The 41,683-nt window shown below is 60.2% G+C and carries 30 protein-coding genes, 1 other RNA gene and 1 pseudogene (1 of these 32 running past the window's edge); 17 read left to right on the top strand and 15 right to left on the bottom strand.

Annotated elements, in window-relative coordinates; all coding sequences use genetic code 11:
• Nucleotides 1–61: 61 nt before the first annotated feature.
• From QK293_RS20805 to QK293_RS20790, 4 genes are all read right to left on the bottom strand, one after another.
• On the bottom strand, nt 62–1,732 hold the full coding sequence (locus QK293_RS20805; protein ID WP_282380497.1) for a bifunctional protein-serine/threonine kinase/phosphatase: 1,671 nt from the start codon (nt 1,730–1,732) through the stop codon (nt 62–64).
• 7 nt (nt 1,733–1,739) lie between these two features.
• Entirely contained in the window at nt 1,740–2,951 is a 1,212-nt protein-coding gene (locus QK293_RS20800) for a nitrate/nitrite transporter (RefSeq protein WP_282380496.1), read from the bottom strand.
• Nucleotides 2,952–3,179: 228 nt separating this feature from the next.
• Entirely contained in the window at nt 3,180–3,755 is a 576-nt protein-coding gene (locus QK293_RS20795) for an ANTAR domain-containing protein (RefSeq protein ID WP_008146285.1), read from the bottom strand.
• Between the two features lie 15 nt (nt 3,756–3,770).
• Nucleotides 3,771–4,982, bottom strand: a complete 1,212-nt coding sequence (locus tag QK293_RS20790) for a CmpA/NrtA family ABC transporter substrate-binding protein (protein ID WP_282380493.1) — start codon at nt 4,980–4,982, stop codon at nt 3,771–3,773.
• Nucleotides 4,983–5,211: 229 nt separating this feature from the next.
• Between QK293_RS20790 and QK293_RS20785 the strand changes: the two genes are divergently transcribed.
• A complete protein-coding gene (locus QK293_RS20785) occupies nt 5,212–6,231 on the top strand; it encodes a quinone-dependent dihydroorotate dehydrogenase (protein WP_282380491.1) in 1,020 nt (339 codons plus the stop codon).
• 285 nt (nt 6,232–6,516) lie between these two features.
• Here the strand turns inward: QK293_RS20785 and QK293_RS20780 are convergent, their stop codons facing one another.
• Complete coding sequence (locus QK293_RS20780) at nt 6,517–6,732, bottom strand: ribosome modulation factor (protein WP_003223300.1); 216 nt, start codon at nt 6,730–6,732, stop codon at nt 6,517–6,519.
• A 529-nt stretch (nt 6,733–7,261) separates the two neighbouring features.
• On the opposite strand from QK293_RS20780, the gene rlmKL reads away from it, so the two are divergent.
• Nucleotides 7,262–9,532 carry a bifunctional 23S rRNA (guanine(2069)-N(7))-methyltransferase RlmK/23S rRNA (guanine(2445)-N(2))-methyltransferase RlmL gene (gene rlmKL / locus QK293_RS20775; RefSeq protein ID WP_282380488.1) on the top strand — a complete coding sequence of 757 codons (2,271 nt, stop codon included), beginning with the start codon at nt 7,262–7,264 and terminating at the stop codon, nt 9,530–9,532.
• Between the two features lie 142 nt (nt 9,533–9,674).
• On the top strand, nt 9,675–12,074 hold the full coding sequence (locus QK293_RS20770) for a GGDEF domain-containing protein (protein WP_282380486.1): 2,400 nt from the start codon (nt 9,675–9,677) through the stop codon (nt 12,072–12,074).
• 139 nt (nt 12,075–12,213) lie between these two features.
• Here the strand turns inward: QK293_RS20770 and dacB are convergent, their stop codons facing one another.
• A complete protein-coding gene (dacB, locus tag QK293_RS20765; RefSeq protein WP_282380484.1) occupies nt 12,214–13,674 on the bottom strand; it encodes a D-alanyl-D-alanine carboxypeptidase/D-alanyl-D-alanine-endopeptidase in 1,461 nt (486 codons plus the stop codon).
• 234 nt (nt 13,675–13,908) lie between these two features.
• Here dacB and QK293_RS20760 point away from each other — a divergent pair, with 234 nt between their 5' ends.
• On the top strand, nt 13,909–14,253 hold the full coding sequence (locus QK293_RS20760) for a YggL family protein (RefSeq protein WP_007896965.1): 345 nt from the start codon (nt 13,909–13,911) through the stop codon (nt 14,251–14,253).
• Between the two features lie 143 nt (nt 14,254–14,396).
• Here the strand turns inward: QK293_RS20760 and QK293_RS20755 are convergent, their stop codons facing one another.
• A complete protein-coding gene (locus QK293_RS20755; protein WP_282380481.1) occupies nt 14,397–15,587 on the bottom strand; it encodes a benzoate/H(+) symporter BenE family transporter in 1,191 nt (396 codons plus the stop codon).
• A 227-nt stretch (nt 15,588–15,814) separates the two neighbouring features.
• Here QK293_RS20755 and QK293_RS20750 point away from each other — a divergent pair, with 227 nt between their 5' ends.
• A complete protein-coding gene (locus tag QK293_RS20750) occupies nt 15,815–16,579 on the top strand; it encodes a GntR family transcriptional regulator (protein WP_282380479.1) in 765 nt (254 codons plus the stop codon).
• A gap of 131 nt (nt 16,580–16,710) precedes the next feature.
• Here the strand turns inward: QK293_RS20750 and guaD are convergent, their stop codons facing one another.
• The 4 genes from guaD to xdhA form a co-directional block, all read right to left on the bottom strand.
• Complete coding sequence (gene guaD / locus QK293_RS20745) at nt 16,711–18,015, bottom strand: guanine deaminase (RefSeq protein ID WP_282380477.1); 1,305 nt, start codon at nt 18,013–18,015, stop codon at nt 16,711–16,713.
• Nucleotides 18,016–18,023: 8 nt separating this feature from the next.
• Nucleotides 18,024–18,869, bottom strand: coding sequence for a xanthine dehydrogenase accessory protein XdhC (gene xdhC / locus QK293_RS20740; RefSeq protein ID WP_282380475.1), 846 nt, complete (start codon nt 18,867–18,869; stop codon nt 18,024–18,026).
• A gap of 141 nt (nt 18,870–19,010) precedes the next feature.
• On the bottom strand, nt 19,011–21,410 hold the full coding sequence (gene xdhB, locus QK293_RS20735; protein ID WP_282380473.1) for a xanthine dehydrogenase molybdopterin binding subunit: 2,400 nt from the start codon (nt 21,408–21,410) through the stop codon (nt 19,011–19,013).
• Nucleotides 21,403–22,857, bottom strand: a complete 1,455-nt coding sequence (xdhA, locus tag QK293_RS20730) for a xanthine dehydrogenase small subunit (RefSeq protein ID WP_282380471.1) — start codon at nt 22,855–22,857, stop codon at nt 21,403–21,405. The genes xdhB and xdhA overlap by 8 nt, the downstream gene beginning before the upstream one ends.
• A gap of 266 nt (nt 22,858–23,123) precedes the next feature.
• Here xdhA and QK293_RS20725 point away from each other — a divergent pair, with 266 nt between their 5' ends.
• The 6 genes from QK293_RS20725 (at nt 23,124) to ffs (ending at nt 32,464) form a co-directional block, all read left to right on the top strand.
• Nucleotides 23,124–23,783: a GntR family transcriptional regulator gene (locus QK293_RS20725; protein WP_282380469.1), complete on the top strand. Its 660-nt coding sequence runs from the start codon at nt 23,124–23,126 to the stop codon at nt 23,781–23,783.
• 2 nt (nt 23,784–23,785) lie between these two features.
• Nucleotides 23,786–27,274 carry a chromosome segregation protein SMC gene (smc, locus tag QK293_RS20720; protein ID WP_282380467.1) on the top strand — a complete coding sequence of 1,163 codons (3,489 nt, stop codon included), beginning with the start codon at nt 23,786–23,788 and terminating at the stop codon, nt 27,272–27,274.
• A 259-nt stretch (nt 27,275–27,533) separates the two neighbouring features.
• The gene (gene zipA / locus QK293_RS20715) at nt 27,534–28,388 is read left to right on the top strand and encodes a cell division protein ZipA (RefSeq protein WP_282380465.1); all 855 of its coding nucleotides are present in this window, start codon (nt 27,534–27,536) and stop codon (nt 28,386–28,388) included.
• Nucleotides 28,389–28,479: 91 nt separating this feature from the next.
• On the top strand, nt 28,480–30,837 hold the full coding sequence (gene ligA / locus QK293_RS20710; RefSeq protein ID WP_282380463.1) for an NAD-dependent DNA ligase LigA: 2,358 nt from the start codon (nt 28,480–28,482) through the stop codon (nt 30,835–30,837).
• A 78-nt stretch (nt 30,838–30,915) separates the two neighbouring features.
• Nucleotides 30,916–32,082: a putative zinc-binding metallopeptidase gene (locus tag QK293_RS20705; RefSeq protein WP_282380461.1), complete on the top strand. Its 1,167-nt coding sequence runs from the start codon at nt 30,916–30,918 to the stop codon at nt 32,080–32,082.
• Between the two features lie 285 nt (nt 32,083–32,367).
• Nucleotides 32,368–32,464: signal recognition particle sRNA small type (gene ffs / locus QK293_RS20700), an RNA gene on the top strand.
• Between the two features lie 180 nt (nt 32,465–32,644).
• On the opposite strand, the gene QK293_RS20695 is transcribed toward ffs, so the two are convergent.
• Entirely contained in the window at nt 32,645–32,959 is a 315-nt protein-coding gene (locus QK293_RS20695; protein ID WP_282380459.1) for a helix-turn-helix transcriptional regulator, read from the bottom strand.
• A gap of 283 nt (nt 32,960–33,242) precedes the next feature.
• On the opposite strand from QK293_RS20695, the gene QK293_RS20690 reads away from it, so the two are divergent.
• A complete protein-coding gene (locus QK293_RS20690) occupies nt 33,243–34,943 on the top strand; it encodes a GGDEF and EAL domain-containing protein (RefSeq protein ID WP_282380457.1) in 1,701 nt (566 codons plus the stop codon).
• Here QK293_RS20690 and QK293_RS20685 read toward each other — a convergent pair.
• Nucleotides 34,940–35,110: pseudogene (locus tag QK293_RS20685) on the bottom strand (amino acid ABC transporter substrate-binding protein); the annotation flags it as partial. The gene QK293_RS20690 and the pseudogene QK293_RS20685 overlap by 4 nt on opposite strands.
• Nucleotides 35,111–35,205: 95 nt before the next feature.
• On the opposite strand from QK293_RS20685, the gene dnaX reads away from it, so the two are divergent.
• The 5 genes from dnaX to QK293_RS20660 all read left to right on the top strand — a co-directional run bounded on the left by dnaX (nt 35,206) and on the right by QK293_RS20660 (nt 40,833).
• On the top strand, nt 35,206–37,296 hold the full coding sequence (gene dnaX / locus QK293_RS20680; RefSeq protein WP_282380455.1) for a DNA polymerase III subunit gamma/tau: 2,091 nt from the start codon (nt 35,206–35,208) through the stop codon (nt 37,294–37,296).
• Between the two features lie 66 nt (nt 37,297–37,362).
• A complete protein-coding gene (locus QK293_RS20675; protein WP_008028561.1) occupies nt 37,363–37,701 on the top strand; it encodes a YbaB/EbfC family nucleoid-associated protein in 339 nt (112 codons plus the stop codon).
• Between the two features lie 205 nt (nt 37,702–37,906).
• Nucleotides 37,907–38,941, top strand: coding sequence for an NADP-dependent oxidoreductase (locus QK293_RS20670; protein WP_282380448.1), 1,035 nt, complete (start codon nt 37,907–37,909; stop codon nt 38,939–38,941).
• Between the two features lie 65 nt (nt 38,942–39,006).
• Nucleotides 39,007–39,609 carry a recombination mediator RecR gene (gene recR, locus QK293_RS20665; RefSeq protein WP_282380446.1) on the top strand — a complete coding sequence of 201 codons (603 nt, stop codon included), beginning with the start codon at nt 39,007–39,009 and terminating at the stop codon, nt 39,607–39,609.
• 75 nt (nt 39,610–39,684) lie between these two features.
• Nucleotides 39,685–40,833 carry an acyl-CoA dehydrogenase family protein gene (locus QK293_RS20660; protein WP_282380444.1) on the top strand — a complete coding sequence of 383 codons (1,149 nt, stop codon included), beginning with the start codon at nt 39,685–39,687 and terminating at the stop codon, nt 40,831–40,833.
• A gap of 139 nt (nt 40,834–40,972) precedes the next feature.
• Here QK293_RS20660 and QK293_RS20655 read toward each other — a convergent pair whose 3' ends face one another.
• Both QK293_RS20655 and fnr read right to left on the bottom strand, forming a co-directional pair.
• A complete protein-coding gene (locus QK293_RS20655) occupies nt 40,973–41,521 on the bottom strand; it encodes an adenine phosphoribosyltransferase (protein WP_154852465.1) in 549 nt (182 codons plus the stop codon).
• 79 nt (nt 41,522–41,600) lie between these two features.
• Nucleotides 41,601–41,683: the end of a fumarate/nitrate reduction transcriptional regulator Fnr gene (gene fnr / locus QK293_RS20650; protein ID WP_282380436.1), read on the bottom strand. The gene runs 652 nt beyond the window's last position; the window shows 83 of its 735 coding nt (coding positions 653–735); its start codon lies off the right edge, out of view; its stop codon occupies nt 41,601–41,603.

The following is a 41,683-nucleotide window of genomic DNA, read 5'->3' as shown; positions in this document are numbered from 1 at the left end:
GCCACCGTGGCGCATTGACGCCTCGGCTTGGGCGAGTCCATCCAATTACAGGGGTTCGAAGTCAGCCGTGAAATAACATGACCAGCAGCACCAGATTCACCAACAATGACGCCAGCGCCAAGGTCCGCCAGACCTTCAATGGCTCGCGCTCAAGCAACGGCCTGGGTCGCACGCTCAAACTGTGTCGCTCACCCTGTTCCAGCAGCAACAACCATTCTTCCGCCGTTTCAAATCGTTGACCCGGATCCACCGTCACGGCGCGCTCCAGACTTTGCGCAATCCATTCCGGCAGGTCGGGTCGATAGCGACTGGCACTGACAGGAATTCCGAACCGGGGGCGCTGGAAAGCTTCGATTTCGCCGTAGGGATAATGCCCGGTGAGCAGGAAATACAAGGTTACGCCGACGGCATACAGGTCCTGTTGCGGTGTCGGTGTTTCCCCGCGAAAGGCTTCCGGCGCGATATAGCTGGGCGTTCCGGGCAGGGCAGAAGGCTGATCTTCTGACAGGCCGGGGCAGTAGGCGAGACCGAAGTCCAGCAGGCGTAATTCGCCGTCGTCCCCCAGCAGCAGGTTCTCCGGTTTGATATCGCGATGGAGAATCTGCCGTCGATGCAGCATGCCAACGGCTCGCAGCAGGCGTTCGGCCAGATCCTGCCATTGCGGCAGAGGTAGCGGTCCGACATCAGCGTGCAACGCAGCCAACGTAGATCCGGAATATTCGCGCATCACGTAGTACAAATGCTGACGCTGACTGGCGGCATGGACTTCAGGGAAATGCCGGCCGGCCACGCGCTTGAGAAACCATTCTTCCGACAGCAATGCCTGCCCGGCCAAGTGATCGTCGCGCAGCGCACCGGGCAAGGTTTTCAGCAGCCAGGGTTGTTGTTGCCCGTCGCGTACCCGATAGAGCAACGACTGCTGGCTCTGACCGAGTATCCCTTCGACTTGCCAACCCTCGAACGTCTGACCCGGTTTCAGTGCTGGCGGCAGCGGCCATTGCTGCAAATGAATCAACGCATCGCCGATACTCGTTTCACCGAGGGCATCGACCCGCACCAGCAAGGCGCTGGCGTTATCCTGGCTGCCGGCCAGATGCGCCGCGTTGACCAAGGTCTGCGCCGCGCTGTTCAGATCTGGCTGATCGCGCAGAATCGCGGCAATCGCGGTGTCGCCCAGCACGGCCCAGATGCCGTCACTGAGCAGCACGAAGCTCTCATTAAGGCGCAGTTCGCCATCTAGAAAATCCAGCACCAAATGCTGATCGAGCCCGAGCGCCCGCTTGAGCACATGTTGCATGCCCGGTTGGTCCCAGACGTGATCCTCGCTGACCCGCTGCAACTGATCGGCGTGCCAGCGATAAACCCGGCAATCGCCGACATGGGCCAGGGTAAAACGCCTACCGCGTATGACCAAAGCACTGACAGTGGTCAGCAGCGGCTGCCCACCGCCGTTGGCCTGTAGCCAGCGATTTTGCGCCAGTAGCAGGCGATCCAGCGCTTGAGCGACGCCCCAGGTTTCCGGTGTGGCGTAGTAATCCAGCGCCAGGGCCTGCAACGTCGAGCGGGCGGCGAGGCCACCGTCGGCGCACTGGCTGACGCCATCGGCGATGGCGAAGAGGTAACCCTTGCTCGCTGCCAGCGCCGGGGCCGGGGTCACCAGGCGCAGGGCGTCCTGATTCTCCTCGCGAGGGCCGATGGCGCTGGCTTCGGCAAAACTCAGTTGCAGGCTCATTGAGGCGTCAGACCCGTGCAGCCGTCACGGCGGCCGAACCCCAGGTAGTTCTCCAGCGCCGTTTCACACCGTGCAGGCCGAACCAGGCGAGTACGCCGAGGCTGGCGAACAACCACAAGGCCAGTTGATAGCTGCCGGTGCTTTGCTTGATCGCGCCCATGCCCGCTGCCAGTGCAAACCCACCGATACCGCCAGCCATGCCGATCAAACCGGTCATCACACCGATCTCCCGACGAAAACGCTGCGGCACCAATTGGAAAACAGCGCCGTTACCTGCACCCAAACCGAGCATGGTGCAGACGAAAAGTGCCAGCGCAGCGTAGGAACTCGGCAGATTGAAACCCACCGCTGCGATGCAGACTGCCGCCACCGTGTACATCCCCAAGAGGGTGCGAATGCCACCGAAACGGTCGGCCAGAGCGCCGCCCAACGGACGCATCAAGCTGCCGCCGAACACGCAGGCTGCGGTGTAATAGCCGGCGGTCACCGGGCTGAGGCCATATTGGTCGTTGAAATAGCCGGGCAGAGCGCTGGCCAGGCCAATGAAGCCGCCGAACGTCACGCTGTAGAAAAACATGAACCACCAGCTGTCGCGGTCGCCCAAGGCCTTGAAGTAGTCGGACATGGACTTGGCTTTTGGCCGCTCAGGCGCGTTTTTGGCCAGCCAGGCAAAGATGATGATGGTCAGAATCAGCGGGATCAGGGCGAAGCCGAACACGTTACTCCAGCCAAATGCCGCGGCCAGGACCGGGGCGAGCAGGGCGGCGAACACCGTGCCCGAGTTGCCAGCACCGGCGATGCCCATGGCTTTGCCTTGGTGTTGTGGCGGATACCATTGCGACGCCAGCGGCAGGGCGACGGCAAAGGACGCGCCGGCCATGCCGAGGAACAGGCCCAGCACCAGCGCCTGCTCGTAGCTGTGGATACCGAGTTTCCAGGCGCCGAACAATGCGCAGATGACGATCACCTGGCCAATCAGTCCGGCAGTTTTTGGCGACAGGCGATCAGCCAGCAAGCCCATCACAAAGCGCAGCACGGCCCCGGCCAGAATCGGCGTGGCCACCACCAGCCCGCGCTGTTGGGTGGTCAGGTGCAAGTCGGCGGCGATTTGCACCGCCAGTGGGCCGAGCACGTACCAGACCATGAAGCTCAGGTCGAAATAGAGGAAGGCCGCGAACAATGTCGGGGTATGGCCGGATTTCCAGAAGCTTGAATTCATCGCGCACCTCAGCTGTTAATAGTCTCGAGAAGGAGTCATGAGCTTGCAGGTGGGGCGCCGCATCGGCCGCACCACCGGCCCCGGTCTCTGGGGCCAAAACAAAAAAACGCCGCCACCGGATTCGCCATGGGCAAATGAGGTGAGCGACGTCTTTGTCGTAGGTGGGGCAACCGCCGTTGGTTACCTGTAGTGATTACCTAGCGAGATTTGTGCCAGGTTCAAGATCGGTTACCCGAGCAACTCGCTCATCGCGATGATCTGTTCCGCCACCTGGATCAGCTTCTGCTGCCGGCTCATCGCCTGGCGGCGCATCAGGGTGTAGGCCTCTTCCTCGTTGCAGTCCTTCATTTTCATCAACAGCCCTTTGGCCAGTTCGATACGCTTGCGCTCGGCCAGTTGCTGGTCGCGGGCGTTGAGTTGGGCGCGCAGGGCCTGGTCGCTTTCAAAACGTGCCATGGCGACGTCGAGAATCGGCTGCAAGCGCTGTGCGTGGATGCCTTCGACGATGTAGGCACTGACCCCGGACTTGATCGCCTGACGCATCACATCGGGGTCATGTTCATCGGTAAACATCACAATCGGCCGCGGTTGGTCGCGGCTCACGAGCACCACTTGCTCCATCACATCGCGGCTCGGTGACTCGGTATCGATCAAAATCACATCCGGACGCACCGTTTCGACGCGCGCAGGCAGATCGATGGTCAGGCCCGACTCATCGATCACCTCGAACCCGGCTTCGGTCAGCGCCGCCTTCAGGCGACCGACTTTCTTCGCGGTGTCGTTGATCAGCAGGATACGCAACATATTCGCAGTCTCCTGTCAGCGGCTGGCGAGAAGGGGCGAGCTGTCGCTCAGGGCGTGCAGCTTGAAACTGCGGGCATATCCGGCCGGGTCCGAGCCGTCCCAGACCTTGCCGTCGATCAACTGGCTGCTGCGCATTTCCTGACCCGGGGCGGCGACACCCACCGCCGTGGCGGCCTCTCGATACAAGTCTAGTTGCTGGACCTGACGGGCCACGCCCAGATAGTCCGGGTCATCGCGCAACAAACCCCAGCGGCGGAACTGGGTCATGAACCACATGCCGTCGGACAAGTAAGGCAGGTTGACTTCGCCGTCCGCATGGAACCGCAGGGAATGCGGATCCTGCCAACGATTACCGAGGCCATCGGCGTAGTCACCGAGCAGCCTCGGCGCGATGCAGTCGAGTGGCGCGTCGAGGTATTCGGACGCACTCATCAGCTTTGCGGTGCTGCAGCGATTTTCCGTGCTTTGTTCGATGAAGCGGCTGGCTTCGAGTATCGCCATCACCAGCGCCCGGGCGGTGTTGGGGTATTGCTCGACAAACGCGCGGGTGCAACCGAGGACTTTTTCTGGATGATCGGGCCAGATGGTCTGGGTTGTGGCCAGGGTGAACCCCAGGTTCTGCTGCACCGCGCTGGCGGACCATGGCTCGCCGACGCAGAAACCATCGATGCGACCGGCTTGCAGGTGCGCGACCATTTGCGACGGCGGCACCACCACGCTGTTGACGTCCTGCAGCGGATGGATGCCCTGACTCGCGAGCCAGTAATACAGCCACATGGCGTGAGTGCCCGTAGGAAATGTCTGGGCGAAAGTGAGTTTTGGGCGACTTTGGTGCACGTGCCGGTCGAGTGCTTCAGGACTGGTCACGCCCAAGGCCTGTAAGCCATGGGAGAGATTGATGCTCTGGCCATTCTGATTCAGGCCCATGAGCACCGCCATGTCGGTCGACGCGACACCGCCGATGCCCAAATGCACGGCGTAGATCAAACCGTACAGGCTGTGGGCGGCGTCAAGTTCGCCACTGACCAGTTTGTCCCGCAGGTTGGCCCAGGACGGCTGGCGCTTGAGGTTCAGGGTCAGGCCATAAGGTTGCGCGAAGCCCTGCGTGGCCGCGACCACCACGGAGGCGCAGTCGCTGAGGGCCATGAAGCCGAGGTTGATTTCGGTCTTTTCCGGGGCATCGCTGCCGTTGACCCAGGCCAGAGGGTTGGCTGGAACTTCAATCATCTGTAAACACCTTCCATAAAAAAGCGCCGTACCGGGCTGCTTGCCAGAGCAAGGCCAAGTGACGACGCCTTTGTCTTTCGACTCATCCCGCCGTTGGCATGAGTGCTGATGTCAGTGACGGTGCAAGGCATATGCCATCGCTCACTGATTTTGTCGCGCGCCTCGCCTGCAACCTCGATGCCCGGCTATAATCGCCGCCACTTCTCGTAGCCCAGAGTCAAAGCCGCCCATGTACACCCTGGCCCGTCAGCTGTTGTTCAAACTTTCCCCGGAAACCTCCCACGATCTGTCCCTGGACCTGATCGGCGCGGGCGGGCGTTTGGGCCTCAACGGCTTGCTGTGCAAGGCACCGGCGAAAATGCCGGTGACCGTCATGGGCCTGGACTTCCCGAACCCGGTAGGTCTGGCGGCCGGTCTGGACAAGAACGGCGCGGCCATCGACGGGTTTGCCCAACTGGGTTTTGGTTTTGTCGAAATCGGCACCATTACGCCACGTCCGCAACCGGGCAACCCTAAACCACGGATTTTCCGTCTGCCGGAAGCCGAGGCGATCATCAACCGCATGGGGTTCAACAACCTCGGTGTCGATCACCTGTTGGCCCGAGTGGCGGCGGCCCAGTACAAGGGTGTGCTGGGTATCAATATCGGCAAAAACTTCGATACCCCGGTTGAGCGGGCGGTCGACGACTACCTGATCTGTCTGGACAAGGTCTACGTCCACGCCAGCTACGTAACGGTCAACGTCAGCTCGCCGAACACCCCTGGTCTGCGCAGCCTGCAGTTCGGCGATTCGCTGAAGCAATTGTTGGCTGACCTGGCTACGCGCCGCGCAGAACTGGCGCTGCGCCATGGCAAACATGTCCCACTGGCGATCAAGATTGCGCCGGACATGACCGACGAAGAAACCGCTCAGGTCGCGCAAGCGCTGATCGAAACCGGGATGGATGCGGTGATCGCCACCAACACCACCCTGAGCCGCGTCGGCGTTGAAGGCATGGAGCACGGCGACGAGGCGGGCGGTCTGTCCGGCGCACCGGTTCGCGACAAGAGCACCCACACCGTGAAGATGCTGGCGGCAGAGTTGGCCGGTCGCTTGCCGATCATCGCCGTGGGTGGCATTACCGAAGGCAAGCACGCGGCTGAGAAAATCGCTGCGGGGGCGAGCCTGGTGCAGCTCTATTCCGGCTTCATCTATAAAGGCCCGGCGCTGATTCGTGAATCTGTAGACGCCATCGCCGCCTTGCGCTGACTTGTAGCAGCTGCCGAGCACCGCGAGGCTGCGTTCGGCTGCGAAGCAGTCGTAAAACCAGCATGCGCGGTGTACCTGTAAGACCTCAGTGCCTGACTTAACGACTGCTTCGCAGCCGAACGCAGCCTCGCGGTGCTCGGCAGCTGCTACAGGGGAATGTGTGGGGAGCAGGCATAAAAAAGGGCTCCTCGAAGGAGCCCCTGGGCCGGAGCCCGCCGCCCGGATGGGGCGTGCGTGGTAAGTCGTTACATAATCAGATTGTCGTGTCGGAGTGTGTGCCCTGCGTTAGCCGACGGCGTGAAGTTCGTTGAGTCTATGGATTCCCGCAGTGCCGGTCATACCGTCCCAATTGTCGCCGCGTCCTTCTCGCCAGCCGTTAATCCAGGCTTGGCGTACCGACGGTAGAGTAAATGGGCAAAGCTCACGGGATTTGCCACCAACGCCATATTGATATCCGCGCAAAAATGCTCTTTCCAACGGATCACGCTTAAGTCTTCTCATAGGGTGTTGTCCTCACTTGTTGACTGTATTAATCGCGTTGACCTCAATCGAGGTCTGGCAGAAAAACTCCTGCCGTTGGGGCTCGCTGCCGGCGTCGCGAGCCAAGGTGTTGACGTCATTGCGGCGTCAACCTGAGTTGAGTTCTAACCAATGCGTCACATCGAGGGAATGATCGTTTTGTCATAAGGACGTAACTATTAAGGTGGTATGGCCATAAGTAACACGATGTTGTCCCGTGTTTATTGGCAAAACCCCGGTATGATCGGCCCTGCGCTGCAGGATGTATTGAACACCTAAGTGAGAATGCCTCCTGTTGAGCAGGGGGACTATTCGACGAAGGGTCGAGTTATGACATTTTGTTGCATCAACTTTTTTATCTGCCTTTGCATCTAAGCTCTTTTAACCCGAGCAGCAAGGGTGGAACGGCACACCTTCGTGCCACGCGGGCGCTCTTTTAGAAAAGCGCCTGATTGAAAACCGGGCCGGCAATGCGTTGTCGGTTCACTTAGCCAAAGGCTCTGAAATTCCAATGTCCGATCAATTCGAAATCTTCCTCACTTGCCCAAAAGGCCTTGAAGGCCTGCTCATCGAGGAAGCCATCGGGCTTGGCCTTGAGGAAGCGCGTGAGCACACCTCTGCCGTGCGCGGCATGGCGACCATGGAAACCGCTTATCGCCTGTGCCTGTGGTCGCGTCTGGCGAACCGGGTGCTGCTGGTGCTCAAGCGTTTCCCGATGAAGGACGCTGAAGACCTCTATCACGGCGTGCTGGATATCGAGTGGCAAGACCACATGCTCAACGACGGCACCCTGGCCGTCGAGTTCAGCGGTCACGGCTCGGGCATCGACAACACCCATTTTGGTGCCTTAAAGGTCAAGGACGCCATCGTCGACAAACTGCGCACACCGCAGGGCGACCGCCCATCCATCGACAAACTCAACCCGGACCTGCGCATTCACCTGCGCCTGGACCGTGGTGAAGCGATTCTGTCCCTCGACCTCTCCGGCCACAGCCTGCATCAGCGCGGCTATCGCTTGCAGCAGGGCGCGGCGCCGCTGAAGGAAAACCTCGCGGCAGCGATCCTGATCCGTTCCGGTTGGCCTCGCATTGCGGCCGACGGCGGCGCGCTGGCTGACCCGATGTGCGGTGTCGGTACGTTCCTGGTGGAAGCGGCGATGATCGCCGCCGACATGGCGCCGAACCTGCGTCGCGAGCAGTGGGGCTTCACGGCCTGGCTCGGTCACGTCCCGGCGCTGTGGAAAAAGCTTCACGAAGAAGCCACCGCCCGTGCCGCTGCCGGTCTGGCCAAGCCGCCGCTGTGGATTCGCGGTTACGAAGCCGATCCGCGCCTGATTCAACCGGGTCGCAACAACGTCGAACGTGCCGGCTTGAGCGAGTGGATCAAGATCTACCAGGGCGAAGTCGGGACGTTCGAGCCGCGTCCGGACCAGAACCAGAAAGGTCTGGTGATCTGCAACCCGCCGTACGGCGAGCGTCTGGGTGACGAAGCGAGCTTGCTCTATCTCTACCAGAACCTCGGCGAACGTCTGCGTCAGGCCTGCTTGAACTGGGAAGCGGCGGTGTTCACTGGCGCCCCGGACCTGGGCAAGCGCATGGGCATTCGCAGCCACAAACAGTATTCGTTCTGGAACGGCGCCTTACCGTGCAAATTGCTGCTGATCAACGTCACGCCGGACCAGTTCGTCACGGGCGAACGTCGCACCCCGGAGCAGCGTCAGGTCGAGCGTGAGCAGGCCGAAGTCGATGTCGCAGACAACGACGTAGCCCCCGGCAAGTACGAGAAGTACAACAAGAACGGCAACCCGATCAAACCGGTACCGGTGGTGATTGAGCAGCCGCGCTTGAGCGAAGGCGGGCAGATGTTTGCCAATCGTCTGCAAAAGAACCTCAAGGCCCTCGGCAAGTGGGTCAAGCGTGAAGGCATCGACTGCTACCGCGTCTACGATGCCGACATGCCGGAATACTCCATGGCCATCGACCTGTATCAGGATTGGGTCCACGTCCAGGAGTACGCCGCGCCGAAATCCATCGATCCGGAAAAAGCCTCGGCGCGTATGTTCGATGCCCTGGCCGCGATTCCGCAGGCCCTGAACATCGACAAGAGCCGCGTGGTGGTCAAGCGTCGCGAACGTCAGAGCGGCACCAAGCAGTACGAACGCCAAGCGGCACAGGGCAAGTTCGTCGAGGTCAATGAAGGCGGCGTGAAGCTGCTGGTGAACCTCACGGATTACCTCGACACCGGGCTGTTCCTCGACCACCGGTCGATGCGCATGCGCATCCAGAAAGAGGCGGCCGGTAAACGCTTCCTCAACCTGTATAGCTACACCGCGACCGCCAGTGTTCACGCAGCCAAGGGCGGCGCACGCAGCACCACCAGCGTCGACTTGTCGAAAACCTATCTGGACTGGGCGCGTCGCAACCTGTCGCTGAACGGTTTCTCTGACAAGAACCGTCTGGAGCAGGGCGATGTAATGGCCTGGCTCGACACCTGCCGTGACGAGTACGACCTGATCTTCATCGATCCGCCGACCTTCTCCAACTCCAAGCGCATGGAAGGGATCTTCGACGTGCAGCGCGACCAGGTGCAATTGATCGATCTGGCCATGGCGCGTTTGGCACCGGGCGGCGTGTTGTATTTCTCCAATAACTTCCGCAAGTTCCAGCTCGAGGAAAACCTCACTGAGCGTTACGCGGTCGAGGAAATCACCGCCCAGACCATCGATCCGGATTTCGCCCGTAATGGCAAGATCCACCGGGCATGGAAAATCACGGCTCGTTGACACTCAAAGGGATTGGATCCACAGAGCCTTGATTTTTAAAGGCTCTTGGCTTCTTTCTGTGCTGGTCAAATTGATGGCTAATAGCTATAACTCAACGCATGGCCATTGGGCTTTCCCGCACCTGGCGTTTTGAGTTGCGTCTATGTCGTTGCACGCCGTGCGCCCGAAGATCCTGGGTTTTATCAGTGAAGATGCCTCGACCTGGCTGGTCGCGCTGCTGGTATTGGTCGTCGGCGCAATTCTCACGGGATTGCTGGCGTGGTCGACGCTGAATCTGTTTCACCATCAATTGCGGCAACGTTTCCAACTGCTGGCCAGTGAACGTTACAGCCGTATCGAAGAACGTTTCGAAGATCAGGAGCAGCGTCTCGATGGCCTGCGCCGGTTCTTTGCCAATTCCGATTCGGTCTCCCGCGAGGAGTTCGACGGTTACACCCAACCGCTGCTGCACCGGACTCAGGCCTACTCCTTCGCCAAGCGGATAACCCGCGCCGAACGAGCGGAATTTGAACGCCAGGTGCGTGCAGAGGGTTTACCCGACTTCACCCTGCGTGAGCTCAATGCCGACGGCCAACTGCAACTGGCGGCCGAACGTGATGAATACGTGGCGGTACTCTATAGTCAGACCCAAAGCAAAATCGGCGCGCCGCTGGGCTACGACTTGTTGGCTCAACCCTTGCGCCGTTCCACCCTTGAACGGGCCGATCAGCACGGCAGCATGGCGGTATCGCAGCCAATGCATCTGGTCAATATCGAGCCGGGCTATGCACGCGGCGTGCTGCTGGTCGCGCCGGTGCTGCTGCGCAATAGCCCGGCTACGGCGCGATTGAAACCGTTCGGTTATGTCATGGCTGTGATCAGCATGCGCCAGTTGCTCGCGGACGGGCTGCCGGAGGCGGGCCGTGACTACCTTTCGGTGCGCGTCCTCGACTTATCCACAGATGATCAGCACGAAGTGCTTTATGAGTCTTCCAACACACCGGCCCCCAGTGAATTGGCCGTGACCCGGCTGCTGCGGCTCGCCGACCATGACTATCAAGTCGACATTCAGCCCAGCGATGCCTTCCTGAAAGCCAACCACTCTTCGGTGACCAGCCTGGTGGTGCTGGGTGGCTTGCTCAGTCTGTTGCTCAGTGCCTTGCTCTATGTGCTGGTCAGTCAGCGTCAACGGGCGCTGAAGATGGTCGAGCAACGGACCCAGGAACTGCGCGCCCGCGAGCAGGAGTTGCGCGGCACCCATGGCCAGTTGCGCGGCGTGCTGAATGCCGCGACTCAGGTGGCGATCATCGCCACTGACTTGCGCGGGGTCATCAGTACCTTTAATGCCGGTGCAGAGCAAATGCTCGGTTACACCAACGCTGAGGTGGTGGGCCACATGACCCTGGAAAACCTGCACCTGCCCCGTGAACTCCTTGCACGCTCGGCGGAGTTGAGTGCGCGCTATGGCAAGCCGATTCCGACCTGCCAGGCGATGTTGGTCGAGGGCGGCGAGGAGGGCGGTCACGAAGCGCGGGAATGGACGTTGCTACGTAGCGACGGCAGCCATTTGACGGTGAACATGCTCGCGACCCCGGTACTCGACGAGCAAGGCCTGTGGGTCGGGCACCTGGCGATCTGTATCGACATCACTGAACGCAAGCGAGTCCACGAGGCCCTGGCGGCACGGGACCTGTTGTTGAAGAAACTCAGCGCTCATGTACCCGGCGGGATCTACCAGTTCAAGATGGAATTCGATGGGCGCTTCAGCGTGATCTACGCCAGCGACGGTATTCGCGAGATCTACGAACTTGAGCCGGATGTGCTGTTGCTCAACGCCGAAGCGATTTTCACGCGGATTCATCCGCAGGACACCACCCGAGTCCGCGCCTCGATCCGGGCGTCGGCGGACACCCTCAGTCCTTGGCGCGAGGAATACCGCGTGCTGCTGCCCCTGCGCGGCCTGCGCTGGGTTCGTGGCGAGGCGACGCCAGAGGAATTGCCCGGTGGCGGCGTGCTTTGGCATGGCTACATCTCAGACATCTCTGACCTCAAGCGGGTGCAAGAAGAATTGCGTGCGCTGTCGATCACTGACTCGCTGACCGGGATCCACAACCGCCGCTATTTCCAGGAACGCCTGACCACCGAAATGGCCCGGGTCGAGCGCGGTGGCGGCGAGCTGTCAGTGATCATGCTCGATATCGACCACTTCAAACGTATCAATGACCAGCATGGCCACGCTGTCGGCGATCGGGTGTTGCAGATCGTGTGCGAACGCATCGGCCATCGGCTGCGCCGCACCGACGTGTTCTGTCGTCTGGGTGGCGAGGAGTTCATGGTGCTTTGCCCGGACATCGACGGCGGCCATGCGCATGTCCTGGCCTTGCAGTTATGGCAAGGGTTGCGCAGTTCGCCCATCGAAGGCGTCGGGACAGTGACCGCGAGTTTCGGGATTGCCAGTTGGCGAGTCGGCGAGGGCGCGGATGCGCTGCTACTGCGGGCGGATTCAGGGGTGTATGCGGCGAAACAGGCAGGACGGGATCGGGTTGAGGGGGAGATGAACTAAGTGCTGGCTGCACGCGATGATCGTTCCCACGCTCTGCGTGGGAATGCCTCTAGGGACGCTCTGCGTCCAGTGACGCGGAGCGTCACGGGCTGCATTCCCACGCAGAGCGTGGGAACGATCAAGTGCTTGGAGTATCCGGTTACAACACCGAAGCCGTTTCCGGCAGTTTCGGCTGGCGATACAGGTCCAGCAGCACCTGATCCAGCACCGAAGAGGCGCCAAACGGTGCCTTGTCGTTGAGGATCGCCACCACCGCCCAGGTATTGCCGTTGATGTCGCGGCTGAAACCCGAGATGGCGCGCACGGTGTTCAGGGTGCCGGTCTTGACGTGAGCTTCACCGCGCATCGCGGTGGTCTTCAGGCGTTTGCGCATGGTGCCGTCGGTGCCGGCAATCGGCATTGAACTGATGAACTCGGCGGAATAAGGGCTACGCCATGCGGCTTGCAGCATCGCGGCCATTTCCCGGGCACTGACGCGTTCGGCGCGGGACAGGCCGGAGCCGTTCTCCATCACCAGGTGCGGCGCCGTGATGCCTTTCTTCGCCAGCCACTGACGGACCACACGCTGTGCGGCTTTAGCATCATCGCCATCAGCGTCGGTGCGGAATTTCTGACCCAGACTCAGGAACAGCTGCTGAGCCATGGTGTTGTTACTGTATTTATTGATGTCACGGATGATTTCCGCCAGGTCCGGCGAGAACGCCCGGGCCAGCAATTTGGCATTGCTCGGGGTAGCCGCCAGCAAATCCTTACCCTGAATGCTGCCGCCCAGTTCCTTCCAGATCGCCCGCACGGCGCCCGCGGTGTAGGTCGCGTGGTCGAGCAGCGACAGATAAGTCTGGGAGCTGCAGCCCTCGCCCAACTGGCCGCCGACCGTCACGGTCACGCTGCCATCGGCCTGGGTCACCGGGTTGTAACGCACGCCACCGGCGCATTGCTTGGAGCTGGCGGCTTTGACCTGGTTTTCGATGCGAATCGTGGCAATCGGCGGTTCTACCGAAATCAGAACCCTGCCATTGTCGTTACGCGCCACAAAACGCAGGGCCTTGAGGTTGACCATCAGCGAGTCGGGTTTGACCAGGAACGGTTTGTTGTCGTCATTGCCATCGTCGTTGAACTGAGGCAGTTGCGGTTGTACGAAGAAACTGCGGTCCAGCACCAGGTCGCCGGTGATTTGGGTCACGCCGTTGGCGCGCAGGTCACGCATCAGCAACCAGAGTTTTTCCATGTTCAGCTTCGGATCGCCGCCACCCTTGAGGTAGAGGTTACCGTTGAGGATGCCGCCGCTGAGGGAGCCATCGGTGTAGAACTCGGTTTTCCACTGGTGGTTCGGGCCGAGCATTTCCAGGGCCGCGTAAGTGGTGACCAGTTTCATGGTCGAGGCCGGGTTGACCGATACGTCAGCGTTGTAAATGGTCGGGGTGCCAGGGCCGTTGAGCGGGATCATCACCAGCGACAAGGCGTTGTTTGGCATTTTGCTGGCCTTGATGGCCTTTTCAACGTTGGGCGTCAGCCCGGTGTTGATGGGGGCAGCGGAAACAGAGAAGGCCAGGGGAAGCAGAAAACCGGCCAGCAACAATGGACGCAAAGATTTGATCATGTGAAATAAAACCCTACAGCCGAGGGGGGAAAAGACGAGGGCATGCAGATAAATTCCCTCAGCGGTCATGAAAGTGTCGGCATTATGCCCCAAGGTGTAGCGGCTTGTGCCGTACCCTGGTCGTCTAATCCGCTATTTTTTTACCGACGGTAGGGCCTGCAACCCAGAGAGACGGGCAATCGGCGCCTTAAACTGCTAAAGTGCCGCCCGTTATTACTTATGAGGATTGTTCCAATGGCGACTAACCGTTCCCAGCGTCTGCGCAAAAAACTGTGCGTCGATGAATTTCAAGAGCTGGGTTTCGAACTGAACCTGGATTTCAAAGAAGATTTGGCTGATGAAGCCATTGATGCTTTCCTCGACGCGTTCCTGAAAGAAGCCATGGAAGCCAACGGTCTGGGCTATGTTGGCGGCGACGACTTCGGTCTGGTTTGCCTGCAGAAGCGTGGCTCGGTTTCCGAAGAGCAGCGTGCCGCAGTTGAAGCCTGGCTCAAAGGCCGCAGCGAACTGACTGAAGCAACCGTCAGCCCGCTGATCGACGTCTGGTACCCGGAAAAGCCGATCAATCCGGTAGCTTGATGTTCTAAAAAACGGCGACCCAAGGGTCGCCGTTTTTTTATCAAGGTTTAAGGCTCGCAGCCTCGTTTCACTCGACAGCTGCTACACGGATCGCATTCCATGTAGCAGCTGTCGAGTGAAACGAGGCTGCGATCTTTTGCTTTTCAAGCCTTGCGCCAGTTCAAGATCACCAGCGTCAACACCCCCGCCACAATCCCCCAGAACGCCGAACCGATGGAAAACAGCGTCAGCCCCGACGCCGTGACCATAAAGGTAATCAGCGCCGCTTCACGTTCCTTCACTTCGCTCATGGCAATGCTCAAGCCATTGATGATCGAGCCGAACAACGCCAGTGCCGCAATCGACAGCACCAACTCTTTCGGCAGTGCGGCAAACAACGCTGCCAGCGTTGCGCCAAACACCCCCGCGATCCCGTAGAAAATCCCGCACCAGACAGCCGCCGTGTAGCGCTTGTTACGATCCTCATGGGCATGCGGCCCGGTGCAAATCGCTGCACTGATGGCCGCGAGGTTGATCCCGTGGGAACCGAACGGCGCCAGCAGTAACGAGGCGATGCCGGTGGTGGTGATCAGCGGCGAGGCCGGCACGGTGTAACCGTCAGCGCGCAGCACAGCGATGCCCGGCATGTTCTGCGACGTCATTGCCACGACAAACAGCGGGATGCCGATGCTGATGGTCGCGGCCAGGGAGAAGTGCGGCGTGGTCCAGACCGGCGTCGCCACTTCCAGATGGAAGCCGCTGAAATCCAGCAGCCCCATGAACCCCGATAGCGCCGTGCCGATCAACAGCGCGGCCAGCACGGCATAACGCGGCGACAGGCGTTTGACCACCAGGTAAGTGAAGAACATCCCCAGTACCAGAGCAGTGCGATGCTGGGCGGCGACGAAGATTTCGCTGCCGATCTTGAACAGAATTCCCGCCAGCAAAGCGGCGGCCAATGACGCTGGAATCTTTTTCACCAGCCGTTCGAAGCTGCCGGTCAGGCCACAAAGGGTCACCAGTACCGCGCAGGTAATGTAGGCGCCAATGGCTTCGCCGTACGTCACGCCGCCCAGACTGGTGATCAGCAACGCCGCGCCGGGGGTCGACCAGGCGATCGTGATAGGGGTGCGATAGCGCAAAGACAGGCCAATCGAGCACACCGCCATGCCAATGGAGATCGCCCAGATCCACGATGAAATCTGCCCGCTGGTCAGCCCCGCCGCTTGCCCGGCCTGGAACATCAGGACCAGCGAGCTGGTGTAACCGGTCATCATCGCGATGAAGCCGGCGACGATCGCCGAAGGCGACGTATCGGCCAAAGGGCGGAGCTGCGTGTGCGTGGCGTCGTTCATGACCGCGGTGTTCCTTATACTTTTGAAAGGTAAAACCCGGGTTCAAGCCTAAACTCAAAAGTAACCAAGCGTTGCAATACAGCCGAGGCCGCAAACAGCCGTACAGTCGTGTTGCCACCCTCCATTGTGTACAATCGCAGTGTTTTTTACGCGATACTTGCCAGCGACCCACTGTGCCGTATTACAGTCACGGTCAATTCGCCGCAGTTCTTCCGACTCGAGTGCCCATGAACGAACAGTTGCAACCCCTAAAGAAACAACCGCGAGCAGGCAAAGCCGGCCGTAGCGGCACCCAGGACGATATTGTCTACGCGCATATTTTCGAGGCCATCCTCGAACAGCGTCTGGCGCCCGGCACCAAGTTGAGCGAAGAAGCGCTGGGGGAAATTTTCGGGGTCAGTCGCACCATCATTCGCCGCGCGCTGTCGCGCCTGGCCCATGAAGGCGTCGTGCTGCTGCGTCCGAACCGTGGCGCTGTCGTCGCCAGCCCGAGTGTCGAAGAGGCTCGCCAAGTGTTCTTGGCCCGGCGTCTGGTGGAGCGAGCGATCACTGAACTGGCTGTGCAGCACGCCACTGCCGAACAGATTGCCGAGTTGCGCCAGATGGTTAACGACGAGCGCGACAGCTTCTCCCGGGGCGATCGCGGTGCCGGCATCCGCTTGTCGGGCGAGTTTCACTTGAAGTTGGCTGAAGCGGCGAAAAACGCGCCGCTGATCAGCTTCCAGCGCAGTCTGGTGTCCCAGACCTCGTTGATCATTGCTCAGTACGAAAGCGGCAATCGCTCCCACTGTTCCTACGATGAGCACACCCAACTGATCGACGCCATCGAAGCGCGCAACGCTGAGCTGGCGGTGGACCTGATGATGCATCACATGGATCACATCGACAGCAAACTCAACCTCGACGAAGAAAGCGCGTCGGATGATTTGCATGCGGTGTTCTCGCATTTGTTGCAGACCAAAAAGCCAGGGCGGCCGGTCGCCAAGCTATAAGTCAGACCGAGTGATGATCGTTCCCACGCTCTGCGTGGGAATGCAGCCCGTGACGCTCCGCGTCACTGGACGCAGAGCGTCCCTAGAGGCATTCCCACGCGGAGCATGGGAACGATCAGCGTGGAGAGATTTTAGCGCTGATGCACCTGATTACCCGCCGCATACGTCTGCAGAACAGTCCGGTCATCCCCCAGCGTCATCAATACAAACAACGTTTCGGCAATGTTATTGGCCTGCTTCAAGCGATAGCTCAGCAGCGGCGTGGCGTTGTAGTCCAGTACCAGGAAGTCGGCGTCGGTGCCCGGTTGCAGGGTGCCAATCTTGTCTTCCAGGCGCAACGCGCGGGCACCGCCGAGGGTCGCCAGGTACAGCGACTTGAACGGGCTCAGTCGCGCACCTTGCATCTGCATGACCTTGTAGGCTTCGTTCAGGGTTTGCAGCAGCGAGAAACTGGTGCCGCCACCGACGTCTGTGCCCAAACCAACATTCAATTTGTGCTTCTCGGCCATCGGCAGGTTGAACAGGCCGCTGCCGAGGAAGAAGTTCGAGGTCGGGCAGAAGGCGATCGCCGAGCCGGTTTCCGCGAGCCGCGCGCACTCGTCATCGCACAGGTGCACGCCGTGGGCGAATACCGAACGCTCGCCGAGCAGTTTGTAGTGGTCGTAGACGTCCAGGTAGCCCTTGCGCTCTGGAAACAGTTCCTTGACCCACTCGACTTCTTTCAGGTTTTCGCTGATGTGGGTTTGCATGTACAGGCCAGGGAATTCGCTGAGCAACTGGCCTGCAAGGGTCAGCTGTTCCGGGGTGCTGGTCGGGGCGAAGCGCGGGGTGACCGCGTAGTGCAGTCGACCCTTGCCGTGCCAGCGTTCGATCAGTGCCTTGCTTTCGACATAGCTGGATTCAGCGGTGTCGGTCAGGTAGTCCGGGGCGTTGCGGTCCATCATCACTTTGCCGGCGATCATCCGCAGGTCCAGCTGCTCGGCGGCCTCGAAAAACGAGTTCACCGATTGCGGGTGCACGCTGCCGAATACCAGCGCAGTCGTGGTGCCGTTGCGCAGCAGTTCCTTGATGAAAATGCCCGCGACCTCGTCGGCGTGAGCCTTGTCGGCGAACTGGCTTTCGCACGGGAAGGTGTAAGTGTTGAGCCAGTCGAGCAGTTGCTCGCCGTAGGCACCGACCATGCCGGTTTGCGGCAGGTGAATGTGGGTGTCGATGAAGCCTGGGGTGATCAACGCATCCTGGTAATGGGTGATTTCGATGTCGGCCGGCAGGGTCGGCAGCAATTCGCTGGCGTGGCCGACGGCGCTGATCTGGCCGTTATCGACCACCAGCAGGCCGTCCTCGAAATACTCGTACGAGGCTTCGATGCCCACTTCAGCGGGGTCGGCGATGCTGTGCAGAATGGCGGCGCGGTAGGCTTTTCGAGTCAAAGGCATGTGAGTTCTCAATGGGTGGCTTGGCTGCGGCGTGAAGCAGGCAGCAGTTTGGCAATCGATGATCCGGCGCTGGCGGTGTGCTGGCCGAAATTCGCGTTATAGGTGGCGATGATTTCGCCGGCGATGGAGATGGCGATTTCCACAGGCAACTTGCCTTTGACTTCGCCGATGCCCATCGGGCAGCGCATGCGTTGCAGCGCGGCGCTGTCGAAACCACGGTCACGCAAGCGGTGTTCGAACTTCACCCGTTTGGTCTTTGAACCGATCAGGCCGAAGTAGGCGAAGTCGTTGCGTTTGAGGATCGCGGCGGTGAGTTCGAGGTCGAGCTGATGGTTGTGGGTCATGACGATGCAATAGCTGCCGGCGGGCAGGTCATCGATTTCGTCCACCGGTTCTTCGGCGACGATTTTACGGACGCCGTGGGGGATCTGTTCAGGGAATTCGGCTTCCCGCGAGTCGATCCAGCGCACCCGGCAGGGCAGGCTGGCGAGGAGCGGCACCAGCGCCCGACCGACATGACCGGCGCCGAACACGGCAATCTGCGCCTGGACCTGGCCCATCGGTTCGAACAGCAACACGGTCACGCCGCCGCAGCACTGGCCCAGACTGGCGCCGAGGCTGAAGCGCTCCAGATGGGTGTCCTGCTTGCCGCTGGCAAGCATCTCCCGGCCGATCTGCATGGCCTTGTATTCCAGATGCCCGCCACCGATGGTGTCGAAGGCCTGGTTGGCGCCGATGACCATCTTCGAACCGGCATTGCGCGGCGTCGAGCCGAGCTCTTCGATGATGGTCACCAACACGCAGGGTTCACCCCGGGTTTGCAGGTCGGCGAGGGCGTCGATCCAGTTGTACATGTTTCACCTCAACATCTCTGTTGTCTGTTCGGGCGTCTTCGCGGGCAAGCCTCGCTCCTACAAGTTTTGCAGCGAATGTATTATCGCGATACACCGTCAATCTGTAGGAGCGAGGCTTGCCCGCGAAGGCCGCGCCTCGGTCTAGAGCGAAGCCAACTCCGGCTCAGCCGCGACAGCTTTCGCCGCCTTCAACTGCCGCATCTGCTCACACCCCCACAACACCCGCTCCGGCGTCGCCGGCGCGTCGATGTTCGGTTGATGCTTGTAGTCGCCAAGGCTCGCCACTGCGTCCTTGATCGCACACCACGCCGCGATGCCGAGCATGAACGGCGGCTCGCCCACCGCCTTGGAATGGAACACCGTGTCTTCCGGGTTTTTACGGTTTTCCACCAGCTTCACGCGCAGGTCCAGCGGCATGTCCGCCACCGCCGGAATCTTGTAGCTGGCCGGGCCGTTGGTCATCAGTTTGCCTTTGTTGTTCCACACCAGTTCCTCCATGGTCAGCCAACCCATGCCCTGGATGAAACCGCCCTCGACCTGACCGATGTCGATCGCCGGGTTCAGCGAGTCGCCGACGTCATGCAAAATGTCGGTGCGCAGCATCTTGTACTCGCCGGTCAGGGTGTCGATGATCACCTCGCAACAGGCTGCACCGAAGGCGTAGTAGTAAAACGGCCGACCACGAGCCTGGCTGCGGTCGTAGAAGATTTTCGGGGTCTTGTAGAACCCGGTGCTCGACAGCGACACCTGAGCGAAATACGCCTGCTGGATCAGCGATTCAAAGGTCAGGATGTGATCGCGAACCCGCACGTGACCGTTGTGGAATTCCACGTCTTCTTCGCTGACCTTGTACTGCCGCGCGGCAAATTCAACCAGGCGTTTCTTGATGATTTCAGCGGCGTTCTGCGCGGCTTTACCGTTCAAGTCGGCACCGCTGGAAGCGGCGGTCGGCGAGGTGTTCGGGACCTTGTCGGTGTTGGTCGCGGTGATCTGCACGCGGTCCATTTCCACCTGGAACACTTCGGCCACAACCTGCGCGACCTTGGTGTTCAATCCCTGGCCCATTTCAGTGCCGCCATGGTTCAGGTGGATGCTGCCGTCGGTGTAGATGTGGATCAGCGCGCCGGCCTGATTGAGGAAGCTGGCGGTGAAGGAAATACCGAATTTCACCGGGGTCAGCGCCAGACCTTTTTTCAGGATCGGGCTGTTGGCGTTGTAGCGACGAATCGCTTCGCGGCGCTCGGCGTACTGGCTGCTTTCTTCGAGTTCGGCGGTCATTTCCTCGAGCATGTTGTGCTCGACGGTCTGGTAGTAATGGGTGACGTTGCGCTCGGTCTTGCCGTAGTAGTTGGCCTTGCGCACGGCCAGCGGATCAAGGGCCAGATGGCGGGCAATCGCGTCCATCACTTCTTCGATGGCGACCATCCCCTGCGGGCCGCCGAAACCGCGGTAAGCGGTATTCGACGCGGTGTTGGTCTTGCAGCGATGACCGTTGATGGTCGCATCGCCCAAATAGTACGAGTTGTCGGCGTGGAACATTGCGCGGTCAACAATCGACGCCGACAAGTCTGGCGAGCAACCGCAGTTACCGGCGAGCTCCAGGGCGATTCCGTGCAGCCGACCGGTGCTGTCGAAGCCCACGTCGTATTCGACGTAGAACGGGTGACGCTTGCCGGTCATCAGCATGTCTTCGACGCGCGGCAGGCGCATTTTGGTCGGTTGTCCGGTGAGGTGCGCGATCACCGCGCACAGACACGCCGGGCTGGCGGCCTGGGTTTCCTTGCCGCCGAAACCGCCGCCCATGCGGCGCATGTCGACGACGATTTTGTTCATCGACACATCGAGCACTTCGGCCACCAGTTTCTGCACTTCGGTGGGGTTTTGCGTCGAGCAGTAGACGATCATGCCGCCGTCTTCGGTCGGCATTACTGAAGAGATCTGGGTTTCGAGGTAGAAGTGTTCCTGGCCGCCGATGTGCAGCGTGCCCTGGATGCGATGCTCGGCAGTTGCCAAAGCGCCGGCCGAATCGCCGCGCTGATGGGTGTGGCTGTCGAGTACAAAGTGGCGTTTGCGCAGGGCTTCGACCACGTCCAGAACGGGTTCGAGATCCTCGTATTCGATGATCGCGGCCATGGCGGCTTTGCGTGCGGTTTCCAGGTCTTTCGCGGCGACGGCGAGCACCGGTTGACCGACGAATTGCACATCGTCGATGGCCAGCAGCGGGTCGCCCGGCAGCAATGGACCGATGTCTTTCAGGCCCGGCACATCTTCGTGGGTGATAGCGATGCGCACGCCTTCAAAGGCGTAGCAGGGCTTGGTGTCGATGCTGATGATTTTCGCGTGGGCGCGGTCCGACAGCCGTGCGTAAACGTGCAGCTGATTCGGGAATTCCAGACGGTCGTCGATGTACTGCGCTTCACCGGACACATGCTTGTCGGCGCTGTCGTGCTTGACGCTGCGGCCGACGCCGGTGGTCAGGTCCTTGGCAAACAGTTCAGCCAGTTCGGCTTGGGTCTTCTCTACAGCGTGATGATTAGACATAAGCGGTCACCCGAGTCTCGATGTGCGGTGTTTGCAGTTCGATGAAGTATTTGCGCAGCAGATTTTGCGCGCTGAGCAGGCGGTATTCCTTGCTGGCGCGGAAGTCCGAGAGCGGCGTGAAATCTTCGGCCAATGCGGTGCAGGCGCGTTCGACGGTGTCGTTGTTCCACGTGGCGCCGAGCAATACAGCTTCGCAGGCCTTGGCACGTTTTGGTGTAGCCGCCATGCCGCCGAAGGCGACGCGGGCGTCGGCGATCACGCCATTGTCGATGCGCAGGTTGAACGCGGCGCAGACCGCGGAAATATCATCGTCCAGACGCTTCGACACCTTGTAGGCGCGGAACAGTTGTTCGGCGCTGGCACGCGGCACGATGATCTTTTCGATGAACTCGCTTTCCTGACGCGCGGTGACCCGGTAATCGATGAAGTAATCTTCCAGGGCCATGGTGCGGCGGACTTCGCCTTTGCACAGGACAATCTGCGCGCCGAGTGCAATCAGCAGGGGTGGGGAGTCACCGATCGGCGAGGCGTTGCCGATGTTGCCGCCGAGGGTGCCCTGGTTGCGTATCTGCAGGGAAGCAAAGCGTTGCAGCAATTCGCCGAAGTCCGGGTACTCGGCCTTCAAGGCCTCGTAGCAATCGGAGAGGGCCGTGGCGGCGCCGATTTCCAGGCGATCGTCGAAGCGTTCGATGCGCTTCATCTCGGCGACGTTGCCTACATAAATCATCACCGGCAGAGTGCGGTGGAATTGCGTGACTTCCAGCGCCAGGTCCGTACCGCCGGCCAGCAGGCGAGCCTGTGGATAAGCGTCATAGAGGTCAGCCAGATCGGCGACGGTCAGCGGCACCAGGCAGCGTTTGTCGCCGCTGTTGAGTTCGCCGATGTCGGTAGGTGTGATGGCTTTCAGTCGAACGATGGTGTCGGCTTCGCGAACATCGAACTGATCCGGTTGCTTGCCGCAGCAGGATTGTTCGGCGGCAGCCAGAATCGGCCGATAGCCGGTGCAGCGGCAGAGGTTGCCGGCCAGGGCTTCGTGAGCTTTATGAGCATCCGGTTGATCGCTGTTCTTTTGCAGCGCGAACAGCGACATCACAAAGCCTGGCGTGCAGAAACCGCATTGCGAGCCATGGCATTCGACCATGGCTTTCTGCACGCTGTGCAGTTGGCCCTGGTGCTTGAGGTCTTCGACGCTGATCAGTTGTTTGCCGTGCAGTGACGAAACGAACGTCAGGCACGAGTTGAGGCTGCGATAGCGAATGTGTTCGCGGCCATCGTCATCCGTTTGCAGCTCGCCGACCACCACGGTGCACGCACCGCAGTCACCGCTGGCGCAGCCTTCTTTGGTGCCGGGTTTGCCCACATGGTCGCGCAGATAATTGAGCACGGTCAGGTTTGGGTCCAGGGCGTGCTCGCTACGGAGTTCCTGGTTAAGTAAAAACTGGATCACGGAAGGCCTCGCAGACTCATTATTGTTGTTAACCGACTTGAACCGAATTTATCAGGTCTGACTTTTCGGTCAATGATTTTCTGACTTAAAGGTCAGGAAATGGCATTTTGTCGATCAACGACTCGTTCCTTCATTATTGACCCTCACGGGATAGCCTGCTTTTTGCTTGAATCGTGCCAAAAACCGCCAAGTGGGCACTCCGCCATGACCCTTTATGTGCGGTACACTGCGCCGCTTGTGCAAATCGAAGAGTTTGAAGGACAACCATGACGTTCAAGGCGCCGGACAGCCTCGCCGAGCAAATTGCTCACCACCTCGCCGAACGCATCATTCGTGGCGAAATGAAGCCCGGGGAGCGCATCCAGGAACAGAAGGTCACGCTGGCTCTCAATGTCAGCCGCGGTTCGGTCCGTGAAGCCTTGCTGATCCTCGAGCGCCGCCACCTGATCGCGATCCTGCCGCGACGTGGCGCCCACGTGACTGAGCTCACGGTCCACAAGGTCCGGAGCCTGTGCACGCTGATGAGCGAGCTTTACATCCTGCTCGGCAATGCAGTGGCCAGCGGCTGGCAAGTCCAGGCCGACATGGCGCCGTTCGTGCAAATCCAGCAGCGTCTGACCGCCAGCTACGAACGTCAGGACATTCGCACCTTCGTCGACGACAGCTTCAGTGTGATGCGCGCCGCGTATCCGTTCGCCAACAATCCGTACTTGCAGGAAACCGTCGAGAACCTGCAGCCGGCCATGAGCCGCGCGTATTTTCTCGCCCTGGAACAGCGCAAGGCCTCGATGAGCGAGTTCCTCGAGCTGTTCGAACGCTTGCTCGCCGCCGTGCTGGCCCGTGATTTTCCGCAGATCCGCATCGTGCTGACGGCGTACGCCAAGCGCAGCTGCGATCTGGTGGTTTCTGCCCTGACGGACGCTTAAGCGTGCGGCTAAAGTGCATCAAACTGGCGGGGTTCAAATCCTTCGTCGACCCGACCACGGTGAACTTCCCCAGTAACATGGCGGCCGTAGTTGGGCCCAATGGTTGCGGCAAGTCGAACATCATCGACGCCGTGCGCTGGGTGATGGGCGAGAGCTCGGCCAAGAACCTGCGCGGCGAGTCGATGACCGACGTCATCTTCAACGGCTCCACCAGCCGTAAACCGGTGAGTCAGGCGAGTATCGAGCTGGTTTTCGACAACTCCGACGGCACCTTGATTGGCGAATACGCCGCCTATGCGGAAATTTCCATTCGCCGCAAAGTAACCCGCGACAGCCAGACCACTTACTACCTCAACGGCACCAAATGCCGCCGCCGCGATATCACCGATATCTTTCTCGGTACAGGCCTGGGCCCGCGCAGCTATTCGATTATCGAGCAGGGGATGATCTCCAAGCTGATCGAGTCAAAGCCCGAAGACCTGCGCAACTTTATTGAAGAAGCGGCCGGCATCTCCAAGTACAAGGAGCGCCGGCGCGAGACCGAAAACCGCATCCGTCGCACCCATGAAAACCTCGCCCGCCTGACCGACCTGCGCGAAGAGCTCGAGCGTCAGCTCGAACGCTTGCACCGCCAGGCCGAGGCCGCCAAGAAGTATCAGGAATGCAAGGGCGAGGAGCGTCAGCTCAAGGCCCAACTGTCGGCGCTGCGCTGGCAGGCGTTGAACGAACAGGTCGGTCAGCGCGAAGCGATCATCGGCACTCAGGAAGTCACGTTCGAAGCCCTGGTTGCGGAGCAGCGCAATGCCGACGCGGCCATCGAACGCCTGCGCGACGGTCACCACGACCTGTCCGAGCGCTTCAATCTGGTGCAGGGGCGCTTCTATTCGGTTGGCGGCGACATCGCCCGGGTCGAGCAGAGCATTCAGCACGGACAGCAGCGCCTGCGCCAATTGCAGGACGACCTGAAAGAGGCCGAGCGTGCGCGTCTGGAAACCGAGTCTCATCTGGGCCTCGACCGCACCTTGCTGCAGACACTCGGCGAAGAGCTGGACTTGCTCACCCCGGAACAGGAAGTCTCCAGCGCCGCCGCCGAAGAGGCCGCCGCCGCGCTGGAAGAATCCGAAACCACCATGCACGGCTGGCAGGAGCAGTGGGACACGTTCAACCTCACCGCTGCCGAGCCTCGTCGTCAGTCTGAAGTGCAGCAGTCGCGCATCCAGCAGCTGGAAACCAGCATGGAGCGCCTGGCCGATCGCCAGAAGCGTCTTGGCGAGGAGCGCGCGTTGCTCTCGGCGGACCCGGAAGACGCGGCGATCATGGAACTCAGCGAGCAACTGGCCGCGAGTGAAGCGACCCTCGAAGATTTGCAGGCCAGCGAAGAAGCCCAGGTCGAACGCCTTGAGCAACTGCGTCAGGAATTGCAACAAGCGCTCTCGGCGCAGCAGCAAGCCCAAGGTGATTTGCAGCGCCTCAACGGTCGTCTCGCATCGCTTGAAGCCTTGCAGCAAGCCGCACTCGATCCGGGCACCGGCACCGCTGAATGGCTGCGCGAACAACATTTGGCGGACCGTCCGCGTCTGGCCGAAGGTCTGAAAGTCGAAGCCGGTTGGGAGCTGGCGGTGGAAACCGTGCTCGGCGCCGACCTGCAAGCGGTGCTGGTGGATGACTTCGGCGATTTCGATCTGGCCGGTTTTGCCCAAGGCGATTTGCGCTTGCTCAGCCCGGCCAGTGATGGCGTGCGGGTGCCCGGCAGCTTGCTTGATAAAGTGGAAGCGCAGATCGATCTGTCGCCATGGCTGGGGCAGGTTAAACCGGTCGACAGCCTAGAACAGGCGTTGGCCCTGCGCAGTCAATTGAGCGCCGGCGAGAGTCTGATCAGCCGCGATGGTTACTGGGTCGGTCGGCACTTTTTGCGTGTACGTCGGGCCAGCGAAGCGCAAAGCGGTGTGCTGGCTCGTGGTCAGGAAATCCAGCGCCTGGGCCTTGAGCGCGATGAGCGCGAAGCCACGGTCGAAACCCTGGAAACCCAACTTCAAAATCTCAGGGCGCAGCAGCGTCAGCAAGAAAACGGTCGCGAACATTTGCGTCGTCTGCTGCAAGACGAAGCGCGTCAGCAAGGTGAGTTGAAAGCCCAGTTATCCGCCGGTAAAGCCAAGGCCGAACAGCTTGAGTTACGTCGTACCCGTCTCGACGAAGAGCTGACCGAGCTGGGCGAGCAGCGCGCACTTGAACACGAAAACATCGGCGAAGCGCGCCTGCAATTGCAGGAAGCCCTCGACAGCATGGCGCTGGACACCGAGCAGCGCGAATTGCTGCTGGCCCAACGCGACAGCCTGCGCGAGCGCCTCGATCGAGTGCGTCAGGAAGCCCGGCAGCACAAGGATCACGCGCATCAACTGGCGGTGCGCCTGGGCTCGCTCAAGGCCCAGCACGATTCCACGCGTCAGGCGCTGGAACGTCTGGAAATGCAGTCCGAGCGCCTGACCGAAAAACGCGAACAGCTGAGTCTCAACCTGGAGGAGGGCGAGGCGCCGCTGGAAGAGCTGCGGTTGAAACTTGAAGAGCTGCTCGACAAGCGCATGACGGTCGACGAAGAACTCAAGACTGCGCAGATCGCCCTGGAAGATGCGGATCGCGAATTGCGCGACGCCGAGAAACGCCGCAATCAGGCCGAGCAGCAATCCCAATTGATCCGCGGCCAACTCGAACAGCAACGCATGGAATGGCAAGCCCTGACCGTGCGCCGCAAGACCCTCGAAGATCAATTGCTCGAGGACGGCTACGACCTCCACGGCGTGCTCGCCACGCTGACGGCCGAGGCCAACGAGAAGGACGCCGAAGAAGAACTCGAACGCATTGCCGCACGCATTCAGCGTCTCGGCGCGATCAACCTCGCGGCCATCGACGAATACCAGCAACAATCCGAGCGTAAACGTTATCTTGATGCACAGAACGCCGATCTGGTGGAAGCACTGGATACCCTCGAAAACGTGATTCGCAAGATCGACAAGGAAACCCGTAACCGCTTCAAAGATACCTTTGATCAGATCAATGGCGGATTACAGGCGCTTTTCCCAAAAGTTTTCGGTGGAGGCCGCGCGTATTTGGAACTGACGGGCGAAGATCTACTCGATACAGGGGTGACGATCATGGCGCAACCGCCCGGAAAGAAGAACAGCACCATCCATTTGCTCTCCGGTGGCGAAAAAGCCCTGACCGCACTGGCCCTGGTTTTTGCGATCTTCAAGTTGAATCCGGCGCCGTTTTGCATGCTCGACGAAGTTGACGCACCCCTGGATGACGCTAACGTTGGACGCTACGCACGGCTGGTCAAAGAGATGTCCGAGACGGTGCAGTTCATCTATATCACCCACAACAAGATCGCCATGGAGATGGCTGATCAACTGATGGGGGTGACGATGCATGAACCGGGATGCTCGCGTCTGGTGGCAGTGGATGTCGAGGAGGCGATGGCGATGGTGGATGCGTGAGGGGGGCACTTGTAGGGCAAGTATTTTTGGTCTGTAGGACTTTTTTACCCACCTCTACTTGCTGGCCAATCGACATATTCGCGCAAGCCATTGTGACAGACGGTGTAAAGTTGCCTTTGGTCGTGCTAGTTTAATGTCAATTTTTCGTATACGTGGGCAAAACGCCTGTCAGAACATAGAGTTGGCGCCACGTTTTAAAGCGGTTTACGAGTTGTAAACCCCTTATTTTTCAGCATTTTTTATAGAGGCACGGGATTACATGGAAATCGGTCTGCGCGAGTGGCTGATCGTCATCGGCATTATTGTCATTGCCGGTATTCTTTTCGATGGCTGGCGCCGTATGCGCGGCGGCAAGGGAAAACTGAAATTCCGTCTTGATCGGAGTTTGTCCAATTTGCCGGACGAGGACACCAGCGCCGAGCTGTTGGGCCCGCCCCGCGTGCTGGATGCCCATAAAGAACCGCAACTGGACGAGCACGATCTGCCATCGGTGAGCATGCCTGCCCGTGAACCGCGTGAGTCGGGTTCCAAGCGCGGCAAACGTGGCCACGGCGAGCCTTCCCAGGGTGATTTGAACCTCAACCTGGATCTGGACGGCGGCCCGAGCTTCAGCAGCCGTGACGACGATTTCCCGGATGACACCAAGGCGTCCAGTTCGACCAGCGACAAGGAACACCCGCAAGCCGAAGAAGTGCTGGTGATCAGCGTGATCTGCCGCGACGCCGCTGGCTTCAAAGGCCCGGCGTTGTTGCAGAACATTCTGGAAAGCGGTCTGCGTTTCGGCGAGATGGACATCTTCCACCGTCACGAAAGCATGGCCGGCAATGGCGAAGTCCTGTTCTCGATGGCCAATGCGGTCAAGCCGGGCGTCTTCGATCTGGACGACATCGACCACTTCAGCACGCCGGCGGTGAGTTTCTTCCTCGGTCTGCCAGGCCCGCGTCATCCCAAGCAAGCCTTCGACGTGATGGTGGCCGCAGCGCGCAAACTGTCCCAGGAGCTGAACGGTGAGCTCAAAGACGATCAGCGCAGCGTGCTGACCGCCCAGACCATCGAGCACTACCGTCAGCGCATCGTTGAGTTTGAACGTCGCGCCCTGACCCAGAAGCGTTGATTCAAAAGGTTGTTCCCGCGCTGTGCGCGGGACGATCAGCAAAATAGATTGAGCAGCCTCGGCTGCTCTTTTGCTTTATGAGAGAACACCCATGACCGCCGCCAAAAACCGCATTCTAGAGCTGCGCGCTGAGCTGGATCAGCACAACTATCGCTACCACGTGCTGGACGAGCCGAGCATTCCGGACGCCGAATACGATCGGTTGTTCAATGAGCTCAAGGCCCTCGAAGCGGCCAATCCCGAATTGATCGCCAGCGATTCGCCGACCCAGCGCGTCGGCAGCGCGGCGCTGTCGGCGTTCACTCAGGTGCGTCACGAAATGCCGATGCTCAGCCTCGGTAACGCCTTCGAAGAAACTGACATGCGCGAGTTCGATCGTCGCGTAACCGAAGGGCTGGACCTGCCGGTCGGCGATCTGTTCGGCGGCGGCGCGGCGGTGGAATACAGCTGCGAACCCAAGCTCGATGGCTTGGCGGTCAGCCTGCTATATCAGGACGGCGTGCTGGTGCGCGGTGCCACTCGCGGCGATGGCACTACTGGCGAAGACATCAGCGTCAACGTACGCACCGTGCGCAACATCCCGCTCAAGCTGCACGGTACTGGCTGGCCAGCGACCCTGGAAGTGCGTGGCGAAGTGTTCATGTCCAAGGCCGGTTTCGAGCGCCTTAACGCCACGCAACTGGAAGTCGGCGGCAAGACCTTCGCCAATCCGCGCAACGCGGCGGCCGGCAGCTTGCGGCAGCTGGATTCGAAGATTACCGCCAATCGTCCGCTGGAATTCTGCTGCTATGGCATCGGTCAGATTTCGGCCGACATTGCCGGCACGCACATTGGCAACCTGCAGCAACTCAAAGCCTGGGGCATGCCGATCAGTCATGAGCTGAAGCTGGCGCAGGGTATCGATGAATGCCTGGATTACTACCGTGACATTGGTGAGCGTCGCAATTCGCTGCCGTATGAAATCGACGGCGTGGTATTCAAGGTCAACAGCATCGCGTCCCAGCGTGAACTCGGTTTTCGCGCGCGTGAACCGCGCTGGGCCATTGCTCACAAATTCCCGGCGATGGAAGAGCTCACCGAACTGCTCGACGTGGAATTCCAGGTCGGTCGCACCGGTGCGGTGACGCCCGTAGCGCGCTTGAAACCGGTCAAGGTGGCCGGCGTCACCGTGGCCAACGCGACGTTGCACAACATGGACGAAGTGGCCCGCCTTGGCTTGATGATCGGCGACACCGTGATCATCCGTCGCGCCGGCGATGTGATTCCGCAGGTGGTGCAAGTGGTCACCGAGCGTCGCCCGGATAACGCGCGGCCGGTGCAGATTCCCGAGAAGTGCCCGGTCTGCGGTTCCCATGTCGAGCGCACGCAACTGGTCAAGCGCAGCAAGGGTCGCGAAACCGTCAGCGAAGGCGCGGTGTATCGCTGCGTCGGTCGTCTGGCCTGCGGTGCGCAGCTCAAGCAAGCGATCATTCACTTCGTCTCCCGTCGCGCCATGGACATCGAAGGCCTGGGCGAGAAGAGCGTGGAGCAACTGGTGGACGAAGGCCTGGTGAATTCACCGGCCGATCTGTACGCCCTGACGTTCGAGCAGATTGTCGACCTGGAAGGCTTTGCCGAGCTGTCGAGCAAGAACCTGCTCAGTGCCATCGAAGACAGCAAGAAGCCGAGCCTGGCGCGCTTCATCTACGCCCTCGGGATTCCGGATGTCGGCGAAGAGACGGCCAAGGTGCTGGCGCGTTCCCTCGGCGCTCTGGAGCGGGTTCAGCAGGCGTTGCCGCAGGTGCTCACGTACTTGCCGGACGTTGGCCTGGAAGTGGCTCATGAGATTCACAGCTTCTTTGAAGATGCGCATAACCAGCAGGTGATTGCCGATCTGCTGAGGCACGGTATGCAGATTCAGGATCAGGGCGAGCTGGGTGCCGAGTTTGCCGCGAGCACCACGTTGGGTGGTTTCCTCGACAAGTTGCACATCCCTTCGGTTGGACCGGGTGGGGCGCAGAAATTGGCCGACAAATTTGGTTCGCTTGAAAGGGTTTTCAGCGCCGACTGGCTGGATATGCGTCAGGCACTGCCGGAGAAGCAGGCCAGTTCCGTTCGGGAGTTCTTCGCGGTTGCGCAAAATCGTCAAGTTGCTGAAGCCGCCGAGAAGCAGCTGCGCGATTTCGGCATGCACTGGCAGAGCGAAAAGAAAGTCGTCGAAGGCTTGCCGCTGGCCGGGCAGACCTGGGTGCTGACCGGTTCGCTCGAATTGATGAGCCGCGACATCGCCAAGGACAAGCTTGAAAGCCTCGGTGCCAAGGTGGCGGGCTCGGTATCGGCCAAGACACATTGCGTGGTCGCTGGGCCGGGTGCAGGTTCCAAGTTGACGAAGGCTAATGAGCTGGGATTGAAGGTTCTCGATGAAGAGGCTTTTGTCGGGTTTCTGAGTAAGCACGGAATTGCGGTTTAGTTGATCGTTCCCACGCGCGTGGGAACGATCGTTGTCAGGGAATGATCTAGTCTTGGCAAGCCCCAGGGAGAGATCGCCATGTACCGTTTCTTCGAACAGCTCAGTTCACGCATCGCTGCGCCCTTCATTGGCGAAAGCTCGCGCAACAGTAAGGTCTGGCAGTGCCGTTGCGGGCAGTCGCTGTTTTTTCGCAACAGTCAGTGCCTGGCCTGTTCGGCGGCGTTGGGTTATCAACCGGAGCAAAGTCGCTTGTCGTCGCTGCAGCCCGGCTTGCAGGCCGACACCTGGTTACTCGACACCGATCCCGAAGCGGGTGTCTTGCGCCGTTGCGCCAACCTCGATTCCCCGGCAGCGTGCAATTGGCTGCTCCCCGCCAATGACCACGATGCGTTATGCATTGCCTGTAGCCTGAACCACGCCATCCCCGACTTGTCGATTGCCGAAAATCACGAACGCTGGCGCAAGGTCGAAACGGCCAAGCGTCGTCTGGTCGCACAGTTGGTTAGCCTTGGTTTACAGGTGATTCCAAAAACCGTGGACGAAGAGACTGGCCTGGCTTTCGATTTCATGGGTGTTGACCTCGCAGGCAAGCCGCCGACCACCGGTCACGCCAACGGTCTGATCACCCTCGATATCAAAGAAGCAGACGACGCCCATCGCGAGCAGATTCGGGTGCAGATGCATGAACCTTATCGCACGCTGCTCGGGCATTTTCGTCATGAGGTCGGGCATTATTACTGGGATCGGCTGGTCGCCAACAGCCATTGGCTGGAACCGTTCCGCGGCCTGTTCGGCGACGAGCGCGCCAGCTATGCCGACGCCCTCGAACGGCATTACCAACAAGGCGCGCCGCTCGACTGGCAGCAACATTACGTCAGCGCCTACGCGACCATGCATCCATGGGAGGACTGGGCCGAAACCTGGGCTCACTACCTGCACATGATGGACGCGGTGGATACGGCGTTGGGATTCGGCATGAGCGCGCGGGAAATGGACTTCGACTACAAGCCATTCCCCGCCAGCACGCTCTTCGACCCGCAGCATCCCGGCGGCGCGGCGTTCCTGTCGTTCGTCAATGCGTGGATCGAACTGGCGGGCATGCTGAATGAACTGTCACGCAGCATGGGTCAGCCGGATTTCTATCCGTTTGTCCTGCCGGCAGCAGTGATCGCCAAGCTGCACTTCATCCACCTGGTGATCCAGCAGGAGGGCGGCCGGGCGGATGAGGTGTTGCAAGACCTGTAGCAGCTGTCGAGCTTGCGAGGCTGCGTTCGGTTCGGGCCGCGATCGGACGAAGCAGTCGTAAAATCAGTTAGCGCGGTTGTGCAGGTAAACCGCAAGTATCGGATTTACGACTGCTGCGCAGCCGGACGCAGGCTGCGCCAGCTGCTACAGGTCGCGATCTTTTCAAGAGATATGCATGTCCTTGAAGCAGCACATATTTTTTAATCCTCTCGAACGGTTGTAACTTCGTCTCAGATAGGTACAATGGCGCCGTTCGCCGTCAGGTGAGCGTCGTTATGGTGACCCCATCGGTCCCCCCGCAACGATTACCCGTGAACCTGGTCAGACCTGGAAGGGAGCAGCCACAGCGGGAACATTGTGTGCCGGGGTGTGGCTGGTGGGGTTGCCTCCATAACGCACCGCGAGTCCTCTCTCGCGTTATCTGTCTAAAAATACGTTCTTGTTGCTCTGCCATGGACTTTGTCCAGGGCGGTGTTTTTTCGTTTCCGATTTTTCAGAACGAACCTATAAAGGAGGCCGAGCTGTCGAATGCGACACTCGACCTCTTTTTTTATTTCTGGCACTAAGGCGTGGACAAGGCCTGGTCAACCGCTGCAATCAGCTTTCCCAGATCCTTCGGGGTGGCTTTATGTATGACACCGAACAGATACGCCCGCTGTTCTTCTTCATCGCCTAAGTCTGCGAAGAAGGCTTTCAGCTTCACGCCCAGTGCATCGGCAAGCAGGAACAAGGCTTCCACGCTGGGGGTGTAGGTGCCGGTTTCGAAGCGGCTGATGGTTTTGGGGTCAAAACCGGTTTTTTCGCCGAGTTCAGCCTGAGTAAGCCCTGCGACCTTGCGGTAGCGCCGAATGGCCGCACCCAAACTTGAAATTTGCATCGCTTAATTCCCATTTAGAATCAAGAACTTAACGATAGATTTTTGCATTAGACAACTGCATGATCCATCACCTTGCTTTGCAAAATGTGATGCATTTCGTAGAATCGCCGCTCAAAAAGGGTATTTGGGGTCTTTAAGGTTAGTTGATCTCTGCTGTCAGGAGGCCATCAATCGCTGTTCATGGAGTGATATCGTGTTGCTGCGCATTACCTATAAAAACATCTCTTCCGGGCATCCTGCACTGGTCGAGCGGTACCACCGCTAGCCACCGCGAGCCTGACTCATGGATGAGAAATACCGCAGGGCCGTGGATGCCGCCGCGATTTTTTCCGAGACCGATCTGAGCGGCCGGATCACCCACGTCAACGATCAATTCTGCGCCGTGTCCGGCTATAGCCGCGAAGAACTGCTCGGGCAAAACCATCGTCTCCTCAACTCGGGTCTGCACTCCGCTGATTTCTTCGCTGCTATGTGGCGCACCATCGCCTTGGGCAACGTCTGGAAAGGCGAGATTTGTAATCGCGCCAAGGATGGCAGCCTGTATTGGGTCGAGAGCACCATGGTGCCGGTGCTCGATGACGCCACTGGGCGAGTTGACCGTTATCTTTCGATTCGTTTCGACATCAGCGAGAAACGCCAATTGCTGCATTCACTGCAATGGCGGGTGGGGCATGACGTGCTGACCGGGCTACCGAATCGCGCGTTTCTCTCGGATTTGCTGGATCAGGCGCTGGAGTTCTCCCGGAACGAAAACATCCCGCTGGCGGTGTGCATGCTCGACCTCGACGGCTTCAAAGCGGTCAACGATGGCTACGGGCATGCCAGTGGCGATCTGCTGTTGGTCGAGGTAGCCAAGCGTTTGCGCGACATTGTGCGCGGCGAAGATGTGGTGGCGCGGCTGGCCGGCGACGAGTTTGTGCTGGTGTTGCGTTACGTGCGTGATCTGCCGGAACTGCGTGCGGCGTTGAACCGGGTGCTCGGCGCCATTTCGGCGCCGTACTCGCTGCATGGCAAGGGCATCAATGTTTTTGCCAGTATCGGCGTCACCCTGTTCCCTCACGACAATGAAGATGCCGAAACCTTGTTGCGTCATGCCGATCAGGCCATGTACGTGGCGAAACAAAGGGGTCGCAATCGCTTTCATTTGTTCGACGTGTCCCGGGATCAGGAGGTCAAGGCCACTCACCAGACGGTCGAGCGAGTGCGCCAGGCGCTGGCTGCCGGTGAGTTTCGCGTGCATTTCCAGCCCAAGGTGAATATGCGTCGTGGTGAGGTTGTCGGCCTCGAGGCGTTGTTGCGTTGGGAGCATCCGCAACAGGGCATGGTACCGGCCCGGGAGTTTTTGCCGCTGGTGGAGGAGACGGACCTGATCATCGATATTGGTGAATGGGTGATGGATCAGGTCCTGTCGCAGTTGCACCATTGGCAGCAGGCCGGGCAGGGCTGGCCAGTCAGCATTAATATTGCGGCGCGACATTTTCAGCGCGCGGATTTCGTCGACCGGCTCAAACACGTGCTCGCCCGGCATGCCCAAGTGGCTCCGCAGATGCTCGATCTGGAAATTGTCGAGTCGGTGGCGATCGAGAACATTCAACATGTCAGTGAATGTTTACAGGCCTGTCAGGCGCTGGGGGTGCAGTTTTCACTGGGGGACTTTGGCACCGGTTATTCGTCCCTGAGCTACCTCAAGCGTTTGCAAACCCAAACCATCAAGATCGACAAGTCGTTCGTGCGCGATATCGTTAATGATCGTGATGATCTGGCCCTGACCATGGCGGTCATTGGCCTGGCTCGGGCCTTTGGTCGGCAAGTGATCGCCGAAGGGCTGGAAAGTATCGAGCACGGTGAGTTGCTGCTGCGTCTGGGCTGCGAAGTTGCTCAAGGCTATTTCATTGCCCGGCCGATGCCGCCCGCAGACGTGCCGGGCTGGGTCGCGGGGTTTGTCGCGCCGGCGCAATGGCAGATTCTGGAGCAGGCGGGCTAAGGCTTGCCATTGTGCTCGTTGGGCGGCTCCGCGCCAACATAGAGCCGGATAATGTCGTCGATTTCACCGGACAGTTTCATTCGCAGCAAGGTGCGCAAAATGCGCTGCACGGGCACCTCGGGATCGTTGCGTACATAGCAACCGACGCTGTGTTCCTGCAGCAAAGACCCTCTTAGCCAGATTAGACGAGCGCACCGGATGCAATTTTGGCCTTGCTCCGCTAGCATTAGCCGCTTATGTTCCTTCGTTGCGACGGTTTTCGATGAGTTATCAGGTTCTTGCACGTAAATGGCGTCCGCGCTCGTTCCGCGAAATGGTCGGCCAGACCCATGTGCTCAAGGCTCTGATCAATGCCTTGGACAGCCAGCGGCTGCACCACGCCTATCTGTTTACCGGTACACGCGGGGTCGGCAAGACCACCATCGCGCGGATCATCGCCAAATGTCTGAACTGTGAAACAGGTATCACTTCAACGCCTTGTGGCGAGTGCTCGGTGTGCCGTGAGATCGATGAGGGCCGCTTCGTCGACCTGATCGAGATCGACGCCGCGAGCCGGACCAAGGTCGAAGATACCCGCGAACTGCTCGACAACGTGCAGTACGCGCCGAGCCGCGGGCGCTTCAAGGTCTACCTGATCGACGAAGTGCACATGCTTTCCAGCCATTCCTTCAATGCGCTGTTGAAAACCCTTGAAGAGCCGCCGCCCTACGTCAAGTTCATCCTGGCGACCACCGATCCGCAGAAACTTCCTGCAACGATTCTTTCGCGGTGCCTGCAGTTCTCTCTGAAGAACATGACGCCGGAGCGGGTGGTCGAGCATTTGACCCACGTGCTGGGTGTCGAGAACGTGCCGTTCGAGGACGACGCGCTGTGGCTGTTGGGCCGTGCTGCTGACGGTTCGATGCGCGACGCCATGAGCCTGACCGACCAGGCGATCGCCTTCGGTGAAGGCAAAGTCATGGCTGCCGACGTACGGGCGATGCTCGGCACGCTCGATCACGGTCAGGTCTACGACGTTCTGCATGCGCTGATCGAAGGCGACGCCAAGGCCTTGCTCGAAGCCGTCCGTCATCTGGCCGAACAAGGCCCGGACTGGAACGGCGTGCTCTCGGAAATTCTCAACGTGCTGCACCGTGTCGCCATCGCCCAGGCCCTGCCTGAAGGCGTCGACAACGGTCACGGCGACCGTGATCGGGTGCTGGCGCTGGCTCAGGCGCTGCCGGCCGAAGACGTGCAGTTCTATTACCAGATGGGCCTGATCGGCCGCCGCGACTTGCCGCTGGCGCCGGACCCGCGCGGTGGTTTCGAAATGGTCTTGCTGCGAATGCTCGCGTTCCGACCGGCAGACACCGCGGACGCTCCGAGGCAACCGCTAAAGCCGGTGGGGATCAGCCAGGCCACAGTTGATTCCGCACGCTCAGTGGCTGCCGCGCCCGTTGTTGCGCCGGTAGTCGCTGCGGCAGTTGCCCCGCCAGTGGCAACAGTTGCGCCTGCGCCGGTTGCGGCGGTGGTTGCTCCAGTGCAAGCGCCTGAGCCAGTTGCGCCCGTCGTCGTGCCCGAGCCTGTGGTTGAGGCCGTAGCGGTCGAAGCAATCGTCGATCTGCCCTGGAACGACCCGATAGAACCCGAAGTCGTTCAGGAACCCGCCGTCGAGCCGGTGCTGGAAACTGCCGCCGAACAACCCGAATTGGCGCCGATGCCATTGCCGACCCCCGACAGCGTGGTGCTGGACGCTCCTGAGTGGGCCGCTGCGCCGATTCCAGAGCCGTCGGTGGCCGAAGTCGATGCCGCGACGCCGGGCATGGACCTGGACGACGAGCCGCCGCTGGACGAGGATTACATCGAGCCGGATGTGGAATCGGCCTACAGCTACCTCGACGAACTGGCCAGCGAACACACCGCCGAGCCAGCACCGGAACCGGAGCCAGAGCCGGCCGCCATGCCGGCCACCGGTCTGGCGCTGCAATGGCTGGAGCTGTTCCCGAAACTGCCGATCTCCGGCATGACCGGCAGTATCGCCGCCAACTGCACGCTGATCGCCGTCGAGGGTGACAATTGGCTGATGCACCTGGACCCGGCCCACAGCGCGTTGTTCAACGCGACTCAACAGCGTCGCTTGAACGATGCGTTGAATCAGTTTCATGGGCGTACGCTGAACCTGAGCATGGAGCTGATCAAGCCCGAGCAGGAAACCCCGGCCCAGGCTGGCTCCCGGCGCCGTGCGAACCGTCAGCGCGAGGCGGAAGAGTCGATCCACGGTGATCCGTTCATCCAGCAAATGATGCAGCAGTTCGGTGCGGTCGTCCGTAACGATACTATTGAACCTGTCGAGACCCTGGTCACTCAGGGCTAATACTGAAGACGTTCGGCCGAACGGGCCGGGCGCTGTTTTTATCCAAGTACTTTTGAGGTGATTCCCATGATGAAAGGTGGCATGGCCGGCCTGATGAAGCAGGCACAGCAGATGCAGGAAAAAATGGCCAAGATGCAGGAAGAGCTGGCCAACGCCGAAGTCACCGGTAAAGCCGGTGGCGATATGGTCACCGTGGTGATGACCGGTCGTCACGACGTCAAGCGCGTGACCATCGATCCAAGCCTGGTCGAAGGCTTGAGCGAAGACGACAAAGAGATGCTGGAGGCTGTGTTCGCCGCCGCCGTCAACGATGCCGTGCGCAAGATCGAAGCCAACAGCCAGGACAAAATGTCCGGCATGACCGCTGGCATGCAACTGCCACCGGGTATGAAACTGCCATTCTGATTCGCTAAAGCGCGTCGGAAGGGCTAAAAAAAAATGCCAGGCATCGCGCCTGGCATTTTTGTTTCTGGCTATTAGGGATAGGGGCCTGGGAGGCCGCCTTCGCGGGCAAGTCAACTCAGTCTGTGGACAGAAACATCGAACGCGAAACCGCCACAACGGTCTGCTCCCTATACCGCCGAATTCATCGATCAAAGGAGACGCTCACATGCCAGACGCATTGACCCTCAACCAACGTATTGTCCTGGCGTCCCGCCCGGTAGGCGCGCCGACGCCGGAGAATTTCCGCCTGGAGCGCGTTGCGCTGCCGGACCTGGCCGACGGTCAGGTGCTGCTCAAGACCCTTTTTCTGTCTCTCGATCCCTACATGCGCGGACGCATGAGTGACGCGCCGTCCTACGCCGCACCGGTTGAAATCGGCGAAGTGATGACCGGTGGCGCTGTCAGTCGGGTCGAGCGCTCGCTGAATCCGAAATTCCACGAAGGCGATCTGGTGGTTGGCGCCACTGGCTGGCAAAGCCACAGCATCAGCGACGGTCGCGACATTATGCCGGTGCCGCCCGGGCTGCCGAGCCCGTCGATGGCGCTGGGCGTGCTGGGCATGCCGGGCCTAACCGCTTACATGGGGCTGATGGACATCGGCCAGCCCAAGGCTGGCGAAACTCTGGTGGTTGCGGCGGCGTCCGGGGCGGTGGGTTCGGTGGTCGGTCAGGTGGCGAAGATCAAAGGCCTGCGCGTGGTCGGTGTGGCCGGTGGCGCGGACAAATGCCGTTATGTGGTTGAAGAGCTGGGCTTCGATGCCTGCATCGACCACAAGAGCCCAAACTTCGCCGATGAATTGGCCAAGGCATGCTCCGAGGGCATCGATATTTATTTCGAAAACGTCGGCGGCAAGGTGTTCGATGCAGTGCTGCCGCTGCTCAAGCCCAAGGCGCGAATTCCACTCTGCGGGCTGATCGCGTCCTACAACGCTCACGAAGCACCGACCGGCCCGGATCGACTGCCGCAATTGCAGCGCACGCTGCTGACCAAGCGCGTGCGAATCCAGGGCTTCATCGTGTTCGACGACTACGGCGACCGTCAGCCGGAGTTCGTCAGTGCCATGGCGCCGTGGGTGCGCGACGGCAAGGTAAAGTTCCGCGAAGACGTGGTCGATGGCCTGGAGCAGGCGCCCGAAGCGTTCATCGGTCTGCTGGAAGGACGCAACTTCGGCAAACTGGTTGTGCGGCTCGCCCAGGACTGAGTAATTGACGCTAAACAGAGGCGCGGGTATAAACCGCGTCTCGTTGTTTTGTCGGACTTTTCCCCATGAGCTTCAGCCCTTTGATTCGCCAACTGATCGACGCCCTGCGAATTTTGCCAGGTGTGGGTCAGAAAACCGCCCAGCGCATGGCATTGCAGTTGCTCGAGCGTGATCGCAGCGGCGGCTCGCGGTTGGCCCTGGCACTGAGCCAGGCCATGGAAGGGGTGGGCCATTGCCGGTTGTGCCGCACGCTGACGGAAGATGACCTCTGCCCGCAATGCGCCGATACCCGTCGCGACGACACCGTGCTCTGCGTGGTGGAAGGACCGATGGACGTCTACGCGGTGGAGCAGACTGGTTTCCGTGGTCGCTACTTCGTGCTCAAGGGTCATCTGTCACCGCTCGACGGGCTCGGGCCGGAAGCCATCGGTATTCCGCAACTGCTGGCGCGGATCGAGGAGGCGGGCACGTTCACTGAAGTCATCCTTGCGACCAACCCGACCGTGGAAGGTGAAGCCACAGCGCATTACATTGCCCAATTGCTTAGCAACAAAGGCCTGATCGCCTCGCGCATCGCCCACGGCGTGCCATTGGGCGGCGAGCTGGAATTGGTGGATGGTGGGACGTTGGCGCATTCGTTTGCCGGGCGTAAGCCGATCGTTTTGTAGCTTCTACCGTGTCACCTCTTGAAAACCAAGCAAGCGCTCGGTTAACTTTCGCTGACCCTTCAGTGGAGCTTGCCGATGCCTGCCTTTCAGGAATACTTCGACCCCAGCCACCAATTGGTCCGCGACAGCGTCAGACGCTTCGTCGAGCGCGAGATCTTACCGGACATCGACCAGTGGGAAGAAGCCGAAAGCTTTCCCCGTGAGCTCTACCAAAAGGCCGGAGCGGCGGGGATTCTGGGGATCGGTTATCCCGAAGCCCTGGGTGGCAGCCACGAAGGCGATCTGTTCGCCAAGGTCGCCGCCAGCGAAGAGCTGATGCGCTGCGGCTCCGGCGGCTTGGTGGCGGGGCTCGGCTCGCTGGACATCGGCCTGCCGCCGATCCTCAAGTGGGCCAGGCCTGAAGTGCGCGATCGCGTTGTGCCGCAGGTGCTCGCCGGCGAGAAAATCAGCGCCCTGGCGGTTACCGAGCCCAGTGGTGGCTCTGACGTCGCCAACCTGCAAACCCGCGCTGTGCGTGACGGCGACGTCTACCGGGTCAGCGGCAGCAAAACCTTTATCACCAGTGGCGTCCGCGCGGATTTCTACACTGTCGCGGTGCGCACCGGTGCGCCGGGTTTCGGTGGCATCAGCCTGCTGTTGATCGAGAAGGGCACGCCCGGTTTCACGGTCGGCCGGCGCTTAAAGAAAATGGGCTGGTGGGCGTCGGACACCGCCGAGCTGTTCTTCGACGATTGCCGGGTACCTGTAGGAAATCTGATCGGCGCCGAAAACATGGGCTTCCCCTGCATCATGGGCAACTTCCAGAGCGAACGCCTGGCGCTGGCGCTAATGGCCAACATGACCGCGCAACTTGCGCTGGAAGAGAGCCTGAAATGGGCTCGCCAACGCGAAGCATTCGGTAAACCCATCGGCAAGTTTCAGGTGCTCAAGCATCGCCTTGCCGAAATGGCCACGGCGCTGGAAGTGTCACGGGAATTCACCTACCGTCAAGCGGCGAAAATGGCGGCGGGGCAGAGTGTGATCAAGGAGATTTCCATGGCCAAGAATTTTGCTACCGACACGGCTGATCGCATGACTACCGATGCGGTGCAGATTCTTGGTGGTCTGGGTTATATGCGCGAGAGTCTGGTGGAGCGGCTGTACCGCGATAACCGTATTTTGTCGATCGGCGGCGGAACGCGGGAAGTGATGAACGAGATCATCAGTAAGCAGATGGGACTGTGAGTTTTACGGTGAGCTGATCGTTCCCACGCTCCGCGTGGGAATGCAGCCCGGGACGCTCCGCGTCCCAAAAGCGGACGCGGAGCGTCCGTTGAGGCATTCCCACGCAGAGCGTGGGAACGATCAATCAAGCCCAGCTGCCTTACTTATCGTCCAGGGCAAACTGCGTCAGGCAAAACGTCGGAATCCCCATGTCTTCCAGACGCTGCGACCCGCCCAGTTCCGGCAAATCAATGATCGCCGCCGCTTCATGAACCCGGGCACCCATGCGTCGAATCAGGTTTGCTGCCGCAATCAGCGTACCGCCCGTGGCGATCAGGTCATCGAACATCACCACCGAATCGCCCTCGCACAGGCTGTCGGCGTGGACTTCGAGGAACGCTTCGCCGTACTCGGTCGCATAACCCTCGGCCAGCACGTCGGCGGGCAGCTTGCCTTGCTTGCGGAACAGCACCAGTGGCTTGTTCAGTTGATAGGCCAGGACCGAACCGATCAGAAAACCACGCGCGTCCATCGCACCGATATGGGTGAAGTCGGCCTCGACATAACGATGGGCAAAGCTGTCCATCACCAGACGCAGGGCCGTGGGGGACTGGAACAGCGGGGTAATGTCGCGAAAGATCACACCCGGCTTGGGAAAGTCGATCACGGGGCGTATGAGGGATTTGATGTCGAAGGAGTCGAAGGCCATAGTCGAAGAATCCTGGCAGGCTGCAAACGACGCAGTATAACGGCGGCTGAACCGTTTCGCTCAGCCGCAATCGCCGAAATCAGCCTTCCAGCGAACCGCCGGCCAGGGCGCAGAGCTGGATCGGGTCGAGGATATGAATTTCCTTGCCTTCAGCGGCGATCA

This window comes from Pseudomonas sp. AL03 (assembly GCF_029960815.1).
Classification (GTDB): domain Bacteria; phylum Pseudomonadota; class Gammaproteobacteria; order Pseudomonadales; family Pseudomonadaceae; genus Aquipseudomonas.
Note: the sequence above shows the minus strand (reverse complement) of the source record. Positions and strands in the feature narration are given on the sequence as shown.

What these genes read in the sequence shown, in the direction of transcription:
- QK293_RS20695 (WP_282380459.1), bottom strand. Translation starts at nt 32,959, where the DNA reads ATGCAAATTTCAAGTTTGGGTGCGGCCATTCGGCGCTACCGCAAGGTC.
- QK293_RS20760 (WP_007896965.1), top strand. Translation starts at nt 13,909, where the DNA reads ATGGCGACTAACCGTTCCCAGCGTCTGCGCAAAAAACTGTGCGTCGAT.
- QK293_RS20660 (WP_282380444.1), top strand. Translation starts at nt 39,685, where the DNA reads ATGCCTGCCTTTCAGGAATACTTCGACCCCAGCCACCAATTGGTCCGC.
- guaD (WP_282380477.1), bottom strand. Translation starts at nt 18,015, where the DNA reads ATGCCTTTGACTCGAAAAGCCTACCGCGCCGCCATTCTGCACAGCATC.
- QK293_RS20725 (WP_282380469.1), top strand. Translation starts at nt 23,124, where the DNA reads ATGACGTTCAAGGCGCCGGACAGCCTCGCCGAGCAAATTGCTCACCAC.
- QK293_RS20670 (WP_282380448.1), top strand. Translation starts at nt 37,907, where the DNA reads ATGCCAGACGCATTGACCCTCAACCAACGTATTGTCCTGGCGTCCCGC.
- rlmKL (WP_282380488.1), top strand. Translation starts at nt 7,262, where the DNA reads ATGTCCGATCAATTCGAAATCTTCCTCACTTGCCCAAAAGGCCTTGAA.
- xdhC (WP_282380475.1), bottom strand. Translation starts at nt 18,869, where the DNA reads ATGTACAACTGGATCGACGCCCTCGCCGACCTGCAAACCCGGGGTGAA.
- xdhB (WP_282380473.1), bottom strand. Translation starts at nt 21,410, where the DNA reads ATGTCTAATCATCACGCTGTAGAGAAGACCCAAGCCGAACTGGCTGAA.
- QK293_RS20675 (WP_008028561.1), top strand. Translation starts at nt 37,363, where the DNA reads ATGATGAAAGGTGGCATGGCCGGCCTGATGAAGCAGGCACAGCAGATG.
- QK293_RS20750 (WP_282380479.1), top strand. Translation starts at nt 15,815, where the DNA reads ATGAACGAACAGTTGCAACCCCTAAAGAAACAACCGCGAGCAGGCAAA.
- QK293_RS20795 (WP_008146285.1), bottom strand. Translation starts at nt 3,755, where the DNA reads ATGTTGCGTATCCTGCTGATCAACGACACCGCGAAGAAAGTCGGTCGC.
- ligA (WP_282380463.1), top strand. Translation starts at nt 28,480, where the DNA reads ATGACCGCCGCCAAAAACCGCATTCTAGAGCTGCGCGCTGAGCTGGAT.
- QK293_RS20785 (WP_282380491.1), top strand. Translation starts at nt 5,212, where the DNA reads ATGTACACCCTGGCCCGTCAGCTGTTGTTCAAACTTTCCCCGGAAACC.
- QK293_RS20755 (WP_282380481.1), bottom strand. Translation starts at nt 15,587, where the DNA reads ATGAACGACGCCACGCACACGCAGCTCCGCCCTTTGGCCGATACGTCG.
- QK293_RS20800 (WP_282380496.1), bottom strand. Translation starts at nt 2,951, where the DNA reads ATGAATTCAAGCTTCTGGAAATCCGGCCATACCCCGACATTGTTCGCG.
- dacB (WP_282380484.1), bottom strand. Translation starts at nt 13,674, where the DNA reads ATGATCAAATCTTTGCGTCCATTGTTGCTGGCCGGTTTTCTGCTTCCC.
- QK293_RS20805 (WP_282380497.1), bottom strand. Translation starts at nt 1,732, where the DNA reads ATGAGCCTGCAACTGAGTTTTGCCGAAGCCAGCGCCATCGGCCCTCGC.
- QK293_RS20790 (WP_282380493.1), bottom strand. Translation starts at nt 4,982, where the DNA reads ATGATTGAAGTTCCAGCCAACCCTCTGGCCTGGGTCAACGGCAGCGAT.
- QK293_RS20705 (WP_282380461.1), top strand. Translation starts at nt 30,916, where the DNA reads ATGTACCGTTTCTTCGAACAGCTCAGTTCACGCATCGCTGCGCCCTTC.
- QK293_RS20690 (WP_282380457.1), top strand. Translation starts at nt 33,243, where the DNA reads ATGGATGAGAAATACCGCAGGGCCGTGGATGCCGCCGCGATTTTTTCC.
- QK293_RS20770 (WP_282380486.1), top strand. Translation starts at nt 9,675, where the DNA reads ATGTCGTTGCACGCCGTGCGCCCGAAGATCCTGGGTTTTATCAGTGAA.
- QK293_RS20780 (WP_003223300.1), bottom strand. Translation starts at nt 6,732, where the DNA reads ATGAGAAGACTTAAGCGTGATCCGTTGGAAAGAGCATTTTTGCGCGGA.
- QK293_RS20655 (WP_154852465.1), bottom strand. Translation starts at nt 41,521, where the DNA reads ATGGCCTTCGACTCCTTCGACATCAAATCCCTCATACGCCCCGTGATC.
- dnaX (WP_282380455.1), top strand. Translation starts at nt 35,206, where the DNA reads ATGAGTTATCAGGTTCTTGCACGTAAATGGCGTCCGCGCTCGTTCCGC.
- zipA (WP_282380465.1), top strand. Translation starts at nt 27,534, where the DNA reads ATGGAAATCGGTCTGCGCGAGTGGCTGATCGTCATCGGCATTATTGTC.
- recR (WP_282380446.1), top strand. Translation starts at nt 39,007, where the DNA reads ATGAGCTTCAGCCCTTTGATTCGCCAACTGATCGACGCCCTGCGAATT.